This window comes from Anaerococcoides asporogena (genome assembly GCF_029590275.1).
Lineage (GTDB): Bacteria > Bacillota > Clostridia > Clostridiales > Clostridiaceae > JG1575.
This window is the reverse complement of sequence record NZ_CP120965.1, coordinates 3,511,824-3,569,494: the sequence shown is the minus strand read 5'-3', so window position 1 is coordinate 3,569,494 and position 57,671 is coordinate 3,511,824. Positions and strand designations below refer to the sequence as shown.

Genomic DNA, 57,671 nt, shown 5'->3' with positions numbered 1-57,671 from the left:
CTCGATGAACGCGGCTGAGTCGAGGGGGTCGCCGGTCAGAACGCCGGGTTCTTCCAGGGAGACTTCCTGCGGAATCCAGTCCGCGATGGCGGAGTGGACGGCAAGGGGCTTGAAGTGCTGGAAGGTATCCTTGACGAAATCTTCGAAATGGGGGAGGAAGCTCGGATCCTTGACGGGTTTTCCGCCCAGGAAGATTCCGGCGTCATACAGGACAGCTGCCGCGGTCAGGTGGCTTTTCTTCGCTTGTGCGGTCCCATCGCTTCCCTGGATGGTGCCGATTCTGGCGGAGACAATTTCCGGAACCGCTTTGGCTTGTTTCAGGGTGCTTTCCAGGTCCTTCAGCTGCGCCGAATCGAAGCCATCGGTGATCCAGACGGCAACTTTCAGGGTATCCGTCTTTTTAACGGTATGTTCCTGACTGAGGGCCGGGGATACTTTTTCGTAGGAGGTGCCCTTGGTTTTCACGGTCTTAGTTCCGATTTTTTCAGCCACGGCTTTTGCCAGCGGGAGGTCAATCTCACACAGCATTTCGGTGATCTGCTGCCGTACATCCGGCGATTCCACCATCTGAAGCTCAAAGATGAAGGCATCCCGCAGGTGCTCCTGCTCCACCTTTGACAGGGACCGATAGAACATCACGGCCTGGGAATAGAAATCCTTAAAGCTCTCGCTGCGGCTGCGCACCTTGCGCCCCTCCACCTTTTCCTGGTAGTGGACAAATCCGCCCTGATCCCCGGGAACCGGGACAGGAGCATTGGCATTGAGCGAATTGCGGTGATAGCTGGTCTGACCCCGATGGATCTCCATCTGGTGGTAGCCGTCCCGCTGATTGTTTCGAATGGGGACAACCGGACGATTGATCGGAATCTGATGGAAATTCGGACCGCCCAGCCGGATCAGCTGCGTGTCGGTGTAGGAGAACAGCCGCCCTTGCAGCAGCGGGTCGTTGGTAAAGTCAATGCCTGGCACCAGGTGTCCCGGGTGGAAGGCGGACTGCTCGGTTTCGGCAAAGAAATTGTCCACATTCCGATTTAAGGTCATCCGGCCGATGATCCGGACCGGAACGTCCTCCTCCGGCCACAGCTTGGTCGGATCCAGAATGTCGAAGTCCAGGGATAACTCGTCCTGTTCGGGCAGGAGCTGAACCCCGAGTTCCCATTCCGGGAAGGCGCCCTGGTTGATGGCATCGGTGAGGTCGCGCCGGTGGAAATCCGGATCCTTGCCGTTGGTTTTCTGGGCTTCGTCCCAGACCTTGGAATGGACGCCCAGCAGCGGTTTCCAGTGGTATTTGACAAAATGCGCCTCTCCCCGCTCATTGATCCAGCGGAAGGTATGGATGCCAAAGCCCTCCATCATTCGCAGGGAGCGCGGAATCGCCCGATCCGACATGGACCACATCATCTGATGAGCGCTTTCCCGATTATTGGCGATGAAATCCCAGAACGTATCGTGAGCCGAGGATGCCTGGGGCATCTCATGATGAGGTTCCGGCTTGACCGCGTGAATCAGGTCCGGGAACTTGATCGCATCCTGAATAAAGAAGACCGGCATATTGTTGCCCACCAGGTCGTAATTCCCTTCCTGAGTATAGAACTTCACCGCAAAGCCGCGCACATCCCGCACATTGTCTGCCGAGCCGCGGGACCCTGCCACCGTGGAGAACCGGGCAAACACCGGCGTTTCCAGACCGGCCTCCGACAGGAAATTGGCCCGGGTAAATTCCTTCATCGATTCATAGACCGTGAAGACACCATGAGCTCCGGTGCCCCGGGCATGCACGATCCGTTCGGGAATCCGCTCATGGTCAAAGTGGGTGATTTTCTCACGGAAATGGAAGTCCTCCATCAAGGTCGGACCCCGGTCACCGGCCGTCAGGGAGAATTCATCCTCCGAGACCTTCAAGCCCTGATTGGTCGTCATTTCGGTGCCTTCCGATTCCACTCTCACCTGGTCCAGCTGAGCCTGCTTCTCATTGCTCATGGAATCAGCTTTCGTCGGATTCATCCGGGCATCCGGCTTCTTTGCTTCCGGTGACTTTTTTGGTGTTGAACTCTTTGCCTCTGCTTTTTTTGAACTTGCTTTTCTGGCCATACTTTCCCTCCGTAAACGTTGTTATCTCCATCATACAAACTCCGAACAGTGGGATGGATTATTTTTGCATTGTTCATAAGCCGTTCGAGAAACCTTCAAGGAATCCCCGATTTATGAATCGGAAGTAACAGAAGTTAAGGAAGGATTTCCGAACGGGCGGCATCCGATCCCGGGACCAGGCAAATTGGATCGGGAGGTCCCCATCCCGAGTCGGGGCAGGCCGCCTTGAAGTGAAACCCGGCGGAGAAAGAACGGTATCCTTCGCAGAAAAGTGCGCAAAGAACCCCCTGAATCCCTGCCGGCAGGGGATTCAGGGGGAAGCAATCGGTGATTCTATTCGACAGCGGGCAGCAGGCGCTGTTCTGTGACAGAGAAGAGTCCTTCCACTGTGAGCTTGACTTCGGGAATGACGGGCAGGGCCATGAAGGCCAGGGAGAGGAAGGGGTTCATCGGTTCGGGAATGCCCAGGACCTGATGGGCAATGCGGTCCATCTCTTCCAGGCGGGCGGCTACTTCCTCGATGGGGGCTTCCGTGAGCAGTCCCGCAATGGGCAGCTCCAGTTCCGCCAGTATCCGGCCGTTTTCGACCAGGACGATGCCGCCGCCGATTTCCCCAACCCGCTCGATGGCCCGGAGGATATCGGCATCGCTGGCTCCGGCGCAGATCAGATTATGGGCATCATGGGCAATGGTGGAGGCGATGGCGCCTTTCTGAATGCCAAAACCGTCCAGGGCACAGATCCCGGCCAGGGGCAATGCCCGGTGGCGTTCCAGACTGACCAGCTTGGCCATGGCCTGGCCGTAGGGGAAGTTCTCCGATTCGATCCGGCCCTGTTTCAGCCCGGTGACCAGGCTGCCCGGCGACATCACCAGGGCGCGGTAGGTCGTGCCGGTCAGGCGCAGCGCCTCTTCCGTCAACGGCTGAAACCGGACGGAAGGGCTCGGCCGGTCCAGCAGCGGAAGCGCAAAGTCTACAATCTGCCCCTTGCGGCAGACCAGCCGGCCCCCGGCATAAACCGCTTCGATGGAGACATCGGCCAGATCATCGAGGATCAGGAAATCAGCCCGCCGGCCCGGCGCCAGCGCACCGCGGTCCTCCAGACGGTATGCCTGGGCTGAGTTGAAGCTGGCCATGACATAAGCCCGGGCCGGGTCAATTCCGTGGCGGGTGGCCAGTCGGATCAGGTGGTCGATGGTGCCGTCGCGCAGGATATCAAAGGGTTCGATGTCATCGGTGCAGAAGAAGCAGCGGCGCCAGTTATGGTCATTGACCGCCGGCAGCAGCGCCAGAGCGTTCTTGGCGGCCGTGCCTTCACGGATCTGAATGTACATCCCCAGCCGGATCCGCTCTTCCATTTCCTCCCGGGTGGAGCATTCATGCTCGGTCTGGATGCCGCTGCCCACATAGGCATTCAGGGCTTTCCCCGTAATGCCCGGAGCGTGGCCGTCGCGGGGCCGGTCGGAAAAGGCCGCCAGCTTCTGAGCGATGGCTTCGGATCCTTGGAGCAGCGCCGGAAAGTCCATCATTTCCCCCAGACCGTGCGCCGCTTCATGGGTTTTCAGGCGGCTCATCTGCTCCGCGGTCAGTTCGCTGCCGGCATGGTCAATGGGCGCGGCCGGCACGCAGGACGGAATCATGAACCGGAAATCCAGCGGCAGGCCCCGGGAGGCGTCCATCAGCCAGCGCACGCCGGCTTCCCCCAGGACATTGGCAATTTCGTGCGGATCCGCCATTACCGTGGTGACGCCGTGGGGCAGCACCCCCCGGGCATACTGACCCGGGGTCACCATGGCCGATTCGATGTGCATATGGCCGTCCAGAAAGGCCGGGACAATCCAGCGGCCGGAGCAGTCCAGCTCCGTGACGCCTTCGTAGTCACCGATGCCGGCGATCCGCCCATGGGCAATCGCCAGGTCGGCCTGAAAAAACTGGGCATTGAATACATCCAGCAAATACGCGTTCTTAAGGACCAGGTCAGCCCTGACCCGCCCGGCTGACGCCTCCAGCAGTGTTCTGTAGTCCATGGGAGATCCTCCGTTGGTCGATTTCTCATTTTTCTTATGACTATTATAGCTGATTCCATTGAATCAGACGGATATTTTTTCCGGAAAGCTAAAACCGGCAGCCGCGCTTTTGACGCGGCTGCCAGCCATTACTCCCGCAGCCGGGGTTCGGGCAGAATCTCCCCCTCCAGCATGCGCCAGCGGATTTCCGCGGGATCCCCCGTGAACACAAAGCGCGACAGCCGGTCGGTGAGACTCATGGCCTTGATCCGGCAGGCCGCCGAATCGTCGATGACCAGAAGGTCGCACGAGGAGCCTTCCCTGAAATCGCCGCAGTCGCCGAAGAATTTTCCGCCGCCCCGCGTGCCCATCCAGAAGGCTTCCGCCAGACTCAGCGGCGTCTGTGCCGGATCCTGACTGAACAGCACATTGGATGACTGCATGGCCGCCACCATAACCCGGGGGATGGACAGGGTATTGCCGCCGGCCACGTCCGTGCCCAGCGCCAGATGGATATTGCCCTGCCGGAGCAGCCGGGCCGCCGGCATGATGCCGGAGGACATGTTCAGATTGGCGGTGGGGCAATGGGCCACAAAGACCTCGTCCCGGGCAAACCGCGCCACTTCCTCCGGTACATTATGGATGCAGTGTGCCATGATGGTCGCCTGATCCCGGATCAGACCGTGATCACCGTAGACGTCCAGGTAGTTGTCCGATTCGGGATGCAGCTGCTTCACCCATTCCACTTCATCCCGGTTCTCGTTGAGATGGGACTGGACCGGCACGTTGAATTCCCGGGCCAGTTCCCCCAGTCCGTCCATCAGCGCCTCCGTCACCGAAGGGACAAAGCGGGGCGTAATGATGGGCTTCACCTTCGGCGAAACCCCGGCGTACTGCTCCAGCCAGCGCCGGGTTTCGGCCAGCGACTCTTCCGTGGTTTCAGTCAGTGCCTCGGGCGCGTTGCGGTCCATGTTGATCTTGCCGACGAAGGCGGCCAGACCGGACTCGAGGAAGAGATCCATCAGAATGGCTGTGGCCTCCTGGTGCACCGTGGAGTAAACACAGGAACGCAGACTGCCGTTGCGCCACAGCTCCCGGACAAAGCGCGAATAGACCAGATTGGCGTACTCCGGATCCTGGTAGGCCGCCTCCAGCGGGAAGGTGTAGCGCTCGAGCCAGGGCAGAAGCGGCATATCCATGCCCAGCCCCATGTTGGGGAACTGGGCGGCATGGACATGGAGATCGGTGAAGGCGGGAATGATGAGCGATCCGCTGTAATCCCGGACCGGAATTCCAGCCTCGGACTGCGCAAAGAAGCCGGCGCAGCGGCCCTCCCGAACCAGCAGACAGCAGTCCGGCTGTTCCGACAGGTGATCGGGCCGGTCGGCATGGATGAAATCCCCTTTGATATAGAATGTCTTCATGTCAGTTACCTCGCTTCGGTGGGAGAGAGCGCCAGCGCTTTCAGCACCCGGTCGGGCGTCGCCGGGATTTCCCGGATCCGGACTCCCGTGGCGTCATAAATGGCGTTCAGGATGGCCGGGGCCACATAAGTCATGACCGGTTCGCCGATTCCCTTGGCGCCATAAGGCCCGGTGGCTTCCGGCTGCTCTATGATGACCTTCTTCAGATCCGGCATATCCATGGAAGTGGGAATGATGTAGCCGGTAAAACTGTTGTTCTTGATCCGGCCCTGGTTCAGGCCCAGATCTTCCATCAGGGCATAGCCCAGTCCCATGGCGAAGCCCCCGTCCATCTGGCCCTCGACCATAACCGGATTGATGGCCCGGCCGACATCCTGGGCGGAGATGGCGTCTGTCACCCGGACCTTGCCCGTGGTGATGTCGACCTCCACTTCCACACCGCAGGCGCCGAAGGTGTAAGGCCAGTAAGGATTGCCCTGGCCCGTGGCCGGATCCATCTTCGTGGTCTGGGCCGTGAAGACGGCTTCCGCGCGCAGCGGAAGCTCCGGAGTATTCTTCGCCAGCTCTTCCCAGCTGCAGTGCCGGGTCGTGTCAAAGCACAGCTGCACCCCGTCCGCCGTCATGTCCAGCCCCACCGGTGTGTTCAGCTTCAGGCAGATCCGGGCGGCTTCGGCCAGCTGGGCTTCCATTTTCTGAGCCGCCAGGCGGATGGCGTTGCCGGTATTGTAGGTCTGGCGGGAGGCGGCGGCGGTGCCGGCATCCGTAGTCACCCTGGTATCGCAGGTATAGGCATCAATCCGGTCCACGGAGCAGCCCAGCGCTTCGGCCGCGATCTGACGCATGGCCGTATCCGAACCCTGACCGCATTCGGCGGCAGAGACGAAGAGGTTGAACCGGCCGTCGGCCTTGAATTCGATCTGAGCCGTGGAAACATCAGGGAAGCCGTTGCCGTAGCCCGTACCATAGAACGCCAGGGCGATGCCCCGGCCTTTGCGCAGGGCCGGATCCGAAGGCAACGTCATCGGCCGGCCGCGGAAATAGTCCTCCACCGCGTCCAGGCAGCGGTCCAGCGGAACGGTGTCCAGCAGGTTCTGGCCCGTGGCTGTGACGGAATCCTTGCGGTACATGTTGATTCGCCGGATCTCGGCGGGGGAGATGCCAGCCTGCCGGGCCAGATCGTCCATCTGCGGCTCATAGGCCAGGGGCGACTGAGTCGCTCCGAAGCCGCGCATGGCACCGGCATAAGGATTGTTGGTATAGATGGCGTAGGACTCGATGTCCACATTGGGGACGTGGTAAGGACCGGTGCCGTGAACGCCGCACTTGCGCATGACATTCACCGCCCAGGACGCATAGGCACCGGTATCGCCGTAGAACCGGGCCTTTACCGCCGTCAGCCGGCCCGACTCGTCACAGGCCGTTTCGCAGTCCATGCTCACGGCATGGCGCTTGGAGTGGGCATAGAAGGATTCATCCCGTTCCAGGACACACTTGACCGGCGCGTTCAGCCGGTACGAGGCCAATGTCAGGTGGATCTGCAGGGAAATGTCTTCCCGGCCGCCAAAGGCCCCGCCGATGGCGGGATTGAGATAGCGGATCCGATCCTGGGGCAGATCCAGGGCTTCGGCGATTTCCGTCACGTCAAAATGGGGGTACTGGGTCGATACTGAGATATGCAGGATCCCGTCCTCCATCCAGGCCAGTCCGGCTTCCGGCTGAAGAAACATGTGCTCGACCGAGTTCAGATGATAGGTGTTGCGCGCCACGTGGGCGGAGGCGGCAATGGCCGCGTCGGCATCGCCCTTTTTCAGATTGTACTGATACAGGAGATTGGGCTGACCCTCATGGACCAGATTCTCGGTGTCGGCCATGGCTGCGCGGGCGTCAAACAGTCCGGGCAGGATGTCGTAGTCCACCCGGATGCGGTCCCGGGCCGCTTCGGCCTGTTCCCTGGTATCCGCCACGAGGAAGGCCAGGGGATCGCCAATCCGGCGCACTTTATCCCTGGCGAAGACATCGTGGTCTTTGAACATCACGCCGTGTTTGTTCAGACCCGGCACATCCTTCCAAGTCAGAATCAGGCGGACGCCGGGCATGGCGGAGGCTTCCGCCAGATCCAGCCGGACGCGGGCATGGGCTTCGCGCGAGCGCAGGGTGACGCCCCAGAGCATGCCGTCGCGGTACAGATCCTGGGGGTATAAGGTCTTTCCGGTGACTTTGCCCGGGGCATCCACCCGGAAAACCGAAGCACCGACGCTGTTATGCTTCATCTTCGTCACCTCGCAGACGGCGGGCAGCCAGCCGGACGGCCTGTTCCATCTTCAGGTAGCCGGTGCAGCGGCACAAGTTGCCGGAGAGCCCTTCTTTGATGGCAGCGGCATCCGGGTCGGGATTCCGATCCAGGATGGCTTTGGATGAGAGCACCATGCCCGGGATGCAGTAGCCGCACTGGACGGCGCCGACCTCGATGAAGGCCTGCTGCACCGGATGGAGCGTATCTCCGTCCGACAGGCCTTCAATGGTCAGGATCTCCCGGTTTTCACACTGGAAGAGCAGAACCAGACACGAATCCACCGGCTTACCGTCCAGAAGGACGGTGCAGGCGCCGCATTCCCCTTCGCCGCAGCCTTCCTTGGTTCCGGTCAGGTGCAGTTCCTCCCGGATAAAATCCAGCAGGCGCATTTCTCCCGGTCCATCCGTGGTCACCGGTTTGCCATTGACAGTCAGATTCATTGGTTGTCCCTCCTCGAGTTGAGTGTGCGCAGCGCGTGGCCCAGCAGGCCCATGACTGCTTCCCGCTTGAACGGCAGGGTCGAGCGTCCCGCCAGCCGGCGGGCGCAGGCTTCGCTCAGAGCGGTCTGAGCCCGCGCGATGTGTTCGTCGTCCAGGAGCTGGTTCGTCAGAACATCCTCGGTTTCCGGCTCGCGCTGGCCGGTTTCGCCCAGTGAGCCCGAAGCGATCCGGACCTTGCCCAGACCGTCGCCAGCCGGCTCGGCGTAAACGGCCAGGCAGATCCGGGAAATGGCCAGCGCTTCGCGCAGGCCCAGTTTTTCAAAGACCAGCTCCGCGCCTGGCGCCACCGGTCCGAATTCAATTTCCCGCAGCAGTTCCCCGGGAAGCAGGCAGTTGTGCCCTTTGCCGGTAAAGAACCCGGACAGCGGAACCACCCGTTCCACGGTCTGGCCGCTTTGGCGCGATGCCAGCCGCAGCCGGGCATCCAGGGCCAGGAAAGGCGGTACGATATCCGCCGCCGGCGAGGAGTTGCAGACATTGCCGCCGATGGTGGCCGTATTGCGGATCTGGGGTGATCCCACCTGTCGGGCGGCCTGCTTCAGACCGGACAGCCCCTCGGGCAGCGCGGCTTCCAGCAGCTCGCCGTAGGTCAGGGCCGCGCCCAGACGCCAGCGGCCGTTCTCTTCGGTCACCGTTTTCAGTTCCTCTACCGAAGAGATGTCCAGCAGCGCCGCGGGGTGTGCCTTTTTTTTGCGCAGTTCAATGACCAGATCGGTGCCGCCGGCCAGAATTCTGGCACCGGGGTGAGCTTCCAGAAAATCCAGGGCCTGTTCCACCGAAGCGGCTTTGAGTAAATCCATATTAATACCCCCATAAGTGAGTGTCGGTTTCAAATGGCTTTCTGTTAAAAAGATTCCGTCGACTTTATAATAATATGAAAACGGAAAAGATTCATTAGAGAAAATCACCAAATCACCCCGACCCGGTTTATTTGCAAACCGGACCCGGCCGGCACCGGTTCCTCTGGCGCCGGGCAAAGACCCCGCAAAGCCGCAGGCAAGCCATTAGCCGGTCTGGGGCAGCCAATGGCGGGTCCGGGACTGCCGACCGGCGGGCGTCCGGCGAGGCCGGTCCGGGATGGCGGGGCTCCGGGGGAAGGAATGGGAGCGGATCCGGTCCATTCGGCCGGCAGTAAGGACCTTCGGGATAAATGGCTGTTTTTTCAGTGATTGGAAGTTGTTTGTAAGAATTCTATAAATACAAACGGTTACAACTGATGTAAAATGTAAGGGAACGGAGAGTTGATTATGAGTAAATATGTGGGACTGACCATCAAGGACATCCTGGGTCTGCCCGCGATGAAGGATGCCCGGCTGCTGGCCGGCGATCCGTCGGGCGGGGATCGGATCCAGCTGATCAATATCATGGCGGACCCGGAGATCCTGGACTGGATCGACCGGGGCCAGATGCTGGCCATGACGGCCTACATCCTGCCGGGCATGTCCGGCGAGGAACGCCTTCACTTTTTCCGGACCTGCCGGGACAAGGGCGTGGTCGCCGTCGCCATCAAAATCAAGCCTTATCTGGAGCAGCTGGATGGGGCCATTCTGACGTTCCTGGAAGAAACGGGCTTCCCCGTCATCGAAGTGCCGCAGGATGTGCCGCTGGCCCAGGTCAACGCGGAGGTGGCCGGTGCTCTGTTCAGCCGCCAGGCCAACATCATCGAACGCTTTGAAAACATCCACCAGCGGTTCATGGATATCATCCTGTCCGGGGGCGGCCCGCCAGAGATCGTATCGATTCTGTCGGACTACATTAATAACCCGGTGTTTTTTGAGGTGAGCTATTCCAGGGAACTGATCACCAGCTGGCGCTCCCTGCGGGACGAGGAACAGGAACTGATCCGCAAGGACTACGAACGCTTTCGCAGCGACCGCATCCGGCGCAGCGAACGCCGGATCACGGAACAGGAATTCGCCCGGGACGGGCGCCGCATCCGGCGCAAGAGCATTCCCATCGTTCTGCGGGACAACATCTACGGGTATCTGACCAGCTGGTCCTATGACTCGGACCTGACGGGGTCGGACCTGTCCGTCATGGAAGTGGCAGCCACCGTGCTTAGTCTTCTGATCATGCAGTCGCTGTCGGTTCGGGAGGTCGAGGTCAAATACGCTTCGGAATTCTATGAGGACCTGGTGGCGCAGGATCCCCAGCGGGTGCGCCGGGCCATGGAGTCCCACTCCTATTTCGATCCGGCCGCGCCGCTGCACTATGCCGTGCTGCGGGCGGAACTGATTCCTCTGGGCGGAGAGGAAGTGGAGGAGCATCTCAATCTGGCGGTGCGCCGACTGATCCATTACCTGACCCCGGAACTGGAAGGGCTGCGCTACGCCTTTGAACTGGACGGACTCATCGCGACCCGGGCCAATGCTGTCAGCCTGCTGCTGGCCTTTGGCCAGAGAAACGCCTACCGGCCGGTGATGACCCGGCTGGCAACGGCGGTGAACGACATCATGCTCCGTCATTTCCCCGGGTTCGGGGTCAGCATCGGCATCGGCCGGCTCAAGGAATCCTACGAGAACATCCGGGACAGCCACGAGGAAGCCCGGCGCAGCCTGGCGGTCAGTGCCCGCTCCGGTGATTCGGGGATGAGATTCTACGAGGATCTCGGCATCTACAGCCTGCTGCTCGGTCCAGGACAGGAAGAGGAGATCCGGGATTTTGCCCGGCGTTACCTCGGTCCGCTCGAGGCCTACGACGACCGGATGAAGGGCCAGCTCTTCGACACTCTGGAAGCCTATTTCAAGACCGGAGGCAATCTCATGGAGATGTCCCGGGAACTCTATCTGCACTACAATTCGGTTTTATACCGGTTAAACCGGATCCAGGAGATTACCGGCCTGAATCTGGAAGAGGAAGACCAGAAACTCAATCTGGCCGTTGCGCTGAAAATCAGAAAATTGCTCCCATTGGAACAAATCAAGGAGGGACAGGAATGACATCAAAGGTCGTTGGGACCAGTCAGGTCCGAAAAGACGCGGTGGACAAGGTAACCGGAGCCGGGCAGTATACGGATGATTTCTTCATCCCGGGCCTGCTGACGGGCCGGCTCGTCCACTCACCCCACGCCCATGCCAGGGTCGTGCGGGTCAACAAGGAAAAAGCCCTGGCGCTGCCGGGCGTCGTGGCGGTCATCTGCCACACCGACCTGCCGGATGTTAAGTATCCGACGGCAGGCCATCCCTATTCACTGGATCCCTCCCACCGCGATGTGGCGGATCGTAAAATCTTTGCCGATGTAGCCCGCTATGTCGGCGATATTGTCGCCGGCGTCGTGGCGGAGGATGAACTCACCGCCCGCCGGGCCGCCCAGCTGGTCGAAGTGGAGTACGAAGTGCTGCCCTTCGTCCTGGATCCCAGGCAGGCCATGGCGGATGGCGCTCCGCAGCTCCATGAGGGATTCCCTCGTAATGTGCTGGCTTCCTTCGGCAATACCTACGGCGATACTGCGGCGTTCATGAAAGAAGCGGCCCATTGTGTGGACGCCACCTATTCCACCAACATCGTGCAGCACGCCCAGATGGAAAACCAGACAGCCACGGCCCACGTCGACAGCCACGGCCGCATTGTCATCACCAGTTCCACCCAGATCCCCCACATTGCCCGGCGCATCGTCGGACAGGCCCTGGATCTCCCGTGGGGTCAGGTTCAGGTGATCAAGCCCTACATCGGCGGCGGTTTCGGCAACAAGCAGGATGTCATTGCCGAGCCGATTGTGGCCGCCATGACCCTGAAATGCGGCGGTCGGCCGGTCCGTCTGACCTATGACCGGGAGGAAGTATTCACCGACACCCGCACCCGCCATGCCGTGGAGATTACCTTCCACAGCTGCCTGGATGCCAGTCACAAGCTGCTGGCGACCCATGTCGAGGGCATCAGCAACAACGGCTCCTATGCCTCCCACGGCCATTCCATCATCATGGCCGCCACCAGCAAGTTCCGGCCGCTCTATCACTGGCAGGCCTTCCGCATCGAGCCCAAGACCGTGTACACAAATCTGCCCACGGCCGGTGCCATGCGCGGCTACGGCGCGCCCCAGATGACCTTTGCCCTGGAATGCCACATGGATGATCTGGCCCGTCAGTTCGGTCTGGATCCCATTGACTTCCGCCGGCACAACCTGGTCCGGGTCGGCTATGAAGATCCGGTAACGCATAACCGGGTTGCCAGCTTCGGCATCCCCGAATGCATCCGCCTGGGCATGGAGCGCTATGACTGGACCAATCGCCGGCGGGCGCTCGAGAACCAGACGGGTTCCAGACGCCGCGGCCTGGGCATGGCTCTGTTCAGCTACGGTTCCGGCACCTTCCCGGCCGGCCTGGAAATATCCGGTGCCCGGATCTCCCTGAACCAGGACGGTTCGGCCACCCTGATGGTGGGCGCCACCGAGATCGGCCAGGGCGCTGACACTGTTTTTGCCCAGATGGCCGCCGAGACCATGGGCATTTCCTATGACAAAGTCCACGTCCGGTCCACCCAGGACACCGACCTTGCCCCCTTTGACACCGGAGCCTATGCGTCGCGCCAGACCTACATCGTCGGCTTTGCGATCCATAAGGCCGCCACTCAGGTCCGGGACAAGATTCTCAAGGTGGCATCCCGCATGACGGGGCGCTCCATCGAGAACCTGGATACCGAGAATGACCAGGTGGTGGATGCCCGCACCGGCGAACCGGTGATCTCCATCGCCGATGTTTCGCTCAACGCCTATTACGATCTGATGCACGCCGAGCCCATTACGGCGGATGTGTCCAACAATGCCCGGATCAATACCTTCTCCTACGGCGCGACCTTCTGCGAGATCGAAGTGGATCTGCGCACCGGCAAGATCGAAGTGCTCGATATCACAAACTTCCACGACTGTGGCACCGTGATCAACCCCAAAACCGCCGAAGGCCAGGTTCTGGGCGGCATGCACATGGGCATCGGCCAGGCGCTGACCGAGGATCTCAAGTTTGACCCGGCCACCGGCCGCTGCCAGAACCCCAACCTGCTGGACTACAAAATCGGGACGGCCATGGACAACAACGGCCTGCACTGCGTCTTTGTTGATTCCTATGATCCCACCGCGCCCTACGGCCAGAAATCCCTGGGCGAACCGCCCACGCTGTCTCCGGCTCCGGCCATCCGCAATGCCCTGCTTCATGCCACCGGCGTTGCCATGAACTCACTGCCGCTGTCTCAGCAGCGGGTGTTTGAAGCCATCAAGGCGGCCGGCCTGCTGATGGAAAAGGAGGAAGACCATGCTTGATCTGAAAAATGTCTATACGCCCTCCAGCCTGGAGGAAGCACTGGCGCTCATGGCGGAGCAGAAGCTCCGGCCGCTGGCCGGGGGTACGGATCTGGTTGTCGATCTGCGCAATAAGGTGCTGGACAATACCTCCGTCGTCGCCCTGGGCCGGATCGAAGCGCTGCGCGGCATCCGCCGGGAAGGGGATTCCCTCTGCATCGGAGCGCTGACCACCTTCACCGAGATTATCAATTCGGAGCTGATTGCATCCCACGCGCCGGTGCTGGCGGAAGCTGCCCGCACCATCGCGGGACCCCAGATCCGGAATGCGGCCACCATCGGCGGCAATGTCGCCAACGGCGCCGTATCGGCGGACTCGATTCCCTCCCTGCTGGTGTATGATGCTGTTGCCCGGATTCAAAGCGTCGAGGGGAAGCGGGAAGTCCCGCTGCAGGACATCTTTACCGGACCGGGCAAGACCAATCTGAAGCAGAATGAACTATTGACGGGACTGCTTCTGCCGGTGGAGGAACTGGCCGGACTCAAGGCCCACTATATTAAGTACTCAGTGCGCAAGTCCATGGACCTGGCGGTGCTGGGCGTCGCCGTGGGCCTGTCCGTAAAGGACGGAGTCATTGAGCGGCTGCGCTGCGCCCTGGGCGTGGCGGCTCCGGTTCCGCTGCGGCTGCTACGGGATGTCGACTGGGCCGGACGCCAGCCGGATGAGGCGCTGGTGGAGGAGATCCTGGCGGAAATCGAACGCTCGATTCAGCTGCGGGATTCCTGGCGCGCCTCGAAAGAATATCGCGAACATCTGGTCCGTGTCCTGATTCGGGACGCATTCAGGCACTGCCTGGCTCAAACGGAGGGAATAAAGTCATGAACCGAACCATTGAATTTACTCTGAACGGGAAACCCACCCGGGTTGAGATCGACGAGCGGGAAACGCTGCAGGAAGTCCTGCGCGGCCGGCTCCATCTTACCGGACTGAAAATCGGCTGCGGCGTCGGCGAATGCGGCGCCTGCACCGTGATTCTGAACGGAATTACCATCGATTCCTGTCTCTATCTGGCCGTTCTGGCGGAGGGCGCCGATATCCGAACCGTGGAAGGCCTGGCCCAGGAAGGCAAGCTCAACCCGGTTCAGCAGTCCTTCGTCGAGCACGGCGCCGTCCAGTGCGGCTTCTGCACCAGCGGGCTGGTGCTGACGGCCACGACGCTGCATGAATCCGGCAAAAAACTCAGCCGGGAGGATATCAAGCGCGAAATTACGGGGCATCTTTGCCGCTGCACCGGCTATGAACATGTGATTGACGCCATCGAGGAAGTTTGTCAGGGCGAACCAAAAACCGAATGATTTTGTCAAATTTAATTGGAAGATTCGATGATCTACTGGAAACCTGCCCCGGTTTTCAGGTAGAATAGTCGGGGAGGGGATCGGACGCCTGTCTACGAACCGCATCAGGGAAGTGGCTTAACAACAGCAGATAAAAGAATACGATCGCATCCTATATTACATTTTTTAATCAGGAGGAACTCATGGAACATTTCTTCAAGCTGCGTGAGAACAATACGGATGTAAAAACCGAATTGTTCGCCGGACTTACTACTTTTCTTACCATGGCGTACATCATGTTCGTCAATCCCAGCATTCTTTCCCTGGCGGGAATGGACAAAAACGCGGTGTTCATCGCCACGATTCTGGCGGCTGTCATCGGCACCCTGATTATGGGCCTGGTGGCCAACGTTCCCTTTGCCCAGGCACCGGGCATGGGACTGAATGCCTTCTTTACCTTTACCATCGTTTTCCGGATGGGCTTTACCTGGCAGCAGGCGCTGGCCATGGTCTTCATCTGCGGTCTGATCAACATTCTGATCACCGTGACCAAGCTGCGCAAAGCCATCATCAATGCCATCCCGGTTTCCCTGCAGTATGCCATCTCCGGCGGCATCGGTCTCTTCATTGCCTATATCGGACTGATCAACTCCGGTTTCCTGACTTTCCTGGTCGAGGAGCCCCATAAGATCACCGACGGTCTCTACAACGCCACCGTACCGGCAGTCACCGATTTTGCCAACAAGGGTGCCCTGCTGGCGCTGTTTGGCCTCATTGTCACCATCATTCTGCTGCTGCGCAACGTCAAGGGCGCTATCCTGATCGGTATTATCGCCACCACCATTGCCTCCCTGGCCACCGGCCATGTCTCCCTGGCCGGCGGCGTGATCAATTCGGACGCCAATCTGGGCGCTCTGAGCAATACCTTCATGAAAATGGATCTGGCCGGACTGTTTGCTGATCCGGGCAAATTCCTCCTCATCTTCTCCACCATCTTCGCCTTCTCCCTGACGGATACCTTTGACACCATCGGAACCTTCCTCGGAACCGGCCGCAAGGCTGGCATCTTCGATGACAAGGACAGCGAAAAATTTGAGAAGAACGAAGGCGGCTTCAACTCCAAACTGGAAAAAGCCCTGTTTGCAGATGCCACCGCCACGTCCATCGGCGCCATCCTGGGAACCTCGAACACCACGACCTATGTGGAATCCGCAGCCGGAATCTCCGTCGGCGGAAAGACCGGACTGACCTCCGTCACCACCGCCGTCCTGTTCCTGGCATCCCTGCTCCTGCTTCCCCTGGTCGGCGTAGTTCCGGCGGTTGCCACCTCACCGGCCCTGATCGTAGTTGGTATCCTGATGGCCGAAGGCATCAAGAACATCGACTGGGAAGACCTGGAAGTCGCCATTCCCGCCTTCTTTACCCTGGCCATGATGCCCCTGGGCTATTCCATCACCACCGGCGTTTCCTGGGGATTTATCTTCTATGTGATCACCAAGGTCGTCAAAGGCAAGGCCAGAGAAGTTCATCCCATCATGTACATCGTATCCGGCCTGTTCATCCTCTCCATGCTTCTCACTGCTACCGTCAAGTAGAAGCGGGGACTCAGGATCCAAGAAACATAATACCAACCCCCTAATGAAAAACAACGCAACATAAAAACAACGAAAAGTATAATAACAACCCCAAAACGGCAGGCTGCCTTCAGACAGCCTGCCGTTTTTCAGCTCCGCCGGAGAACCGTGAGGTGATTCGATCGGTCGCAGGATCAAAGCCATTTGAAAGAGCCAGCCCGCCGGCATCCCTTGGACTAAGGGAGGTCAACGGGCTGGCTGTCTGTTTCAGGCGTTGGTTTTAAGAGATCACACACTTACGGTTTCCCGGTGTTCCGCCAGGATGAACAGCAGAACAGCACTGATCACAAAGGGAGGCAGTCTGGGGAGCACCGCCGCCAGATCCATGCGGTTGATATTTCCCAGAAACGGGAAGAACGGGAGATCCCGGTGGTATAAAAAACCGATGATGGAAAAAGCAAACAGGGTAAAAAAACTCAGGCTGGAGCTTTTCGATTGAACGATAACCCAGTAGGTCAGGCCGAATAAAAACAGCAGGTAACCTGAGAGCGCGGCACTAAAAGCAGGGCGGATATACCCGATTTTCTGGTAGACCAGCAGAATCAGCAGGGTCAGGCTGTAAAAAAAAGTGAACACGGACCCGACCTGAAGGGCTCTTTGGCGAGTCGCACCGGTAATCTGGCGGAGCAGCTCACAGTAAGGTTCTTCCAAAAACGGCCGGGCAATCAGGATGGGACCGACACATACCAGGATTGGTAGCACCAGAAGACTGGTCAGCTGAATCCAGTCAATGGCTTCCTCCCGACTGGGGATGTTCTGAACGATCCATCGATTGATCAGCGGCAGGATCACCGTTAGCAGGAGGATCAGGAGCAAGCTGCCGGCCCCCAGAACTTTCAGCCAGAGCCGGAAGTGGGAAATTCCCTGACGGCACTCAGCTCTGTTCACAGATAAATCCTCTGGTAATGCCAAGGAAGGCGTCCTCCAGGGTTGGTTTCAGCGGATTGAGATCCGTCGCCAGTGGCTTACGGGTGAGGACGCGGCAGAAATTGGTCTGGTCCCGTTCATAGCTTTTCACCAGGATTTCATCTGGATTCCCGAATTCCGGGGCAGTGGCGCGTTCGAATACCATGCCGGAAACCTGGTTTGTGATTTCCTGAATTCCCCCCTGAGCGATGATGCGGCCATTGCCCAGGATGATCACGTGCTGGCAGGTGGATTCGATGTCCTCCACGATGTGGGTGGAAATCAAGGTCAGGCCTTGGGCGGCATGCTGTCGCACCACCTGGTGAAAGCGCAGCCGCTCCTCCGGGTCAAGTCCGGCGGTGGGTTCATCGTAGATTCGAATGGCCGGTGTGCCCAGAAGCGTTTGGGCAATGCCCAGACGGCGAATCATTCCTCCCGATAGAGTGGTGATTCGGTGATCTTTCCGATCCAGCAGATTCACCTTTTTGAGAACCTCAGTCACCTCATCGGCCAGTGAAGCGGCCGGCAGGCCTTTCATCTGACCGATCAGAGTCAATGCTTCCCCTGCGGTTAAATGGTCAAACAGACCGAAAGACTGTGGCAGATAGCCAATGAGCGGACGGCTTTCACCGGTAAACAGTACATGCTTATTCGCATCCGGATATATTCCGGTAAGGCAGCGAAGCAGTGTCGTCTTGCCGGCTCCGTTAGCGCCCAGGAGGCCATAAACTCCTTCGTTCAGATTCAGGTTCAGATTTTCGAGAACCTTTTTTCTGCCGAAGGATTTCTTTAAACGATGAATGCTAATCATTATATTTCTCCCGAATATCTTCTAATACTTCAGATGAAGTGCGATGATCGTTCTGATTCTCCAGATAGTTTCCCAGATCGGCGTACAGCTCGTCGGCACTGGCGTGATTCAGGGCTTTCCCCAGAATGAAGGTAGTGGTCTGTTCAACGTTAACCAGATCATCAGGGACCAGATCCAGCGGTTCAAGTACTTCCGGGTGTTCTCTAGCATAGGCGACATCCAGATCAGACCAGATCTCGAAGCAAGGCAGGGAAGCGTAGAAATCTTCCCAGAGAGTGTAAATGGGAAACTTTGAAGGCGGGTACTTCAGCGCGTTTTTGTATCTATCGTAGGTTTCCATGGAGGTGGTCAGCAAGTGATCTGAGCTGATATGAAGGAGCTCATAGATGCCTACGGTGTTCATGATCGGAAGAATAGTCACCTGTTTCAAGGGTTCACCATTCACCAGGGCAGGATTGTTGAGGAGGGATTCCGCCAGGGTCCGTTCATAATCATACCCTTCCAGGCGAGGTCGATGCAGCACGACCGGACCCACTTGAGCCGTCTCGTACATGCCGGACTGAAGGGATACGGATTCAGCAGTGCCGGAGTAGGTGTCCTGAGATACTTTCTTCAAATTCGTTTTCAGGTCAGGGACCCCGCTGATTCGTACATTGAACTGAGTTTTCCCGGTCTGCTGCGGTATCATCATAACGCTTGACATGTGATATACCGGATACTTGCCGGCGTGAGGATAAAAGGGCAGGTACCCAGGGAGATTGACGCCTTGATCATTGCTGTAGAAGCGCTCTGCGTAACCGGAGTAACGGAACGACAGAGACCCATCTGCCGGCAGTTCCCGGGTAATGTCAATGTAGTCGCCCTCCTGTCGGAAAGGGACTGGATTTCCAGCTTCATCCAGAATCTGCTCAACCTGATAGGCGTGATACAGAGTAAAGCTCATGAACCGACTGGTATCATTGTTGTGATAGGCGACTTTCGTCACGGCGCTGAGCTGATGGCGGATCGTCAGATCCATATCGTACTGAGTGATCTGGAAACTGGCGGGTTCATCGATCACGGAATGCTGGCCATAATAGAGCTGGTCGTGACTCATGCCGCGAAGGGTGGAGGTGGTGTAGGAAACGAGGGAAGAGGGGCGAAAAGCCATCCATCCAGTCGATCCCGCCAAGGCGGCGCAAAGCACCAGGCTGATCCCGCGCTGCCCAGAGCTCAGGGACTTTCGGATTGAGAAGACGATCAGAGTCACCAGGAGGACTGACCAGAACAGCACCCGAAAGAGGACGGCTGTCTCGGCAGGTACGCCGTAAATGTAGGGCCGTGAAGCTTGCTGAGGGAACAACCGGACGACATCCTCGATCCAAAATGGCAAGGACTGCTGAATGGGCATCAGCGCGATCTTGCTCAGGGTCGAATCCAGCGTCAGACCGATGAAGCCAAAGATCACCAGATACGACATAAGGCGCTGTTTCAGAAAGGACAAGGTCAGTCCGAAGAGGAATCCGAACAGCGGCAGCAGGAAGTAATAAATAAAATTCGAGCGTAGGAAGTAATGCAGTACACTGGACAGAGCGAGAGGCTTCAGCCAGCCGGCCAGCAATTGAGCGGAAGCAAAGAGAAGAAACTGCAGGGAAGCCAAAGACAGGAACACATAAAAGATCTTGCGGTAGTGTTTTTCGACGCCTCGATCGATGCTCTGGATGGTTTCCAGCATCCGGCGGCTTCTCGCCTGCATGGCAAATTCGTAAGCGAACAGAATGTTTGAAAGGACAAGGATACGGGTGGTCTGGAAAAAGATCAGCTGAATCTGGATCGGATCCCGAAACTCAGGGAATAAATGGGAGATGCTGAACAGAATTAATGCGGCGGGAATGATGATCCCCGCAAGCAGGATAATTGAAAGAATTCGATGGCGGAAGATGGTTTTAACGTAAAGATGAAATGAAGTCATAATCCCTCCCGAGAATTGAAAATCAGATGAAAGGCTTCCCTGAAACGTTGAAGAACACAGACGGATTCAGGGGTTGAGTATCAATTATCTTTCGAATCATTACATATCGAGCCACATCCAACCCTTCGCAGAACCTCCTGAATACTGGGTCCATTGAGTCGGCTCCAAACGGAGTTTCCATATACAAGACATGGTTTTTTTATCGGTGGCGACCTTGGAGAACTCTGCTCCGATGGATAGTGTAAGGTTTACATCCTGATGAAAACCAGTCCCCAGCTGACCATGGAGGAAAACCGAACCGAACAGTCAGATGTTAAGTAGACCTCACCGGAAAATTCCTTCCACGTACCAGTCATTGTACCAGTCTCTGCCAGGAGGGATGACTTGTATAAAACAGTTGACTTATAAGGTGAAATTACTATTGGGGTTGCCAGAACAACAGCTCCTGAGATTACGCATGCGGTCAGAACATTCATTCCGGCTAGAATGATTTTCTTGGATAATTTCATTAAAAATCACATCCTATTATTTTTATGAAAATTGTACAATTTAATGCACCAATTGTAAATGATTATTATACAAAAACATTTATTTTTAATTTCAATATCTAAAAAGCTATTGGAATTAAATAATATACTTAATATTTTTCAATATTAAATTACATACAATTTAATAGAATACATAGTACCATCACAGACCTTGCGATCCGTCAATTACGGACGTGATCAGTCGGCAGCTTTCTGAGATTTGAGTTATGTTTACATAATGAATGATTTTTTAGATCACAAATTCATTTCACGATCAGGATCGTTGGGAAGGAACCAAATTGATTATGGCATTAAACAAAAAAATAGTCATATTAACTATTAATTATATCCAATTGGATTTCAACAAATCATTTATTATAGATTGACTGCTTGCAATAATTTGTATATAATAAGAAAAATTACGTATAATTGGAGAAAGAATGAAATGAAAATAAGAAATTTTATTGCATTAGGAATCAGTTGTTCCATGGTTTTTTCGTCTGCTGTTATGCTGCAGGGATCTATAACCCGGCAAAAACAAAGTATTATACGATGACAGCGTATGATACACCGGATAAAGTGAAACCTTTCGTTGAAACCCAAACTCAACACACATATGGAATATCCACGACCATCGGGGTGAGTACCTCAAAAAAAAATACCCTCGAGGCCAGCGGATCGGTCAGCTATGGAGTCCAGAGCTATTTTGTGTCACTCAGCGCGCAAATCGGCGTTTCTACTTCTGAATCAGAAACCATTACCACGAGCCAGAGCTGGACGATTCCCGAAACACGTGGGTCAGGGTTATACCGGGTTGAGGCCGTATTTCCCGTCAGCAAAATTCAGTTCAATTCTTTTCAGGTGGAGACAGGAGAAAAGATCGGTGAAGAATGCTTCACAATTACGTATATGCCGGAAACGGATAAATCCTATAAACGGATATATCGATATGCCAATGTGGGCTAAAATCTGGAGTTCATGAACCATTTCTGTCCGAGACGGTTCATGAGCTTGGTTTCTGGGATAATTCTTAGGTCGAACAGCACCATCCAAAATGCAAATTCAATCCGACCTGGAGCCAGGTTGATTACGAAGGAAGTATATATATGAAACGATTAATCCCCGCATTGGTCATTCTGTGCCTGATGGCCGGCTGCAGTCCCGAGACGACTCTAAAGCCATCAGGCAAGGTCGTAAATGAGTCGGATCCGCTCGTACAGAGCAAAGAGCTCTCGGCCCGGAAGATTAAAAACCCTGTCCTCCCAGACAAGGACATCCTCGCGGTGTCCATCGGTGAACCCCATTTTGAGATTTCAAAACGGGACGGGTATAATAACAACCTGCTGATCAATGTCGTCAGTTCAGCGGCAGTGGATGAGCCGCTGATTGTTGAGTTTAATGGAAAGAAAGTAACAGTTCCTCTGGAACGCGATGAGGATTTGGCTGGTGTTCCGGTCAGTGAAGCCGTGTTTCTGAGCTATCAGACAGTGGACTGGTTGCCCATAGAGCAGAAACTGACTGAGATTGAACAGAAAATCCAACAGAAAAACTACTCCTGGGAATCGGATTTTCAACCCATTCTGGAAATGAGACAGCAGTACGGAGCGGCGTTAAAGACCTTTAATGAACAGTGGAACGGGAGTCTGTTTCACTATCTGGGACGCGTGAATATTGATTTTTCAGCTCTGAAGCAAACCGAGCTGTCTGCCTTTTCCTGTCATTTAAAAGGGAAAAGTTTTCAATTTACAGATGTCGATATTGCCTTCCTTGAAGAGCCGATGTCTCAACGCCCCGTGAGCGAGGTGCTCTCCTCCACGACATTGCTTCAGGCAGAACGGCCTGTGTTAATTGACCGGGAGGGACTTGTCCTGGATCCTGAGCTGGAGGATGAACTGATTGCTCAGGAGGCAGTTGTTTTCACCGGATTAAGTTTCTTCCCCGAAAGCGCAACATGTGTGGAACTGCACGCAGATCTGTTCTCTGGAGAGGGCAAGCTGATTTGGTCACGGAAATGGAAGGATGGATCCAAATGGAACATCCCTGGAGGGAGTTCCCTGAAATTTCGTTGTCGGCTCAAGCTGCCGGAGCTGAAGGATGCGCTGCTGCCTCAGACCAACCTTACCGCCTTTTACGAATTTCAATGGCAGGAAAAGGAGTGGGCATCTTCCACAATGTTCAATCTGATCTCCCGGAAAAGCAGCAGGGATTTGCTGTTAACGGAGTGGGATCGGTTGAACACAAGTCCTGTTACCGTGAACCTGGCCAGAATTGATTTGGTGGATTCCCAGCTGACCGCGTATAAGCTGAGCCATAAAAAATAATGGCTTCTACCATCAGGGCGAGAAAAAGTGAGGGTTGGAAATTGAGGAAAATTATATTATTTGCGGTATTTGCCATCATATTGGCATGTCCCCTGGCAGTTTTAGGCTTAACGTCACAGGCGGAGATGAGTCAGTACCAGGAGCCTGAGCGGGTCGAATGGACCCAGCAGGCTTATGGGGATATCTACGAGGCTCATTTGGGAAACATTTATGAAGGAGCGGCGGTAACGGGAGAATACGTGCCCTGCGGCCAGGAACTGATTCGGCAGGAGAAAAAGCAGACGGAGCAGGTTCTGACGGTGGTATCGAAAGGGGATGAAGTCCGGGAAGGCCAGATCCTGGCTTACATTGGAACAAGAGAAATTAAATCACCCATCGCCGGCGTGTTTGAGAAAACAGAGTCAGACGATCGGATGGTTGGATTTGTATTGAAAAAACTCACGGATCCGGTGCTGGAAGTACGCTGGCCGGACGACTTGCCGATTCAAGCCGGTCAGGAATTAACCGATGATCAAGATAAAAAATACCAGGTGGAAGCTGTTTCCAAAATCAGTTCGGACCATGCGGTGACGATCCAGCTGCGGGCCGAAGGGACTCATGCCGCGGGTGAGAAGTTTGGCGCATTTCTGCGCAACGGGAATGTACAGGAAGACAGTATGATAATTCGAAAAGCCTGCGTTTATCAGAAAAGCCCGGGCGGAACCTGTTTTGTTTCGGTGGTGACGGCAGAAGGAGAATTTCTGGAAGAGCGGAAAGTAACAACAGGTATGCAGGATTCAGAAAATATCAATATCATCGGCCTGGAGGAAGGTGAATTCTGCGATGCTGGGTATGCTCAGCTCATGATTCCATTCGCAGGAGGAACTCCCAATGAATCTGCTGGAGATTAAAGGACTGCATAAAGCCTATGACCGGAAAATTTTAAACGGGATCGATCTGTCCCTGAGAAGGGGGGAGTACGTATCCATTGTGGGAGCCAGCGGAGCGGGAAAGTCTACGCTGATGAATATTGTCGGCTTGCTGGAACCCTTTGACTCAGGGGATTATATTTATGACGGGAAAAAAATCAGCTCGGAGAAAGAGCGCAGCGTGATTCGGAAAAATGAAATTGGCTTCATTTTCCAGTCCTTTCATTTGCTTCCCACCATGACGACCCGGGAGAATATCCTTCTGCCCTGCATGTATTCCACCAAGGTACCCCTGGATCTGGACCAGATTGCGGAGCGGCTGGCAATTTCTCATCTGTTCCACCAGTATCCCGATCAGTTGTCCGGGGGAGAACGGCAGCGAGTGGCCATCGCTCGCTGCCTGATCACTGATCCGAGACTGCTGCTGGCCGACGAGCCTACGGGCAATCTGGATCCTGAGAATCGGGACCGGGTACTGGAAATACTTCGGGAAGAGCACCGGAAAGGGAAAAGTGTGATTCTGATCACTCATGATTTACAGGCTGCGGCTCAATCGGAAAGAACCTGCCTGCTGAGAGAAGGAAAATTACATGAAGTATCGTGAAAGCTTTTTTGTTCAAACGGTCCGGTTAATCAGGAAAAATCGAAAGACTTACCAGCGCCTGATGGTCAGCATTCTTCTGACGTTTACCTTCCTGTTCAGCGTCTTTTTCTACATTGACAGCAGTTCCTTCAATCGGAACAAGGAAACGTTGAGTGATCCCTCCTTTCTTGTCACGGTAAATATCCCCGATCATATCAACCGAAGCGGAACGGAGTTTAAAACCTTCTTCAGTCAGGTCCAGTCCACGCCGGACACACGGATTGCGCCAGTTCAGCGATTTGCCCTGGCCTCCTATCCCCCGCTTCATCACGTGATTCACTCCGTCAATTACAATTACAACATTTATCCCAAATCATTCGGACAGCTGATGATACAAAATCAACCCGCTGCGCTTCAGGATGGAAGCAGGGAATTTAAAACCCTTGATTCGGTTTTTGTAACAAGTCAGGCACAATCGCTGCTTGTTCAAAGCGGTATGATTCAAAATGGCAGGATTCAGCTGTATCTTCCGGATCGCCAGGGGAGATGGGGGTTTAAGGACTGGACCGTTCAAACGACGGTGGATGCCTCGGAGCTGACTTTGCAAGTTCGAAATGTGGGCGGACACCTGACGGGAAATGTCGAGGTGTTTATCCCCGGAGAAGCCGTCAACCGGGAGGCATTTGGGGAGGGGCTGGAAGAACAGTTTCTAATTTTTACACCCTATGCCATCGACATTCTGAATCTGGCCCGGCGTTATGAATTTGACGCAAGTGCTTCGGCTCAGCCGCAAGTTCATTCCAGGGCAGATATGCGGCAGAGTATCCAGCTGAAATGGATCCTGGGCAGCTTGATTTTTCTGGTTCTGGCGGTCAATCTGCAGGGGAGCTTTGCCAATGCCCTGAAGGAGCGGCGTTATGAGATCGGTTTGCGGCGGGCCCTGGGCGCGGCGCCCCAGGATATCGTGATGCAGTTTTTCAAGGAAAGCGTTCTGCTGATTCTCACCGGCGCGCTGCTGGCGCTGTTTCTGGTGGTGGATGGGTTTCTGCTGTTCCGACTATTCTGTTATTTCACCAGTGCTCAGAGGTATACGATAGTACTGACGGCCTCAAGCGTACTGACCATGCTGACGATGACTGGGAGTCTGCTCCTGCTGACCGGACTAAGTTTTTCTGTTTCGGCGATGGAAACGAACATTGTTTCAGCGCTGCAGGGGGCGGGGGAATAATCTCTGATCAGAGGGCATTTTCCGGCGGATCAAACTAGTCTGTCGCAGCAAAAAAAGAACATCGCCCGGATCGAAGGTTCAGCCTTCGATCCGGGCGTGCATGTTTTGGCGGCTAGAGTTCCATCCAGGCTGGGGACTGGGGATCCGCCATAAAGGCCTTCAGCTTTTGGATTTCTCCCTCGGTGATATAGCGGGAGGCAGCGGCTACTTCCAGAAGTTCGTCGTAATTGGACAGGGAAACAACCGGGACGGCCGCTTCTTCGAAGCGGACTCTGGCTTTGGTCATGCCGTAAGTGAAGACCGAGACCAGGCCGATGACCTCACAGCCTGCCTGACGCAGGGTTTCCACCACATCCAGTGAGGATCCGCCCGTGGAAATCAGATCCTCCACGACGACAACCTTCTGGCCCGGCCGGATCTGACCTTCGATGGCGTTCTGTTTGCCGTGATCCTTGGCTTTTCCGCGAACGAAGCCCATGGGCAGGTCCAGCATCCAGGCAGCGATGGCAGCGTGAGGGATTCCGGCAGTTGCCGTTCCCATAATCATTTCAGTTTCAGGGAAGCTTTCCCGGATGGTCTGAGCCAGCGCTTCCTCTACCAGCCGGCGTTCGGCCGGGTAGGACAGAATCAGGCGGTTGTCGCAGTAAATCGGCGATTTGATTCCGGATGCCCAGGTAAACGGCTCACTGGGGGAGAGGGAGACAGCTTTGATATTCAGCAGGATTTCGGCGATCTGTTTCATGATTAGTCCTCCAGTCCCAGGAAGTCATTGCGGATGGCGCGGTAAACCGCGTAGGGGTCAGCTGCCTTTGTGATGGGACGACCGACAACAATGTAGTCAGATCCCAGGGCGCGGGCTTCTGCCGGGGTCACAACCCGGACCTGGTCGCCGATGGCGGCATCCTTGGGCCGGATTCCCGGGGTGACGGTGAGAAAGGCCGCGCCCAGATGACTCTTGATCAGGGGAACTTCCAGGGCGGAGCAGACAACGCCGTGCAGGCCAGCCTTCTTCGTATTGCTGGCATAATGCAGCACCGTATCATCCAGCGGGCGGTCGATGAGGAGTTCGTTCTTCAGAATTTCGGCGGAGGTTGAGGTCAGCATGGTAATGGAGATCAGCAAAGCATCCTTGCCCTGCTTTTTCAGTTCCTCCATGCCGGCTTCCATCATCTTGACACCGCCGGCTGCCTGAACGTTCATCATGTCAACGTCCAGGGAAGCAACGGAGCGAACCGCTCCGGCCACCGTATTGGGAATGTCATGGAATTTTAAGTCCAGGAACACCTTGTGTCCTTCCTGCTTCAGGTATTTGACAATTTCAGGGCCTTCCTTGTAGAAAAGTTCCATACCGACCTTGGTATAGACCGGTTCGGGGAACTGGCTGAGAAAGGCAACGACTTCTTCCTTGCTCTGGAAATCCAGAGCGATGATTACATCTTTGTTCATGTTGGCTGCTCCTTTTGTACTGTTACTTTGCCTGAGGTTTTGCATACAAAAAAACCTCTTTCGCACATACAGGAAGCCGAAAAGAGGACGAACTGACTTTATGTGGCCCAGGGGCCAGTTTGTTCCCAACTTTTCAGTATCTCGGTACCGCTTTAAAGTTATCTTGGATATCTTAGCTTATTTCCCAGCACTTTTCAATGGGGAAATTTTAATTTTTCTCAGATTCCTGAGTATCTTCGGGTCAATCACAAATTCTGTGGGATTGACCGAATAGATCCATGATCCACGCCGGTATAACATTTGATAATAGAACGAGCCCCGCGCTATGATGGAATTGCATCTTGGCGGATGTACAAATCCAAGCACAGCGGAGGCTCTGAATGAATTATACACAGAATAGACAGGTTAACACAATCACTGATCCCACAAATTTTCTGCACATCCCTTCGGCCCTTGCAGGGTTCACCAATACTCATAGTTCACACCATACCGCTGTTTCCGGCAAAAGTGTAGTTCAATTCCATGGGAATCTCAGAGTAGAGCTTGCCGATCGCGCCTGCCCCAACTGCGGTGACTTCATGCATATCAACAATACGATCCCCTGCAGTCTCTGGCACCTGAACTTTGGCCCACTTATACTTCCCTGGAGTTCGACAAGAAACAATTCCTGTGCCCAACCTGCAAGATCACCAGAGTTCAGCAGGTGCCTTTTCAGGCGCAAGGACATCGGATTTCTCAACCACTCCTGCAGTACACCAGAGATTTTCTTGCCATCGGAACCTATAACCTCAAGCAAGTCGCTGAGATTACTGGCCTTGGCAAGAACACGGTCAAAGCGATTGACTTGAAGCGGCTGGAGGAAATGTACACCCTCGACGGCAGACTCATCAGGCCCCAGCGACAGGCATAGTGCCTCAGCATCGATGAGTTCAAGCTTCACCGTGGCCACCAGTATGCCACGCACATCATCGACATTGAAACCGGCCATATTCTATGGATTGCCCATGGCAAGCGCAAACAGGTCGTCTATGACTTCATTGAGCACGTCGGTTTCGAGTGGATGAACGGGGTTGAAGCAGCCGCTTCTGACATGAACTCAGATTTCCAGGAAGCCTTTGAGGAAAAGTGCCCTCATATTCAGCCGGTCTTCGACCACTTCCACATCATCAAGAATTTCAATGACAAAGTGGTCGCTGAAGTGCGCAATGACGAGCAGAGGCGTCTCCAGGCCGAGGGCGACTACGAAGCCGCTCAGTCCCTCAAACGAACCAGTTATATCCTGATGTCATCCCGTGAGACGCTGCAACGCAAAGACCGGGAGGCTGCTCAGGGCAAGCCTTTGTCCAAGGGCGGCACTCTCTTCCAAAAGGTTGAGATCACGCGCCGTCCAGGCAGTGAGGAGAAGTACAACCGGCTCATCCAGAACAACCAGCTGCTGTTCACGTTGGATCTAATCAAAGAGATGATATCGGAGGCGTACAAGACCGCCAGTGAACCAAAGATGGCTAGTCTGGTCAGTGAAATCATGGAGGTATGCTATGCATCAGGTAATGATCACCTTCGCTGGTTTGGGCGCTTGATGAACCGACACTTTGAAGGGATCATTGCATTTGCGATCTACCGGATCTCTAACGGTCAGATCGAGGGCATCAACAACAAGATCAAGACATTACGTCGCCAAGGCTATGGCTATCCAGATGATGAATATTTCTTCCTCAAATTATTGGATATGAGTCGTAAAGCTTACGTAAGGAATCCACCATCCCACAGAATTTATGATTGAGCCTTTTTTTCTTCAATCGTGCCTAACTATTTTCTTTAAAAATTTGGGCTCAATCACTTTTTATGTGGGATTATGATTTTCCCTGTTTACACGGAGAGGTCGACGTGGTAGCCTGACTGGCCGACTAGCCCAGCATTTATGCAGCATAGCGGCAAGGCTGGCGGAACCACGCCGACAGAGGCTCCATGTCAACTTGGGAAAATCCCACAGTTTTTGTGATTGACCCAAAATTTGCATTAATTATTACTTTTGTCTAAAATAAAACCAATAAAAATATATTTTGAAAAAAACAATCAATTGACGATGGGAGGATGAATATGAAAAAGTTAATGTCACTCATATTAGCCTTTATTATGCTGATAGGTGTCTCTGTCTGTTTTTCCGAACAACCCGTTTATGCTTCCGAAGTTAAAAATGCGAACCTAGAGGCAAAGTCGAGAAACCCCGATTATATTGATAAGTTGCTGGATAAAAGTGAGTACTTGAATGCTAGAGTTGATCAGTTAAAGAAAGCCAACTTTTCAATTGATCCTCTTGTTAGGGAAACACTGATTATTTGAGGTTAACGTTTCCCAGTTCGGTCATTATGTTGTTTTTTTGCTCATGGGTGCACAAAAATGCTGGATTTTAGTGCGATTTCAGCCCGTTTTGTGGGCTAACCCCCAATTTTGGGCGCACTTATCCCATGCAGAATTCTTTCGTTCGTTTTGCACGAATACAATTCAACAAATTGGCGCTGGCAAACAAGATGTTGAATCTATTCAAATTTTTGCTGATCCCCCGATAAACTACTTTGGCATAACCAAAGAACCGTTTGACGATCAAAAATGGGTGCTCCACTTTGCTTCGAATGGATGATTTGCGTTGTTCAATTGCCCGGTCCCACTGGATCCCGGGATAGTTCTTATTGGTCTTGATCTTGGAAGGGCGAACATTGCTGCGAAATTCAATAGTAGATAAGTGCGGATCCTCGGTGAATTCTTTTCTTGACTCGACTCCATTATAGCCGGAATCTCCGTAAGCTACTTCATCATCGGGACGAATCAGTTTGTGTGTCTCGTTTATGTCATGGACATTGGCCGCAGTCCCTGTGACTGTATGGACATACCCACTGCCGGCGCAAACTCCGGTATGAACCTTCATCCCAAAGTACCACTGATTGCCTTTCTTTGTCTGGTGCATCTCAGGGTCTCGTTCTCCCGTCTGGTTCTTGGTAGAACTGGGGGCTGCAATAATGGTGGCATCCACGATGGTGCCGCCATGCATCATTAGTCCGGCAGATTCCAAGCGTCTGGTGACATCATGAAAAATCTTCTCCCCCAAGAGATGGCTTTCCATTAAATGGCGAAAGTGAAGAAGCGTGGTTGCGTCAGGCACTTGCTGCGAGATGAAGTCCAGCCGCATGAATTTGCGCATGGCATAACTGTCATAGATGGCGTCTTCCATTGCAACATCGGAGAGGTTAAACCAATTTTGCATCAGGTACATCCGAAGCATTGTTTCAATTTCGATGGGCTTTCTGCCGCGTTTTCCCTGAGGATAGTAGGGGCGAATCATCTCGACCCAATCTTTCCAGGGAATGATAGTTTCCATAGAATCAAGAAACTCTTCTCTCTTTGTAGTCTTGCGGCGATGTGCGTATTCAAAATCACTGAAAGTCTGCTGCTTCATAAGAAAAACCTCGCTGGTAACGTAATACTTAAATTATATCGTGAGAGCGTTCCTCAGAGTTACAGAAAACAGAATTAATCAGCGTTTCCTTAGATCTATCAAAAGTGTTGATTTTGTTTATTATAGCAACGAAGATAATTCTATCGTTGGATTAATTCAAGTCCACAAAGATTTCAATAGTGAAGTAAGAGTTAATTTAAAAAATAATGAGCCTGAAACAATTGAGTTTATAAAAGCAAATGGCGAAAAAATGGTTGTTGGGAAAGATGAAGAAGGAAATTTTAATAAAATATTATCTATGCCTGGTATCCAAGGAGAAGTTAGAGCAGCTGGATCTGTTTGGTGGTGTCCATATGTGGTTGGTCTAATAGGTGCTCCAATATCTGGTTTATATTCAACAATAGCAGGCATGATCGGTGGGCCTATTGCTTTTATTATCGTTACTGCAGTAAACACTGTTGGATGGACTTGGGTTTCGGAACAGTGTCCTTAGAAAAGGAGGCTTATGAAAGGAAAGACGATATCACTTAAATCTATGTTAATTGCAAACCTATCTGTTTTTTTGATGCATACAATCATAGGATATTTCGCGAAGATCGAAACCAAAACATGGTTTGTGTTTTTAGTATTGGCTACAGTAAGTGCTTTCAATATTTTGTTTTATTATAAAAAGAATAAGTCTTTTATGCCCCTAGAAGCTTCTGAGGGTATTTCTGTGATGCTGTCAGCAATAGGTGCAACGGTAGTTATTATAGGAAGCATACTTTTTATGGTCATAGCGATTTCCAAATAAATGCCAAATCAATAAGAACCGTCCATTTATGATGGGCGGTTCTTTACGTTTTATGGAGCAAGTGTTGAAGCAGGCGCTTCTGACATGAACTCAGATTTCCAGGAAGCCTTTGTCTAAGGGCGACACTCTCTTCCAAAAGGTTGCGATCACGCGCCGTCCAGGCAGTGAGGAGAAGTACAGCGAGCTCATCCAGAACAACCAGCTGCTGTTCACGTTGGATCTAATCAAAGCGATGATATCGGAGGCGTACAAGGCCGCCAGTGAGCCAGAGATGGCTAGTCTGGTCAGTGAAATCATGGAGGTATGCTATGCATCAGGTAATGACCACCTTCGCTGGTTTGGGCGCTTGATGGACCGACACTTTGAAGGGATCATTGCATTTACGACCTACCGGATCTCTAACGGTCAGATCGAGGGCATCAACAACAAGATCAAGACATTACGTCGCCAAGGCTATGGCTATCCAGATGATGAATATTTCTTCCTCAAATTATTTGATATGAGTCGTAAAGCTTACGTAAGGAATCCACCATCCCACAGAATTTATGATTGAGCCGTATCTTCTCCTTGAAATTTAGAGTTTGAATCTTCAAATAACTCAACGAACTCAAAGAACTCAAAGAACTCAAAGAACTCAAAGAACTCAAAGAACTCAAAGAACTCAAAGAACTCAAAGAACTCAAAGAACCCAAAGAACTCAAATACCTTAAAACTACTCAAAGACCACACAGTCCCCAAAGGAAACCGAATAAATCAGAGGACTCAGAAGAAACAGATGAATCAGAAGATCAGAGATCAGAGGATCAGAGGAACTGAGGTCAGAGATCAGAGGATCAGAAATCAGAGATCAGAGAAACTGAGATCAGAGGTATCAGGGAGACTTGGGAAACCAGGACTTCAGAGAAATTGAAAAGTAAGATTGGATTATCATTTATGCAGTAATTAATGGTAAAACTAAGAATGGTGTAACTAGTAAAATAAAGTATACCAATTTCGGCCATCAGAAAGGGACCAGTTTTCGCCAGAAAGTATACCACTTTGTGCCACTAAGGAGCCCACTTTCATCTGTTGTATGGTAACCTCTAGGGTATCAATGACCATGGAGGATTTTCAATAAATGAAGGAGTTTTCAATGTACAGTAAGATTAAAAACCTGGAGCGTATTGGGTTCACTCAACGGCAGATTGCCAGAGTCCTCAATATTAACCGTAAGACCGTCGCTAAATACCGAGCAATGCCCTTGGACGAGTTTATGGACTATCTTTCTGCCAACCGCAAGCTTAGCTCACTGGACGAGCTCAAACCAGTCATTCTTGATTGGCTTTACGCTTTTCCCAGCATGACAGCTGCTCAGGTCCATGACTGGATTTTGGAACACTACCCGGAAAGAGAGACGTCCGAACGAACGGTCAGCCGCTATGTTAAAAACCTCAGGCTTGATTTCGGAATCCCTAAATCAGCGCCAGGCAGGTGCTACGAGGCTGTGGACGAACTGCCAATGGGCCATCAGATGCAGCTGGACTTCGGCGTCAGGAACATGCCCTTGCCGGATCGGCAAGGTTCCCGCAAGGTATACTTTGTGGGGATGGTTCTGGCTCACTCCCGATACAAATGGGGCTATTTCCAGACTCGACCGTTTACCTCCATCGATTTAGTCCGAGCCATGACTCGCGGATTCCAATTCTTTGGGGGGATCCCTAAGGAGATCGCTGTGGATCAGGACAGCATCATTGTCGTCAGTGAGAACAAAGGCGACATCATCTTCACTCATGAGTTTGAGCAGTTTAAAAACCAGATGGGCCTGAATATCTGGGTCTGTCATAAAGCCGATCCAGAGTCCAAGGGGATGGTGGAGAGCACCGTTAAGTTCGTGAAGCGCAACTTCCTGCCCCATCGTTTCTTCATGGAGGAAGAGGATCTCAACGAATCATTTCTGGCCTGGCTGGCGCGGACTGGGAACGCCAAAGTCCATGGAACGACAAAAAAAGTACCGGCTCAAGTGTTTGAATTGGAACGCGAACACTTGCGAGCGGTACAGTCTAAAATAAATAACCTTAGCCCAAGTATAATGCGAACGGTCCGGAAAGACAACACCATTCTCTACAACAGCAATCGGTATTCTCTCCCTCAGGGAACATACACAAAACACCCGGAAGTGACTGTTACCGCCACCCAGGACGAGCTGGCCATCTATGATGCCTTCGGCAATGATCTTCTGGCTAGGCACTCCATCAGCCCTTTGCGCGGCACTCTGATCAAACTGACCGAGCACCGCAGAGACAAGTCGGCTTCTTTGGATAAGCTGGAAGGCCAGATTCTCGAAGGGTTGGACAGCTTAGTCACTGACCAGTGGAAGGCATACCTGCGAAAAATTCGCGAGCACAAGCCTCGATACTATCGAGATCACCTGACGATGCTCAGACAACTGACCTTGGAACTGCCATTTCCGACACTGGAAGAAGCGATGCACTACTGCGCTGATCGTGAGCTGTACAGCATCAATGACCTGAAAAGCGCTGCCGAATATATTGGCCAGCAAGCCACAGTGGTTCAGCCTCCACTACTGGAGATCCAGCCCATCAGCAATCCCACCATCGTAAATCTGAACACCCAAAAGCGAAAACTCTCGGACTATCAGTATCTGGGAGGTGACACCCATGAATAAGACCCAGCAATCCGTTGTGCGGCTTGCCACCGCTATGCGGCTCAAGCCGCTAAATTTCCACGACTTGTTCCGGGATGGGCTGACGCCCCTGGAGAGCGTCGAGGTCTACCTCCAAGCCCAGTTACACCTCAAGGAGGAGCGCACCACTCAACTTCGGCTCAAGCGCTCGAATCTTCCCGTTAAGAAAACCCTCAAAGAGTTTGACTTTGGCTTCCAGCGCAGCGTCACCCGAGAGCAGATGCTCCGGTTGACTGACTGCTCCTGGATCGACGAGGCCTATAACATCATGTTTCTGGGGCCGCCCAGCGTGGGCAAGACTCATCTTGCGACCGCATTGGCCTATGAGGCCCTGGAACGGGGCTACAGTGTGTCATTTGTCAGCCTGGATGATTTAATCCGGCAACTTAAGACAGCAGACATCGCACCCTCCTCCAAACGGAGAGTGAACTACTACAGCAAATGCGACCTGGTGGTGATTGATGAGGTGGGCTTCCTTCCCGTTAACAATGCGGAGGCAAACCTGTTTTTTCGGTTTGTCAGCTCAATGCACGAGAAGACCTCCCTGGTAATCACCTCGAACAAGGGATTCAATGAATGGGCTGGCTTTCTGGGTGACGAGGTGATCACCACCGCCATTCTGGATCGACTGGTCTTCAAGTGTGAGATCTTCAACATGAGTGGAGATGGCTACCGGCTGAAGCACCGCAAATCAATTTTATAGTCTAAACCTAACATCAACAGAAAGTGGGTGGAAAACTGGTATACTTTCTGGCGAAAATTGGCTTATTTTACTTGACTGCTTACAAATGGTCAAAAATTAAGCGATTATGCGAAAATATATGATAATTTTGATCGGTTCATTTTATTACAGTGGCAATTAGTATAATGGAGTTGAGGCGGTGGTCTGATGCAGCTGCCGATTGGATCCGTTTTGTTCTGAGTAACGGATGATCTTAATACTTCAGATGATAAAGATTTGGAATAGCCCAAAAGGGCCTGGTCTGTTCAATGAACCGGCCGGTCTTTGCGATCAATTAAGGAAGAAAGGAAGGGATGCGACATGTTGAAAAAATGGAGACGAAGTCTCGCGCTGCTGCTGGTATTCCTGTTCCTGATGCCTGCTACTGCACTTGCGGATTACGCCACTCTGGATTACGTGTCACTGGGCGATTCGGTTGCGGCGGGCTATGACCCGTATACCCAAACCGATCAAACCAGCTATGCCGATCTGATCAATGAAGCCTTGCGTGATGCGGGGGTTCCGGGCACTTACCTGAAAGCGGGAGTCACCGCCTACACCAGCAATGATCTGCTCCGGCAGGTCACTCTGAACAGCACGGTGCGCAACCGCCTGAACAAGAGCGAACTGGTGACCATTACCATTGGCGCCAATGACCTCCTGCCGATCCTGATCTGGGCCAACACGGAGCCGCTGCGCCTGGACACCTATCCGGGAAAAGTCGGCAAGCTGACCCTGGCGCTGCTCTACAAGACCCTGCCGGCGGATGATTTCCTTTCCACCGTTCTGGCCATGGAGATTCGCATTATGCGCAGCAAGGTCGAGCTGACCATCAACACCATTAAATGGCTGCCGGGGAAAAATCCGAAAATCTACCTGATGGGTTACTACAATCCATTCCCCTATATCCCCGAGGCAGCTGAGGCTCTCAGCGCGGCCAACAGTCAGCTGAAGCTGGCAGCCGCCGCCACCGGCGCCAAGTTTGTGCCAACAGTGGATTCCATCAATTATATGACCCATCTGGTTCTCTTGCCACAGGATCCGATTCACCTGAATCCGCTGGGCCATGAAGTGGTCGCGGAGCTCTTCCTGAACCGGATTGCCGCCGACTTCCAGATTACCCTGAATTAGAGGGGCCTTGCCCCAGATGATGAAAGAACCGCAGTGTCGCTGGGAGGCTTCCCGGAAACACCGCGGTTCTTGTCTGTTCAACCAGATCGGTTTGTGAAGGGGCTGATGCCGAGCCGGATGCCGAGCCGGATGCCGACCAGACGGTCGAGCCGTTGCATCGCTTCATTGAAAAATTTGGGGATTGTCTCACGGTCTGGCCGCCTGGCTTTGGATCACTCGGGCGACGGATTCGCCTAGGATTCTGGCTTTGTCGGAAATGGTCAGCGCCAGGGCAGGATCCAGGCGGGGGTCCACGTCGGCGATCTTGAGGCCCCGGGTTACCTCGAACCCGTCATAGATCAGGCCGCGCAGCGTACCGCGCAGGCGAGACGTGACCGGGACATCCCCGACCTGGGCAATGACTTCGCCTTCCTCCACCAGGTCACCAATGCGGCGGATTTGTTTTAGGATGCCATCTGCCGGGGAGTGGATGACCCGGCGCTGATCTTCACCGGCAATGAGGCCGGGGACACCGGTGTTGGGGATTGCCGTCCCCTGGGTGATGATGCGTCCCAGGGAGGGACCGCGCATGGTTTCAATGACTGCGTGGCAGTCTTCCGGGGCACTGAAGCCGGGCCCCAGGGCGATGACCAGGGGGGCCAGGTCTTTGGTTGTTCCCAGATTGCGTTTGGCCAGAATGGCATCCACCACGACATCCGGCTTGATGTCGCGGAGGGTTTTCAGTTCGGGATCAATGAGTACGGGGACCATGTCCTGATTCAGGCAGTCCTCGAGACCGTCGAGGGAGGGAAGATACACTGCCGTAACACCTTCCACGGCCTTGCGCCCATCGTAGATGCAGCTGGCAAAGGCCACCTCGGTGCGAATGCAGCTGGGACGGTCCGTTTCCACGGCAATGACGCGGCAGCCTTTCTCAAAGAGAACATGGATGACTCCGGTAGCCAGGTCACCGGCACCCCGCACCAGGACCGTCAGGGGGCGGTAGGCCCGCTGATAGTCTTCCCGGGTATCCAGATCCAGATTTTCCTGCTCGGATTCCACCGGCTCGTACACCACCAGCTCCTGATGTACGGAGATCACCTGACGCCCGCCGGTGTCACCGGTCAGACGGCTCAGTTCGTCCTTGAGAGAAACGGGGAAAAAGACCGGACTGCCCTGCTGGCCGTTGAAGACCGGGATGACGATGCGGCTGGGATTATTACGGAAGCGTTTTTTGAGGTGACGCAGGGTTTCCGCCGTAAGGAAGGGCTGATCGGCCAGCACAAATACCAGCCCCTCCGTCTGGGGATCACTGGCCTGAACCCCCAGGGCGATGGAATGGCTCACTCCGGCCTCGGGCCGGTCATTGAGCACTGCCCGGAAGGAGCCTTCGGGCAGCCGGGTTTTCGCCTGATGCACCAGGATGACCTCATGGAACCGGGCTTTCTGCACCGTATCCAGCACATGCTCGAGGAGACTATGTCCGTTGATCCACAGATTGGTCTTTGGCCGGTTCATCCGCTGGGATGATCCGGCGGCAAGAATAATGGCGGTAATTTTCATGATTCAGTTCCTCCAGACTCATGCAGGCAATGGCAGTCAGACGACTGGCTTCGGGGTGGCGGGACAGCGACAGGGAAAGCTTTTGGGCCTGTTCCAGCCACTGGTCGCTGTCGCACTGGTTCAGGATCACGATGCGCCGGCCGGTGGAATTTTTAAACAGCCCCTGCGGGTGAAAAACGATCCGCCGGAAGGCTTCCTCCGTCATGAGATCGCCTTCAGCCAGACCGGTGACGCGGGAAAAGTCTGGCCAGTTGTAGACATTTTCCGGGGAGACCGGCTCGCCCAGAAGACGAATCGGGAGCACGCCCAGGGTGACCCTGGCGCCGGATGGAACCGGCGGTTCATGGTCATGCCACATTTTCAGGGGCAGCCCCCGCGAGCCGTCGGCTTCCATCAGAAAGTAAGCACCCGGCTGATTCAGGCGCGCCACATCCGCCTCGGTGATGCCCTGAAGCTTTCCCCGGTCGTTCAGCCCCCGGGCCACCAGGTGGATCTGACCCGCCGTGAGGCTGACCGGATCCCAGGCGTCTGGATTCAGGCAGAGCTGATCCACGACCCCGGGCGCTGGGGGGAACATATGGGCGGTGACGCTGACCAGGACCGGCGCCTGGTGACGGGCGATCCCGGCCAGGTACCACAGCAGAGTGGTCTTGCCGCCGGAACCGGTGATGGCACAGGGTTCACCGGGGTGCAGCGTCAGATCTTCGAGGATCCGGTTCATTTACTCTTCCGGTAGTACGTATCTTCCAGGGGGAGCGTGGTACGGAACCGGCCGTCTTTTTTAAAGTAGGCATTCTGACAGGCCGGAGCGGACGGAATCACCGTAATCTCGCCAATGCCCTTGGAGCCGTAGGACAGTTCGTGCGGATTCTTTTCAATCAGGATCGGCACGATCTCCGGAATCTGAGTCGAGCGCAGCAGGCCCAGGGTTCCAAACTTGACCTGGGGCACGGCGTTGACGGTCTTGAAGTCTTCGGTCAGGGCAAAGCCCAGACCCATCACGACGCCGCCCTCAATCTGACCCTCCACGCCCTTGGGATGAATGGCCCGGCCCATGTCATGGGCCGAAATGACCTTGACGACCTTGCCCTCCCGATCAAGAATGACCAGCTGAGCCGCATAGCCGTAGGCCACGTGGCTGACCGGGTTCGGCTTGTCCGAGCCCATCGGATCCGACGCAAAGGAGTATTCGCCGAGGAAGGTACGCCCTTCCAGCTGTTCCAGAGAACCGGCTTCGGCCAGGGCGGCCTTGAACTCCAGAGCAGCCCGGCGGGAGGCTTCGCCGGTAAAGACGGTCTGGCGGGAGGCAGTGGTGGTGCCCGCGTTGGGGGTGAGATAGGTGTCAGGTTTGCCCACGGTCACCAGCTCCTGGGGCAATCCGGTGGTTTCGCAGAAAATCTGCTTGATCACGGTATGGATGCCCTGACCCATATCCGAGGCGGAGCTGCCCAGGCTGACCCGGCCGTGCTCGACTTTGGCCAGGCAGCGACCCGTGTCCGGTACCCCGACGCCCAGGCCGGCGTTTTTCAGCGCCGAGGCAATGCCGACATGGTAGTTCTCATCCCCGTCATAGCGGTAGAAATCTTCCTTCAGGGCTTCCAGAGCTTCCCGGTAAGCGGTGGATTCATCGGCGATCTGGCCGTTGGGCATGATGTCACCGGGTTCCAGCGCGTTGCGGCGGCGGATTTCCCAGCCGTCAAGTCCGGTCTGGCGGGCCAGGTCATTCAGGCAGCACTCCAGAGCAAAGATGGACTGGGTGACGCCGAAGCCGCGGAAGGCGCCGCAGGGAACGTTGTTCGTATAGTAGGCCCGCCCTTCGATGTCGACATTCTGATAATTGTAGGGTCCGGCCGCGTGGGTGCAGGCGCGCTGCAGCACGGGGCCGCCCAGTGAGGCATAAGCGCCGGTGTCTGAAATAATGCGGGCGACCAGGCCGGTCAGTCTGCCGGTTTCATCACAGCCCAGCTGGAAGTCCATATACATCGGATGGCGCTTGGGATGGACCAGAATGCTTTCCGCCCGGGACAGCCGGACCTTGACCGGCTTTTTGAGCAGCCAGGCAATGAGGGCGGCATGGTGCTGCACGCTCATGTCTTCCTTGCCGCCGAAGCCGCCGCCGACATAGGCGGCCTTGATGCGCACCCGTTCCGGTTCAATGGCCAAAAGGGAAGCGATCTCCCGCCGGTCATCGTATACTCCCTGGTCCGAGGTGATGACTTCAACGCCGTCCTCGGTGGGGTAGGCCACGGCACATTCGGGTTCCAGGAAGGCATGCTCGGTGAAGGGGGTTTCAAAATGATAGGAAGCCACATATTTGGAGGCAGCCAGGGCAGCCGCGGCGTCTCCCCGCTTGAGCTTCTGGGTGGACAGCAGGTTGCCCTTTTCATGGATCAGAGGGGCATCCTGTGCCATGGCGGCCTGGGGGGTGGTCACCGGCGGCAGTTCTTCATAATCCACCCGGATCAGTTTTAAAGCGGCCTGCACGGCTTCTTCCGTGTCTCCGACCACCAGGGCCAGGGAGTCCCCGACGTAGCGGGTGGTCTCGCCGACCCGAATCAAGGCCGGCCAGTCTTTGACCAGATGGCCGCAGTTGACTTCACCGGGGATATCCTCGGCCAGGATGACCGCGGCGATTCCCGGGGCGCTTTGGGCCTGGCTGACATCGATGGCCCGGATCAGAGCGCGGGGAGCCGGCGTGCGCAGCGCCTTGCCATAGAGCATGCCGGGCAGCTGGACATCGTCGGTATAGACCGGTTCACCCAGCGCCTTGGCGCGGCCGTCCACCTTGTGCACGCTTCGTCCGACGCCGGCTAAGGGCGCGTGAGGCGGCATTTCGCCCTTGCGCAGCAGCTCGGCGGTCAGCAGCATCGCATCGATGATCTTGACATAGCCGGTACAGCGGCAGATGTTGCCCCGGATCGCCTGGGCACAGGCGTCCCGGTCCGGCGACGGATTGACATCCAGCAGCGCTTTGGTCGCCACCAGCATGCCCGGGGTGCAGAAGCCGCACTGAACGGCCCCTGATTTATCAAACGCGTAAGCGTAAATTTCTTTTTCCAGGGTGGTAAACCCTTCCAGGGTATCGATGGACTTTCCTTCCATTTTAGAAGTCTTCTGGACGCAGGCTTTCATCAGACGTCCGTCGATCAGAACCGAGCAGGCGCCGCAGGCGCCTTCCCCACAGCCGTTTTTAACAGAAGCCAGTCCCAGTTCCTCACGCAGAAATTTCATCAGATCGATATCGCGCTCGGTTTGGACGTCCTTCCCATTGACTTTGAATCGGTACATGGATTTCCTCCTTGTTTGTTCAATAAACACAAATAGACCGTAACCCCTGAGGAGAAACAGTCAGCCAGCCGAAGGGACAGGGTTGTCGACCTGGAATATCAGCCTGCCCTCAATATCCTGATTTCGTTTTCAGTCTATCAGAAAAAGCTCGATTTCTCAATGATTCAATAAAAATTAATGTTTTTGAACCATGCTTTCACCAAACAGGGCTATAATCAAAATGATAATTATTTTGCGGTGCCCCCGTTGTTCGAGAATCGGAATAAGCACTGGGCCAGGTGGATATTTCCAGTTGTTCAGTCGGGAATACTATGAGGCGTTTTCCCGCAGCGGAAGCAGCATATATAGGAAGAAGAAATTCGCAAGCCCGCGCAGAGCGGGACCAAGGAGGAAGCATGGATCGGGAAATATTGCAGTTTATCGACGAGAAGCTGGGACAGGGCAGGACCTGCGCGCTGATACTGATTGAAAGTCAGGACGGCTCGGCTCCGGGCGCGGAGGGGGCGATCATGGCACTGTGTGAGGATGGATCTTCCCGCGGAACCTGCGGCGGCGGTAATCTGGAGAAAATGCTGACCCAGCAGGTCATGGAAGGAATGGGCGAAGCCCGTCATTTCCCCTTTGCCTTTGAGCTGGCCAAGGATCTGGGTATGGTGTGCGGCGGATCGGCCAGGGGCTATGTCCGCTACTTCAGTCAGGGGCCTGAGCTGGTCATCTTTGGCGCAGGGCACTGCAGCGAAGCGCTGGTCCGGCTGCTGAAGAATCAGCGCTTTGCCGTCACGGTGGTGGATGAGCGAGAGGGCTACGCCGACAAGGAAGTGTTCCGGGATGTGCGCTTTCTCAATATGACACCGGAGGAAGCGGTCGGACAGATCCGGTTTGGCCCGTCCACTTATCTGGTGGTGGCTACCTGGGGGCATCTCTTGGATGCCCGAGCCTACCGGGTTTGTCTGGGACGGGAATATGCGTTCCTGGGCGGACTGGGCAGCTCCAAAAAAGCAGCGTCGGTGAAGACGGCTCTGCTGCGGGAAGGCTTTGATGAACAGGAAATCCTGGACCTGCACCTGCCGGTCGGAATCGATCTGGCCGACGGAACCCCGGAAGAGATTGCCGTTTCGATTCTGGCGGAGCTCCTGCTGGTCAAGAACCACCGGCCGCTGCAGCTGAAGAAAGACGCGGCCGGTCCCTGGACTCCGCCTGAGCGGACCAGGGCCGAATAATGACTGCTGAAAGGAGAATCCATGGATAAAACCCGACGTTACCTGCATGAAATCCAGCCCGATGTTACCAAATACGCCGAAGTCATCTCGCAGGTCCTGAATGTGGACGTCGAAATTGTGGATGAATCCCTGGAGCGTATCTCCGGGACCGGCATCTTTGCCCGCCGCGTCAACCATAAGGCTCCGGGGCGAATCTACCGTCATGTGCTGCAGGGCGGCGAACACAAGATCATCCAGTTTCCCCGGGAGGACGAGTACTGCATTGAGTGCGAGGCCAAGGAAACCTGCCTGGAAACCATGGAGATCTCGACACCCATCAAATATCATGAAGAGAATATCGGCGTGATCGGACTGATCTGCACCACGCCGGAGCAGAAAGAGCACATCAACCAGCACCTGGACTCCCATGTCGCGTTTCTGGCGCAGATCTCCGAACTGATTTCCGCCAAGGTGCAGGAACACCTGTCCCATGAGGAGGCCCTGCGCAATGTCAACCAGCTGTCCCGGATCCTGGACGACATCGAAAACAGCATTATTGTACTGTCAAAGGATAACCGGGTGCAGTACGTCAATCGCAAGGCCATGATCAACCTGCGGACGGACGAGAGTATTCTGGGGGAAGAACTGAGCTATTCGGGCTATGTCCCGGATTCCCTGTCCAACATGGAGTTCCGGGTGGAGCTGGCCGGCCAGCGCTACGCCGTCGTGGGGAAAATCCTTGAATTCAGTGATTCCTATCTCAATTACGACCGGATTCTGATCTTCCGGACAATGAAGGATGTCCGGCGCAACGCCTACCGCATCACCCAGCAGTCCCGGCTGATTACCCCGGAGCATCTGGTCGGGGAATCCCGGGCCATGTGCGAGATCCGCGATACCATCCGCAAAGTGGCTCCGACCTTTTCCACGGTATTCATCCGGGGAGAATCGGGGACGGGCAAGGAGCTGATTGCCCGGGCCATCCACGCCGAGAGCGACCGGCGCAAGGAACCCTTCATCGGGATCAACTGCGCCGCCATCCCGGACACGCTGCTGGAATCGGAGCTGTTCGGCTATGTCAAAGGCGCTTTCTCCGGGGCCTCGGGGTCCGGCCGCATCGGTAAATTCGAACTGGCCAACAAGGGGACACTGTTCCTGGACGAGATCGGCGACATGCCGCTGTATCTCCAGAGCAAGGTTCTGCGCATCCTGCAGGAGCGGACCTTTTCCCGGATCGGCTCCAATGATCTGATCAACCTGGACATCCGGGTCATCGCCGCCACCAACCGCAACATTGAGGAGCTGATCCAAAAGAACCAGTTCCGCCGCGATCTGTTCTATCGGATCAATGTCATCCCCATCGATGTACCGCCGCTGCGGGACCGGACCGAGGATATTCCACTGCTGTTCCGGACGCTGCTGGACAAATACAATGAAGCACTGGGCAAGCAGGTGACCAAGGTGGACGACGACGTCATGGACGTCTTTATGGATTACGCCTGGCCGGGCAATGTCCGGGAGCTGGAAAACGTGGTCCAGTATGTCATCGCCCTGGCGGATTCTTCCAATACGATCCACCGCTTCATGCTGCCGGACACCATGCTCAAGCAGGATCGGGCCTCTCTTCAGGAACCGCGCCGCCGGCAGGAGTTCGCCCCCCTGGAAGTGATGGAGGCACGCTACATTGAACGGGTTCTGGCGCAGTACGGCAACACGACGGAAGGCAAGAAAAAAGCGGCCCGGGTGCTGGGCATTGGCATCGCGACGCTTTACCGCAAACTGGCTGTGATTTCTCAAAATGATAATAATCATTCATGATTGCCAATCTGACTTTAAACGTTTACTTCATTGCAGGATCGATAAAAAAACGCGGGTTAGAGAACTTAAAACCACATATTTGTTAAAACAAGCACAGGGAAAGCCATTGGAGTTTTATTATCAAAATGAGAAATTTTCTCAAAATGATAATAAAACTCCAGTATTTTTTGTTGATTTCCGGCCGGATCCGATTGAATAACTCCTAATTATTTATGAATAATTCTTAACATATCTTAATAATTACGGATTATCTGTAACGGTATGTTAAAATGTAAATGGTTTCTTGAAGGGAACAGACGAAAGGTGATATTTTGGCACGGGTTTTGCTTATATATTAGGTGGAATGGATAAGGACAGCTGGAATCTGTCCGGGCCGCGATATATCTTCAGCCGCAGCGGCCCAGATCCGAACATAACAGGAGAGGGAAAATGAACAGAAAATTAAGAATGGTGCCCAATCAGTTCACGAAGAACGACGATCCGGCCGCCTGCGTCGAGATCCTGTCGGAGAACAATGTCAAACGTGCCCGCCGCTTTCTCGCCACCTTCCCGGAATACAGCGTTACGCCGCTTCGTCGGCTGACCAGGCTGGCGGACCGGATCGGGGTCGGGGAAATCTACGTCAAGGATGAATCCTTCCGCTTCGGCCTGAATTCCTTCAAGGCTCTGGGCGGTGCCTGGGCCATGGGAAATTACCTGGCACAGCGCCTGGGAAAAAGCATTGACGAGCTGACACTGGAAGAACTCCTGCTGCCGGAAACCAAGGAACAGATCGGCGACATGATCTTCTACACTGCGACCGACGGCAATCAGGGCCGGGCTGTTGCCTGGACCGCACAGAAACTGGGCCAGCGTTCCGTGGTCTATATGCCGGAAGGTTCCTCACAGGCCCGTCTCAACCATATTCTGGCCTGCGGCTCGGATGCCTCCATCACGGACATGAACTACAACGATGCCGTGCGCTATGCCAATGAAATGGCACAGCAGAACAACGGCGTGGTCATCCAGGATACCGCCTGGGAAGGCTACACGGAAATTCCGATCTACATCATGCAGGGATACGGCATCATGGCTCTGGAAGCACTGGAGCAGATCCGCACCCAGGGTCTCCCCGAACCGACCCACATCTTCCTCCAGGCCGGTGTCGGATCCATGGCCGGAGCCTGCCAGGGCTTCTTCGCCTCGGTCTACGGCAAGGACTGCCCGCATACCATCGTCGTGGAACCCGATGAAGCCAACTGCTACTACCAGTCCGCCGCTCAGAACACGCTGGTCAATATCTCCGGCGACATGCGCACCATCATGGTGGGCCTGGCCTGCGGCGAACCCAACCCCATCAGCTACGAGATCATGAAAAACTGGTCGGAAGCGTTCCTGTCTCTGCCCGATTACGTGTCCGGAGACGGCATGCGGGTCCTGGGCAATCCCCTGACCGGCGATGACCGCATCGTGTCCGGCGAATCGGGAGCTCCTCCCACCGGCGCCCTGTTCAACCTGATGACGGATCCGGACCTCGAACCCATCCGCCGGCAGCTCGGACTGGATGAAACCTCCCGCGTACTGCTCTTCTCCACCGAAGGCGATACGGATCCGGACCGCTACCGCAGCATCGTCTGGACCGGAGAATTCTCCCGCTTCGACTAAGCCTGGGCAGCGATTCGCTCGGATGGAATCGCGGACCAGGAAAACCGGAGAAAGATCAATCTCAATCCCAAACCCAATCCCAATATAAGAATCAAGATCAGAATCAACATCATTCATCCCCAATAAATATTGAAGAAGGAAGGAACAACATGGAAAAATTCAACGAACTGGTAAAAAAACTGGAAGGTCTCGATCACAAGAATCTCTACAACAATGACTTCTTCCTGACCTGGGACAAGACGCAGGATGAGCTGGAAGCCATTTTCACCGTAGCGGATGCATTGCGCAGCCTGCGGGAGAACAACATTTCTTCCCGGATCTTTGATTCCGGCCTGGGCATCTCGCTGTTCCGCGACAACTCCACCCGCACCCGGTTCTCCTATGCCTCAGCCTGCAACCTTCTCGGACTGGAAGTTCAGGACCTGGATGAAGGCAAATCCCAGATCGCTCACGGCGAAACCGTCCGTGAAACCTCCAACATGATTTCCTTCATGGCGGATGTCATCGGAATCCGTGACGACATGTACATCGGCAAGGGCCATACCTACATGCAGAACGTTTCCGACTACGTCAAGCAGGGCTACGAGGACGGCATTCTCGAACAGCGTCCCACCATCGTCAACCTGCAGTGCGATATTGACCACCCGACTCAGTCCATGGCTGACATGCTGCACATCATTCATGAGTTCGGCGGCGTTGAAAACCTCAAGGGCAAAAAGATTGCCATGACCTGGGCGTACTCCCCGTCCTACGGCAAGCCGCTGTCCGTTCCTCAGGGAATCATCGGCCTGATGAGCCGCTTTGGCATGGATATCGTCCTGGCCCATCCGGAAGGCTATGAGATCATGAGCGAAGTGGAAGAAGTTGCGAAGAAGAATTCCGAGCAGTACGGCGGAAGCTTCACCAAGACCAATGACATGGCAGAAGCCTTTAAGGATGCCGACATCGTTTATCCCAAGAGCTGGGCTCCCTTCAAGGCCATGGAAGAGCGGACCGAACTGTATGGCAACGGCGACCATGAAGGCATCAAGGAACTGGAGAAGCGTCTCCTGGCTCAGAACGCCGAGCATAAGGACTGGACCTGCACCGAGGACCTCATGAAGACAACCCGCGACGGCAAGGCGCTCTACATGCACTGCCTCCCGGCTGACATCACCGGCGTCTCCTGCAAGGAAGGCGAAGTCGAGGAAAGCGTCTTCGACCGGTACCGGGTGCCCCTGTACAAGGAGGCCGGCTTCAAGCCGTATGTCATCGCCTCCATGATCTTCATGCAGAAGGTACAGGATCCGGCGGCCACGCTGAAGAAGCTGGCTGAAAATGGCAAGGAACGCGTTACGAAGTAGTCAGGCAAGCCTCAGATAGATCACCCGAGTCACCAGGATCCTTCCGGCCCAGCCCGTCTGGGCCGGCTCGGGGAACCCCTCGCCCCGACTGGCTGCGGGATGACACCTCCAGGGCAGGCCCATCCATCCTGCCTCCCCCCGGGCTTTCCCGGACCCTGCGGTCCGGGAAAGCCCACCCGGCGGGTTCCGGATTGAGGGATGTCAGCAACAACGCCGATTCCAATCGGACAAACAGCAAATCAAGAAGCAAAACACAACATAAGGGAGTATGAAACGTAAAATGAAAAAAGCAGAACTGGATTATACAAAGATCAGGGCAGCCGCTGAAGGCTACCGCGAAGACATGACCCGCTTCCTGCGTGACCTGGTCAAGGCACACGGCGAATCCTGCGAAGAGAAGGATAAAGTTTACCGGATCAAGGAAGAAATGGAGAAGCTCGGCTTCGACGAAACCATCGTGGATCCCATGGGCAACATCCTGGGCTACATGGGCACCGGCGAAACCCTCATTGCCTATGACGCGCACATTGACTGTGTCGGCATCGGCAACATCGAGGACTGGACCTTTGATCCCTTTGAAGGCAAGGAAGACGACGTCAATATCTGGGGCCGCGGCACCTCGGACCAGCTGGGCGGCATCGTGTCCGCAGTCTACGGCGCCAGGATCATGAAGGATCTGGGCATGCTCAGCGATGAGTATAAAGTGCTGGTTGTAGGCAGCGTGCAGGAAGAAGACTGCGACGGCCTGTGCTGGCAGTACATCATCAACGAAGACAAGATCCGGCCTGAGTTTGTCGTTTCCACCGAGCCGACCAACGGCAACATCTACCGCGGCCACCGCGGACGCATGGAAATCAAGGTCGAAGTATTCGGCGTAGCCTGCCATGGTTCCGCTCCCGAACGCGGCGACAACGCCATCTACAAAATGGCGGACATCCTTCAGGAAGTCCGTGAGCTGAACAACCATCTGGCCTATGATGAGTTCCTGGGCAAGGGAACTGTCACCACTTCCCAGATCTACTTTACGTCACCGTCCCGCTGCGCCGTGGCCGACTCCTGCACCATCTCCCTGGACCGCCGCCTGACCTGGGGTGAAACCTACCTGTCGGCTCTGAAGGAGATCGAGGAGCTGCCCTCCGTGAAGAAGTACGGTGCCAAGGTATCCATGTACACCTACGAGCGGCCGTCATGGACTGGTCTGGTTTATCCCACCGACTGCTACTTCCCGACCTGGAAGCGTGAGGAAGACGCACCGGAAGTTGTAGCCATGGCTGAATCCTTCCGCAGCATGTACGGCGAGCCCAAGGTCGACAAATGGACCTTCTCCACTAACGGTGTTTCCATCATGGGCCGCGAAGGCATCCCGACCATCGGCCTGGGCCCTGGCCGTGAAGAGGAAGCGCACGCTCCCAACGAAAAAACCTGGAAAGACGACCTGGTCAAGTGCGCTGCCATCTACAGTGCCCTGCCCACCGTCTACATGGACAACAAGAACAAATAAGACCAGCGCAAGGCCGGCAGCTTCGGCGACCGGCCCTCGCGTGATCATCAGGCACCCCCGCCCGGCAGGCACCCCTGACGGAGCCTGCCGGGCAAAACAATATCTGGGCCAGAGGCCATGAATAAAGGAGAAAACATGCTGGATCTTACCATCAATCAGGAAAATCTTGAGAAAAATATCCAAAAGGCCAAAGACAACAACATTATCATCCCGACCTTTGAAATGATGAGACATCCCGAGCGGATTCCGGAAAAAATCAAGGAAAAGCTGACCGAGCTCGGCGTCTGGGACGTCGACCCGCTCAACCTGTTCCGCATCACCTGGAAGAACGAACCGAAGGAAAAAGGCGGACAGTTCGGCGGCCCCAACTTCATTGAACTGCCCAAGGCCCTCACCGGCGTCGACGCGCGGATCATCTGCATGGTCGGCAAGTATTTCCCGACCGGTTGCCATAAGGTCGGAGCTTCCTTCGGCTGCCTGGTTCCCCGCCTGGTCACCGGTCAGTTTGACGCTTCCACCGAAAAGGCCGTCTGGCCCTCCACCGGCAACTACTGCCGCGGCGGCGCGTTCAACTCCAAGCTGCTGGCAGTCGATTCCATCGCCATCCTGCCGGAAGGCATGTCCAAGGAACGCTTTGACTGGCTCAAGACCATTGCCGGTGAAGTCATTGCCACTCCCGGAACCGAAAGCAACGTCAAGGAAATCTTTGACAAAGTCCATGAGCTCAGAGCCACCCGCGATGACATCATGATCTTCAACCAGTTTGAAGAATTCGGCAACTATCTGTGGCACTACAATGTGACCGGTCCGGCCATCGAAGAAGCTTTCCAGTCCATGGGCGAAGGCCTGAACTTCGCCGGCGTCACCCTGACTTCCGGTTCCGCCGGAACCCTGGCTTCCGGAGACTATCTCAAGACTGTCTACCCCAAGTCCAAGCTGGCAGTGGGCGAAGCGCTGCAGTGCCCGACGATTCTGGACAACGGCTTTGGCGCACACCGTCTGGAAGGCATCGGCGACAAGCACATTCCATGGATCCACAACGTCAAGACCACCGACATGGGCATCGCCATTGACGACAATGACTCCATGGCTCTGCTGCGCCTCTTCAACGAAGCCGAAGGCAAAAAATACCTCATCGAAACCGTCGGACTCAAGCCGGAAGATGTGGACAACCTGGCCCTCATGGGAATCTCAGGCATCTCCAACATGCTCATGGCCATCAAGTTCGCCAAGTACTATGAGCTGACCGGAAACGACGTAGTGGCCACCGTTCTGACCGACTCCGTCGAAATGTACGGTTCCCGCATTCAGGAACTCCATGAGGAAGAAGGCGCTTACAACCCGACTCAGGCCGCTGTGGATTACAACCGCCGCCTGCTCGGCCAGAAGACCGACAACCTGATTGAGCTGACCTACGCAGAACGCAAGCGCGTTCACAACCTGAAGTACTACACCTGGGTTGAACAGCAGGGCAAGACCTACGAAGAAATCAACCAGCTGTGGTATGACCAGGCCGGAACCTTCGAGGCTGTTGCGAAACAGGCCGGCGAAGTCGATCGGCTGATCAACGAATTCAACGAAAAGACCGGTCTGCTGAAAGACCTGGAATAGGGGAGAGGCCATGAGCAAACGCATTGTCATCGCTCTGGGCGGCAACGCCCTGGGCAATACCCCGCAGGAACAGATGGAGGCCGTCCGCCTGACGGCGGACTCCATCGTCGACCTGCTTGAAGAGGGCTATGAGATCGCCATCGCCCATGGCAACGGACCGCAGGTCGGAATGATCAACCTGGCCTTTGAAGCGGCCGTCAACACCCCGGCTAGTACCCCGGCCATGCCGTTCCCCGAATGCGGCGCCATGAGTCAGGGCTACATCGGCTATCATCTGCAGAATGCCATCATCAATGAGATGAGAGCCCGCAAGATTTCTCAGGATGTCGTCACCGTCGTGACCGAGGTTCAGGTGGATTCCAAGGATCCGGCGTTTGCCGATCCGACCAAGCCTGTGGGCAGCTTCTACTCCAAGGAAGAGGCGGAAAGCCTGACCGCCGAGCGGGGCTACATCATGAAAGAGGATGCCGGCCGCGGCTACCGCCGGGTGGTTCCCTCCCCCAAGCCGATCCGCATTGTCGGCATTAAGGCCATCCGCAGCATCCTCGACTCCGGTCATGTCGTCATCGCCGGCGGCGGCGGCGGAATCCCCGTGGTGGAAGACGAAAACCGGCATCTGACCGGTGTCGCCGCGGTCATCGACAAGGATTTCACCTCCGAGCTGCTGGCTGAATCCCTGGACGCGGACGCGTTCATCATCCTCACCGCAGTCGAGAAGGTGGCCATCCGGTTCGGCAAGCCCGACCAGCAGTGGCTGTCGGATCTGACTCTGGTTCAGGCCCAGGAACACATCGCCAACGGCGAATTCGCCAAGGGCTCCATGCTGCCCAAGGTGGAAGCGGCCATCAAGTATGCGCAGTCCAAACCGGGCCGTCGCGCCCTGATCACTTCTCTGGAAAAAGCCCGGGAAGCCCTGGCGGGCAATACCGGCACCTGGATTTCCAACTAACCCTTATTCTGTGACAGACAAAGGAGAATGCCATGTCTGATATTATGCGACCCGTCCCGTTCCAGGATCTGCTGTTGTGGATGCTGGAGGAAAAAAGGAACACGGGCAGGATATTCGGCGTGGATCTGGAAAAGGCCTACCGAAGCGGGAGTCACCGGTTGATGACTCCCTTCGGGTGCCTCATCGGATCCGCCACCGGACCGGCTGCCGGCCCCCACACTCAGCTGGCCCAGAACATTGTGGCTGCCTACGTAGCCGGAGCCCGCTTCATGGAGCTCAAGACCGTTCAGATCATGGATGGTCAGGCGCTGCGGGAAGCCATTGCCAAACCCTGCATCAATGCCGCCGATGAAGGCTACAACGTGGAATGGTCCACGGAGCTGACGGTGGAGGAAGCACAGACAGAATACATCAAGGCCTGGTTCCTGTGCCATGTGGCCATGAAGGAACTCGAACTCGCCCCGACGCGGGATTTCGCCTTCAACATGAGTGTCGGCTATACCCTGGAGGGGATTCAGTCTCCCAAGATCGACGGCTTCATCGAAGGGCTGAAAAATGCCGCGCCGACGCCGGTGTTCCAGGAGTGCCGCCGGACCCTGGAAGAGCAGCTCGAAGCCTTTGAGCATTTTACCCGGGAGGATCTGGACCGGATTTCTCCGGCCATCTGCACCAGCCTGGCGCTGTCCACCATGCATGGCTGCCCCAAGGATGAAATCCAGGGCATCGTCCGCTACCTCCTCCAGGAGAAACAGCTGGACGTGCTCCTCAAATGCAATCCCACTCTGCTGGGCTACGACGAAGCCCGCCGTCTGGTCGACGCCCTGGGCTTTGACTACCTGAGCTTCGACACCCATCATTTTGATCAGGATCTCAAGTATGAGGAAGCCGTGCCCATGCTGGAGGAGCTTTTGGAGCTCGCCCGCGAAGAAGGCCGGGTCTTCGGCGTCAAGCTGACCAACACCTTCCCGGTGGGCATTGCCCATGGAGAACTCCCCGGCGAAGAAATGTACACCTCGGGCCGGGCTTTGCTGCCGCTGACCGTTCATGTGGCAAAGCTGCTGTCGGCCACCTTTGGCAGCCGGCTGCCCATGGCCTATTCCGGCGGCGCCGATGCCCTGAACCTGCCTCGTTTTGTGGAAGCCGGCATTCTGCCGGTTACGGTCTGCACCACGCTGCTCAAGCCGGGCGGCTATGAGCGCCTGTCCCAGATCGCCTACCTGAGCCAGCCTTTCCTGCAGAATGAATACACCGGACCGGATGCGGACCGGATCGCCGCCCTGGCGGATCATTTGATGAAGGAAGCCCGCAATCATAAAAAATACCGGGAAGACATCGTTCTGCGCAAGACCGATTCCCCCTTGCCGCTCTTCGACTGCTTCAAGGCACCCTGTCAGGACGGGGGCTGCCCCATCGGCCAGAATATTCCGGCCTACCTGCAGCTGACCGCTGCGGGCCGCTATGCCGAAGCCATGGCCGTCATTGCCAAGGACAACGCCCTGCCGGCCACCTTGGGCGAAATCTGCTACCACCCTTGCACGAAGCGGTGCAACCGGGTGGACTACGATCAGTCCATCGATATCCGCGGCGTCAAGCATGTGGCGGTGGAACAGGCCATGGAGGAATTTATTGAATCCATCGTCCGGCCGCAGCCCAACGGCAAGACCGTCCTGGTCATCGGCGCCGGCGTTCAGGGACTGTCCGCTGCGCTCTACCTGGCCCGGGCCGGCTACGCGGTGAAGGTGGCAGAAAAGAAGGACCGCGCCTTCGGCATGCTCAACAACATCAAGGACCAAACCGGACAGAGCCTGCATTCCATGGAGCTGGACCGCCGCTTCATCGAAGCCTATGGCGTGGAATTCCATTTCAATGTGACAGCCGATCAGCTGCCGGCCCTGGCGGAAGGTGCCGATCTGGTGATTTCCACCACCGGCCGGGAGGAAAGCATCCCCGGCGCCCGACTGACGGTGAAAAACCAGCAGACCCGCCTTCAGGCCGTCTACGCCATGGCCGAAGCCAAAAAGCTGGCGCTGGAAATCCTGGAAGAAGATGATTTTGCCGAATACCGCCTGCCCCTGGATGAAGCGGCCGTCTACAACAAGCGCGGCTTCCTGATCCTCCCGCTGGAGACCAGCCGGGAAGGCGAGCGCTGCCTGTCGTGCCATGATGTCTGCGAAATCTGCACCGAGGTCTGCCCCAACCGGGCCAATGTGGCCATTGCGGTGCCGGGCTTTGCTAACGTCCATCAGATTCTGCATCTGGACTTTGCCTGCAACGAGTGCGGCAACTGCACCACCTTCTGTCCCCATGCCGGGCGTCCCTACAAGGACAAAGTCACGCTGTTCGGCAGCGCGGCCGATTTCCATGATTCCGCCAACGTCGGCTTCTACCTCCATGAGGAGGAAGTTCTGGTCCGATATGCCGAAGGCGGCGTCGAGACCACGACGCTGGACGGCATTCGGGAAGAGGGACTGCGGACCATGGCTCAGACCGTCGCCCGGGATTATCCCTGGCTGCTGGTTGAAACCGGAGGTGCCCTATGATTATCGGCAACGGCATTGTGCTGACCAATGACGAGGCGGGCCAGGTGCTCCACGCCGGAGCGGTTCTGGTTCGCGGTCAGGAAATCTCCGAAGTGGGGGACTTTGCCCTGCTGAAAGCGAAATACCCGCAGGAGGAAGTCTATGATGTCGGCGGCCGCCTGATCATGCCCGGCATGATCAACGCCCACAGCCACATCTACTCGGCCTTTGCCCGGGGATTCGGCCCCAAGGATCCCACCCGCAACTTCCTGGAAATCCTGGAAAACCTGTGGTGGCATCTGGACAAGGAGCTCACCGTGGAGGATGCCCGCTACTCGGCGTACGGCACGCTCTCGGATTCCATTGCCCAGGGCGTAACCACGGTGATTGACCATCACGCCAGCCCCCATCACATCACCGGCTCCCTCAGCGCCATCGCCGAAGCGGCGCGGGATCTGGGCATCCGGACCAGCCTGTGCTATGAAACCTCGGACCGGGACGGCGAAGCCATCGCCCGGGAAGGAATCCGCGAGAATGCCGACTTTATCCGCCAGGCCAATGCCGATGACAGCGGTCTGATCCACGGCCTGTTCGGTCTGCACGCCTCCTTCACCTTGTCGGAAGAGACGCTCTATGCCTGCCGCGAGGCAGCCCAGGGCCTGGATACCGGCTTCCACATCCATGTAGCCGAAGGCAGCGACGATGAAGCCGTGACGCAGACCCGCTACGGCATGAGAGTCGTGCACCGACTGGAAAAACATGGCATCCTGGGACCCAAAACCCTGGCCGTCCACTGCATCCATGCCGATGACGAGGAGCTTGACCGGATTCTGGCCACCGATACCATGGTGGTCCACAATCCCGAATCCAACATGGGCAATGCCGTGGGCACCAGCCCCGTCATCAAAATGCTGAAGAAAGGCATTCTGGTCGGACTGGGCACCGACGCCTACACCAACGACATGTTTGAGTCGATGAAAGTCGCGAAAATCCTGCAGTCCCATGCGCTGGCCGACCCCACCGTGGGCTTCGGCGAAGCGCTGACCCTGCAGTTTAAGAACAACCCCCGAATTCTGTCCCGCTACTTCAAGAAGCCCCTGGGCCTCCTCAGCCCCGGCGCCTACGCGGACCTCATTGTGGTGGACTACGATCCCCTCACCCCCCTGAACCAGACCACCTGGGGCGGCCATGTCCTGTTCGGACTGTCCGGGTACAAGGTCAAGGACACCATGATCAACGGACGCTTCGTCATGAAGGACCGCGTCTTCCTGACCGTGGACCATCCCCGCCTCATGGCCCAGTGCCGCGACCACGCCCAGAAGCTCTGGTCCAGACTTTAGCCTGAGCCCGGAGGCACAGACCCCCGGAAAGGATCAATGTCAGGGATCTGAACGTATGAGGGATCCAAATCAGCAAGGTGCTGCCGCCCACCCCGCGGCGGCACCTTGCTGTCTCTGATGGGCAGGTGCGTATAATCGGCAGCCCGCCAGTGAGCAAACGATCAGGTCCCAATGCGGCATCGGCGGATCCGTTCCCATGGGACGGGGAGATGATGTATCATGGATAGTACAAACTGCCTGCAGGAGGGAACCAGGATCGGTCTGTTGAAAGCAGGGACGGTTTTTTGATTCTTTGATATTTGGGGGGGACAGTACATGTACGACTGTGGATTTACCAGAGAGAGCCACTGGTTCCGCTACCGGGCGGCTGCCATTATTGTGGAGGAGGGCTGCGTGCTGTTTGCCGGCAATCCGTGCGAAGACTACCTGTATTCCGTCGGGGGCGCTGTCCATATGGGGGAAAGCGCACAGGACGCGGTGGTCCGGGAAGTATTGGAAGAAACCGGAGTAAAGTATGAGATCCAGCACCTGGCAGTGGTCCATGAGAATTTTTTCAATGACAGCACCGGCACCCTGGCCGGACTGAACTGCCACGAGATCTGCCTCTATTTTGTCATGAAGCCCAGAGGCACCAGGGAACTGAACAGTAACAGCTGGAATATCAATGGCATCCGGGAAGACATGCACTGGATCCCGATGGATGACCTGGACCGGTACAAGGCATTTCCGACCTTTCTGAAGGATTACCTCAGTCGGGAGCACACCGGGGTGGAGCATATTATCACGGACCAGACCTGTTCCTGAGTGCCCGGGCTGGCCCAGGGGAAGACGGAATCCATCCGGGCCACCGGCCCGGACTGTCCGAGGCGCCTGTCCGGGAGTATAATGAAACCAGACCAGTCATTGGCACCAGCTTGTTTTCAGAGAGGCAGGTATTCAGGCAATACTCATATGCAATTGCAGCGGTATGCATTAACCGGTGGATCACGGTGAACATTTGATTCAGCGGGAACACTTCGATCAACTGCGATGTCAGGATCAACTGCGATGCCAATGAAAGAACTATAACAATGATAGAAACCAAAGAATGATAGAAACCAAAGAATGATAGAAACAGGATAATGATCGACCGTAAATAATGATAGAGCCAAAATAACGCAACAGACATTTTCAATCAGATCAATCGTTATGACCAACCCGGCAAAGGAGGGCAACCATGGGATACTTGATCATTCATGGAAAACTGGTTACGGAGGAAGGCATCCGGGAGGAGTCGCTTCGGATCGAAGACGGGCTCATTGCCCAGATGGGCAGACTGGAGCCGCTGCCCGGAGAGGAAATCATTGATGCCCAGGGAGCCTGGGTAATTCCGGGGGGCATTGACCCCCATACGCATATGGAGCTGCAGCAGTCGGAGACTTTCCGCTCGGCGGATGATTTTTATACCGGCACGGTGGCTGCGGCATTAGGCGGAACCACCACGATCATTGATCATATCGGCTTTGCGCCGGCCGGTTCACCGCTCCGGTATTCTTTGGACCGGTACCAGGAAAAAGCGCGCAAAAGCGTCATCGACTATGCCTTCCACGGCGTTATACAGCATGTGGATGAGGCCATTCTGACCGAGCTGAAGGAGCTGATTGGGGAGGGCATTGCCAGTTTCAAGGCGTACTCCACATACGGCTTTAAAATGGGGGATGAGGATCTGATCCGAATCCTGCGGGTCATGAAGGAAGCGGGCGGGCTGCTGACGGTTCACTGCGAAAACGATGAGGTGACGCGGCTTCTGAGGAAGGAGGCCCTGGAGCAGGGCCAGCTCAGCCCCATTTATCACGCCAGGACCCGTCCGCCCCGGACCGAATCCGAATTCATCGGCCGGCTGTGCGAGCTGTCCGGAATGGCCGGCAATGTACCAGTATATGTGGTTCATACCTCGACGGGCCTGGGAGCCCGGCGCATGGTTCAGTTCCGGCGGGAGGGCATTCCGGTCTTCATGGAAACCTGCCCGCAGTATCTGCTCCTGACTGAGGAGCGCTACGAATCCGGCGGACCTGAAGAGGGATTGAAGTACATCATGGCACCCCCGCTGCGCAGCGAGGCGGAACGGCAGAGCCTTTGGACCGCCGTCATTGACGGCACCTGCCAGACCGTCGGAACGGATCATTGTCCGTTCTGCCTTCAGGAAAAACTGGCCGGAAAGGACAACTTCAGTCTGGCTCCGGGCGGAGCTCCGGGCGTCCAGGAGCGGATCCCGCTGCTGTTCACCGAAGGCGTCCTGAAACATCGCATTACGCTGGAACGGTTTGTGGAACTGACTTCCACCAATGCCGCAAAGATCTTTGGACTGTATCCCAGAAAAGGCACGCTTCAACCGGGCAGCGATGCCGATCTGGTGATCCTGCGGGAAGGACCCGAAACCGCCATCCGGGCTTCAGAAATGGCGTCAGTCTGTGATTACAGCATTTATGAAGGCATGACGCATCGCACCGCCATTGACTATGTGTTCTCAGCAGGCCGGATGATCGCCCGACAGGGCGAGTTCCTGGGAGAGCGCGGCCAGGGCCGGTTCCTGCCCCGGACTATCAACCAGACCCTCGCCGCATCAACCTTGGAGGAGGTATAGCATGAAAATAGTTGTACTGGATGGATATACCCTCAACCCGGGCGATCTGACCTGGGAAGGCCTGGAAGCCTTCGGCGACGTAACGGTCTATGACCGGTCCCTGCCCGAAGAGATCGCGGACCGGATCCGGGACGCCGACATTGTGGTCGCGAACAAGGCGAATCTGACGCGTCAGGCGCTGGCAGAGGCTAAGCAGCTGAAATACATTACGGTGATGGCAACCGGTTATGACTGCGTTGACGCGGCAGCTGCCCGGGACCTTGGCATCGTGGTGTCCAACGTGCCCACCTACGGCACGGATACCGTTGCCCAGTTTACGC

General features: G+C 55.5%; 47 protein-coding genes (2 of these 47 cut by a window edge). 30 read left to right on the top strand and 17 right to left on the bottom strand.

Annotation, left to right across the window (positions count from 1 at the left end; all coding sequences use genetic code 11):
• The 6 genes from P6M73_RS16290 to P6M73_RS16265 form a co-directional block, all read right to left on the bottom strand.
• Positions 1–2,091, bottom strand: partial view of a catalase gene (locus tag P6M73_RS16290; protein WP_347276302.1) — the 5' portion only. Its footprint begins 42 nt before the window's first position; 2,091 of the gene's 2,133 nt are visible here — the first part of the coding sequence; its start codon is at positions 2,089–2,091; the stop codon falls past the left edge of the window.
• Positions 2,092–2,424: 333 nt separating this feature from the next.
• Complete coding sequence (ade, locus tag P6M73_RS16285; RefSeq protein ID WP_277854065.1) at positions 2,425–4,116, bottom strand: adenine deaminase; 1,692 nt, start codon at positions 4,114–4,116, stop codon at positions 2,425–2,427.
• 128 nt (positions 4,117–4,244) lie between these two features.
• Positions 4,245–5,519 carry an amidohydrolase family protein gene (locus P6M73_RS16280; protein ID WP_277854064.1) on the bottom strand — a complete coding sequence of 425 codons (1,275 nt, stop codon included), beginning with the start codon at positions 5,517–5,519 and terminating at the stop codon, positions 4,245–4,247.
• 5 nt (positions 5,520–5,524) lie between these two features.
• Positions 5,525–7,789, bottom strand: a complete 2,265-nt coding sequence (locus P6M73_RS16275; protein WP_277854063.1) for a xanthine dehydrogenase family protein molybdopterin-binding subunit — start codon at positions 7,787–7,789, stop codon at positions 5,525–5,527.
• Positions 7,779–8,252, bottom strand: coding sequence for a (2Fe-2S)-binding protein (locus tag P6M73_RS16270; RefSeq protein ID WP_277854062.1), 474 nt, complete (start codon positions 8,250–8,252; stop codon positions 7,779–7,781). Before P6M73_RS16270 ends, P6M73_RS16275 begins: the two co-directional genes overlap by 11 nt.
• Complete coding sequence (locus tag P6M73_RS16265) at positions 8,249–9,112, bottom strand: FAD binding domain-containing protein (protein ID WP_277854061.1); 864 nt, start codon at positions 9,110–9,112, stop codon at positions 8,249–8,251. The genes P6M73_RS16270 and P6M73_RS16265 overlap by 4 nt, the downstream gene beginning before the upstream one ends.
• 447 nt (positions 9,113–9,559) lie before the next feature.
• On the opposite strand from P6M73_RS16265, the gene P6M73_RS16260 reads away from it, so the two are divergent.
• The 5 genes from P6M73_RS16260 to P6M73_RS16240 all read left to right on the top strand — a co-directional run bounded on the left by P6M73_RS16260 (position 9,560) and on the right by P6M73_RS16240 (position 16,472).
• A complete protein-coding gene (locus P6M73_RS16260; RefSeq protein ID WP_277854060.1) occupies positions 9,560–11,251 on the top strand; it encodes a PucR family transcriptional regulator in 1,692 nt (563 codons plus the stop codon).
• Complete coding sequence (gene xdhA / locus P6M73_RS16255; RefSeq protein WP_277854059.1) at positions 11,248–13,563, top strand: xanthine dehydrogenase subunit XdhA; 2,316 nt, start codon at positions 11,248–11,250, stop codon at positions 13,561–13,563. The genes P6M73_RS16260 and xdhA overlap by 4 nt, the downstream gene beginning before the upstream one ends.
• Entirely contained in the window at positions 13,556–14,425 is an 870-nt protein-coding gene (gene xdhB / locus P6M73_RS16250; RefSeq protein ID WP_277854058.1) for a xanthine dehydrogenase FAD-binding subunit XdhB, read from the top strand. The genes xdhA and xdhB overlap by 8 nt, the downstream gene beginning before the upstream one ends.
• Positions 14,422–14,898, top strand: coding sequence for a xanthine dehydrogenase subunit XdhC (gene xdhC, locus P6M73_RS16245; RefSeq protein ID WP_277854057.1), 477 nt, complete (start codon positions 14,422–14,424; stop codon positions 14,896–14,898). The genes xdhB and xdhC overlap by 4 nt, the downstream gene beginning before the upstream one ends.
• 182 nt (positions 14,899–15,080) lie before the next feature.
• Positions 15,081–16,472, top strand: coding sequence for an NCS2 family permease (locus P6M73_RS16240; protein WP_277854056.1), 1,392 nt, complete (start codon positions 15,081–15,083; stop codon positions 16,470–16,472).
• 267 nt (positions 16,473–16,739) lie between these two features.
• On the opposite strand, the gene P6M73_RS16235 is transcribed toward P6M73_RS16240, so the two are convergent.
• The 3 genes from P6M73_RS16235 to P6M73_RS16225 are packed head-to-tail and all read right to left on the bottom strand — an operon-like array spanning position 16,740 to position 20,179.
• Complete coding sequence (locus P6M73_RS16235) at positions 16,740–17,399, bottom strand: hypothetical protein (protein ID WP_277854055.1); 660 nt, start codon at positions 17,397–17,399, stop codon at positions 16,740–16,742.
• A complete protein-coding gene (locus tag P6M73_RS16230; RefSeq protein ID WP_277854054.1) occupies positions 17,386–18,228 on the bottom strand; it encodes an ATP-binding cassette domain-containing protein in 843 nt (280 codons plus the stop codon). Before P6M73_RS16230 ends, P6M73_RS16235 begins: the two co-directional genes overlap by 14 nt.
• A complete protein-coding gene (locus P6M73_RS16225; protein WP_277854053.1) occupies positions 18,221–20,179 on the bottom strand; it encodes a hypothetical protein in 1,959 nt (652 codons plus the stop codon). The genes P6M73_RS16230 and P6M73_RS16225 overlap by 8 nt, the downstream gene beginning before the upstream one ends.
• A 1,079-nt stretch (positions 20,180–21,258) precedes the next feature.
• Between P6M73_RS16225 and P6M73_RS16220 the strand changes: the two genes are divergently transcribed.
• The 5 genes from P6M73_RS16220 (at position 21,259) to P6M73_RS16200 (ending at position 25,746) form a co-directional block, all read left to right on the top strand.
• The gene (locus tag P6M73_RS16220) at positions 21,259–21,672 is read left to right on the top strand and encodes a hypothetical protein (RefSeq protein ID WP_277854052.1); all 414 of its coding nucleotides are present in this window, start codon (positions 21,259–21,261) and stop codon (positions 21,670–21,672) included.
• A 140-nt stretch (positions 21,673–21,812) separates the two neighbouring features.
• The gene (locus tag P6M73_RS16215; RefSeq protein WP_277854051.1) at positions 21,813–23,027 is read left to right on the top strand and encodes a putative periplasmic lipoprotein; all 1,215 of its coding nucleotides are present in this window, start codon (positions 21,813–21,815) and stop codon (positions 23,025–23,027) included.
• Between the two features lie 125 nt (positions 23,028–23,152).
• Positions 23,153–23,917 (top strand): efflux RND transporter periplasmic adaptor subunit, encoded by a 765-nt coding sequence (locus P6M73_RS16210; protein WP_277854050.1) that lies wholly within the window; start codon positions 23,153–23,155, stop codon positions 23,915–23,917.
• Positions 23,898–24,539: an ABC transporter ATP-binding protein gene (locus tag P6M73_RS16205; RefSeq protein WP_277854049.1), complete on the top strand. Its 642-nt coding sequence runs from the start codon at positions 23,898–23,900 to the stop codon at positions 24,537–24,539. The genes P6M73_RS16210 and P6M73_RS16205 overlap by 20 nt, the downstream gene beginning before the upstream one ends.
• Positions 24,526–25,746: an ABC transporter permease gene (locus P6M73_RS16200; protein ID WP_277854048.1), complete on the top strand. Its 1,221-nt coding sequence runs from the start codon at positions 24,526–24,528 to the stop codon at positions 25,744–25,746. Before P6M73_RS16205 ends, P6M73_RS16200 begins: the two co-directional genes overlap by 14 nt.
• A 112-nt stretch (positions 25,747–25,858) precedes the next feature.
• Here the strand turns inward: P6M73_RS16200 and pyrE are convergent, their stop codons facing one another.
• The 3 genes from pyrE to P6M73_RS16185 all read right to left on the bottom strand — a co-directional run bounded on the left by pyrE (position 25,859) and on the right by P6M73_RS16185 (position 28,180).
• Positions 25,859–26,488 carry an orotate phosphoribosyltransferase gene (gene pyrE / locus P6M73_RS16195; RefSeq protein ID WP_277854047.1) on the bottom strand — a complete coding sequence of 210 codons (630 nt, stop codon included), beginning with the start codon at positions 26,486–26,488 and terminating at the stop codon, positions 25,859–25,861.
• A gap of 2 nt (positions 26,489–26,490) precedes the next feature.
• Positions 26,491–27,192 carry an orotidine-5'-phosphate decarboxylase gene (gene pyrF, locus P6M73_RS16190; protein WP_277854046.1) on the bottom strand — a complete coding sequence of 234 codons (702 nt, stop codon included), beginning with the start codon at positions 27,190–27,192 and terminating at the stop codon, positions 26,491–26,493.
• Between the two features lie 514 nt (positions 27,193–27,706).
• Positions 27,707–28,180 carry a hypothetical protein gene (locus tag P6M73_RS16185; RefSeq protein ID WP_277854045.1) on the bottom strand — a complete coding sequence of 158 codons (474 nt, stop codon included), beginning with the start codon at positions 28,178–28,180 and terminating at the stop codon, positions 27,707–27,709.
• Between P6M73_RS16185 and P6M73_RS16180 the strand changes: the two genes are divergently transcribed.
• Positions 28,112–28,975 carry a transposase gene (locus P6M73_RS16180; protein ID WP_347276336.1) on the top strand — a complete coding sequence of 288 codons (864 nt, stop codon included), beginning with the start codon at positions 28,112–28,114 and terminating at the stop codon, positions 28,973–28,975. The two genes, P6M73_RS16185 and P6M73_RS16180, sit on opposite strands and share 69 nt — an antisense overlap.
• Positions 28,976–29,292: 317 nt before the next feature.
• Positions 29,293–29,535 carry a hypothetical protein gene (locus P6M73_RS16175; RefSeq protein ID WP_277854044.1) on the top strand — a complete coding sequence of 81 codons (243 nt, stop codon included), beginning with the start codon at positions 29,293–29,295 and terminating at the stop codon, positions 29,533–29,535.
• A gap of 118 nt (positions 29,536–29,653) precedes the next feature.
• Here the strand turns inward: P6M73_RS16175 and P6M73_RS16170 are convergent, their stop codons facing one another.
• Positions 29,654–30,646, bottom strand: coding sequence for an IS5 family transposase (locus P6M73_RS16170; protein ID WP_277853549.1), 993 nt, complete (start codon positions 30,644–30,646; stop codon positions 29,654–29,656).
• A gap of 40 nt (positions 30,647–30,686) precedes the next feature.
• On the opposite strand from P6M73_RS16170, the gene P6M73_RS16165 reads away from it, so the two are divergent.
• The 3 genes from P6M73_RS16165 (at position 30,687) to P6M73_RS16155 (ending at position 31,992) form a co-directional block, all read left to right on the top strand.
• Positions 30,687–31,139, top strand: a complete 453-nt coding sequence (locus P6M73_RS16165; protein ID WP_277854043.1) for a hypothetical protein — start codon at positions 30,687–30,689, stop codon at positions 31,137–31,139.
• A gap of 12 nt (positions 31,140–31,151) precedes the next feature.
• On the top strand, positions 31,152–31,439 hold the full coding sequence (locus tag P6M73_RS16160; protein ID WP_277854042.1) for a hypothetical protein: 288 nt from the start codon (positions 31,152–31,154) through the stop codon (positions 31,437–31,439).
• Positions 31,440–31,548: 109 nt separating this feature from the next.
• On the top strand, positions 31,549–31,992 hold the full coding sequence (locus P6M73_RS16155; RefSeq protein WP_277854041.1) for a transposase: 444 nt from the start codon (positions 31,549–31,551) through the stop codon (positions 31,990–31,992).
• Here P6M73_RS16155 and P6M73_RS16150 read toward each other — a convergent pair.
• Positions 31,983–32,159, bottom strand: coding sequence for a hypothetical protein (locus P6M73_RS16150; protein WP_277854040.1), 177 nt, complete (start codon positions 32,157–32,159; stop codon positions 31,983–31,985). The genes P6M73_RS16155 and P6M73_RS16150 overlap by 10 nt on opposite strands.
• A gap of 412 nt (positions 32,160–32,571) precedes the next feature.
• Here P6M73_RS16150 and istA point away from each other — a divergent pair, with 412 nt between their 5' ends.
• The 3 genes from istA (at position 32,572) to P6M73_RS16135 (ending at position 35,974) form a co-directional block, all read left to right on the top strand.
• On the top strand, positions 32,572–34,104 hold the full coding sequence (gene istA, locus P6M73_RS16145; RefSeq protein WP_277854039.1) for an IS21 family transposase: 1,533 nt from the start codon (positions 32,572–32,574) through the stop codon (positions 34,102–34,104).
• Positions 34,097–34,825, top strand: a complete 729-nt coding sequence (gene istB / locus P6M73_RS16140; protein WP_277853478.1) for an IS21-like element helper ATPase IstB — start codon at positions 34,097–34,099, stop codon at positions 34,823–34,825. The genes istA and istB overlap by 8 nt, the downstream gene beginning before the upstream one ends.
• A gap of 339 nt (positions 34,826–35,164) precedes the next feature.
• Positions 35,165–35,974, top strand: a complete 810-nt coding sequence (locus P6M73_RS16135) for an SGNH/GDSL hydrolase family protein (RefSeq protein ID WP_277854038.1) — start codon at positions 35,165–35,167, stop codon at positions 35,972–35,974.
• A gap of 186 nt (positions 35,975–36,160) precedes the next feature.
• On the opposite strand, the gene yqeB is transcribed toward P6M73_RS16135, so the two are convergent.
• From yqeB to xdh, 3 genes are read right to left on the bottom strand one after another with little or no spacing between them, the layout of a single operon-like run.
• Positions 36,161–37,516: a selenium-dependent molybdenum cofactor biosynthesis protein YqeB gene (yqeB, locus tag P6M73_RS16130; RefSeq protein ID WP_277854037.1), complete on the bottom strand. Its 1,356-nt coding sequence runs from the start codon at positions 37,514–37,516 to the stop codon at positions 36,161–36,163.
• Entirely contained in the window at positions 37,431–38,237 is an 807-nt protein-coding gene (yqeC, locus tag P6M73_RS16125) for a selenium cofactor biosynthesis protein YqeC (RefSeq protein WP_277854036.1), read from the bottom strand. The genes yqeB and yqeC overlap by 86 nt, the downstream gene beginning before the upstream one ends.
• Positions 38,234–40,804, bottom strand: a complete 2,571-nt coding sequence (gene xdh / locus P6M73_RS16120) for a selenium-dependent xanthine dehydrogenase (protein ID WP_277854035.1) — start codon at positions 40,802–40,804, stop codon at positions 38,234–38,236. The genes yqeC and xdh overlap by 4 nt, the downstream gene beginning before the upstream one ends.
• A gap of 395 nt (positions 40,805–41,199) precedes the next feature.
• Here xdh and P6M73_RS16115 point away from each other — a divergent pair, with 395 nt between their 5' ends.
• The 12 genes from P6M73_RS16115 to P6M73_RS16060 all read left to right on the top strand — a co-directional run.
• Positions 41,200–42,024 (top strand): XdhC family protein, encoded by an 825-nt coding sequence (locus P6M73_RS16115; RefSeq protein WP_277854034.1) that lies wholly within the window; start codon positions 41,200–41,202, stop codon positions 42,022–42,024.
• 21 nt (positions 42,025–42,045) lie between these two features.
• A complete protein-coding gene (locus tag P6M73_RS16110) occupies positions 42,046–43,821 on the top strand; it encodes a sigma-54 interaction domain-containing protein (RefSeq protein ID WP_277854033.1) in 1,776 nt (591 codons plus the stop codon).
• 429 nt (positions 43,822–44,250) lie between these two features.
• Positions 44,251–45,465, top strand: a complete 1,215-nt coding sequence (gene dpaL, locus P6M73_RS16105; RefSeq protein WP_347276301.1) for a diaminopropionate ammonia-lyase — start codon at positions 44,251–44,253, stop codon at positions 45,463–45,465.
• A 149-nt stretch (positions 45,466–45,614) separates the two neighbouring features.
• Complete coding sequence (ygeW, locus tag P6M73_RS16100) at positions 45,615–46,808, top strand: knotted carbamoyltransferase YgeW (RefSeq protein ID WP_277854032.1); 1,194 nt, start codon at positions 45,615–45,617, stop codon at positions 46,806–46,808.
• Positions 46,809–47,088: 280 nt separating this feature from the next.
• The gene (locus P6M73_RS16095) at positions 47,089–48,309 is read left to right on the top strand and encodes a YgeY family selenium metabolism-linked hydrolase (RefSeq protein WP_277855800.1); all 1,221 of its coding nucleotides are present in this window, start codon (positions 47,089–47,091) and stop codon (positions 48,307–48,309) included.
• A 135-nt stretch (positions 48,310–48,444) separates the two neighbouring features.
• The gene (locus P6M73_RS16090) at positions 48,445–49,920 is read left to right on the top strand and encodes a pyridoxal-phosphate dependent enzyme (RefSeq protein WP_277855799.1); all 1,476 of its coding nucleotides are present in this window, start codon (positions 48,445–48,447) and stop codon (positions 49,918–49,920) included.
• A gap of 10 nt (positions 49,921–49,930) precedes the next feature.
• Complete coding sequence (gene arcC, locus P6M73_RS16085) at positions 49,931–50,869, top strand: carbamate kinase (protein WP_277854031.1); 939 nt, start codon at positions 49,931–49,933, stop codon at positions 50,867–50,869.
• A 32-nt stretch (positions 50,870–50,901) separates the two neighbouring features.
• Positions 50,902–53,409, top strand: a complete 2,508-nt coding sequence (locus P6M73_RS16080) for an NAD(P)-binding protein (protein ID WP_277854030.1) — start codon at positions 50,902–50,904, stop codon at positions 53,407–53,409.
• Positions 53,406–54,728, top strand: a complete 1,323-nt coding sequence (gene ssnA / locus P6M73_RS16075) for a putative aminohydrolase SsnA (RefSeq protein ID WP_277854029.1) — start codon at positions 53,406–53,408, stop codon at positions 54,726–54,728. The genes P6M73_RS16080 and ssnA overlap by 4 nt, the downstream gene beginning before the upstream one ends.
• Before the next feature lie 315 nt (positions 54,729–55,043).
• The gene (locus P6M73_RS16070) at positions 55,044–55,532 is read left to right on the top strand and encodes an NUDIX hydrolase (RefSeq protein ID WP_277854028.1); all 489 of its coding nucleotides are present in this window, start codon (positions 55,044–55,046) and stop codon (positions 55,530–55,532) included.
• A 412-nt stretch (positions 55,533–55,944) separates the two neighbouring features.
• Complete coding sequence (gene hydA / locus P6M73_RS16065) at positions 55,945–57,351, top strand: dihydropyrimidinase (protein WP_277854027.1); 1,407 nt, start codon at positions 55,945–55,947, stop codon at positions 57,349–57,351.
• Position 57,352: 1 nt separating this feature from the next.
• Positions 57,353–57,671 carry the beginning of a D-2-hydroxyacid dehydrogenase gene (locus P6M73_RS16060; protein WP_277854026.1) on the top strand. 626 nt of this gene lie beyond the right edge of the window, so 319 of the gene's 945 nt are visible here — the first part of the coding sequence; its start codon is at positions 57,353–57,355; its stop codon lies off the right edge, out of view.

Excerpts from the sequence above, each read along its gene's own strand:
- ade (WP_277854065.1), bottom strand. The coding sequence starts at position 4,116 with ATGGACTACAGAACACTGCTGGAGGCGTCAGCCGGGCGGGTCAGGGCT.
- P6M73_RS16280 (WP_277854064.1), bottom strand. The coding sequence starts at position 5,519 with ATGAAGACATTCTATATCAAAGGGGATTTCATCCATGCCGACCGGCCC.
- P6M73_RS16275 (WP_277854063.1), bottom strand. The coding sequence starts at position 7,789 with ATGAAGCATAACAGCGTCGGTGCTTCGGTTTTCCGGGTGGATGCCCCG.
- P6M73_RS16270 (WP_277854062.1), bottom strand. The coding sequence starts at position 8,252 with ATGAATCTGACTGTCAATGGCAAACCGGTGACCACGGATGGACCGGGA.
- P6M73_RS16265 (WP_277854061.1), bottom strand. The coding sequence starts at position 9,112 with ATGGATTTACTCAAAGCCGCTTCGGTGGAACAGGCCCTGGATTTTCTG.
- P6M73_RS16260 (WP_277854060.1), top strand. The coding sequence starts at position 9,560 with ATGAGTAAATATGTGGGACTGACCATCAAGGACATCCTGGGTCTGCCC.
- xdhA (WP_277854059.1), top strand. The coding sequence starts at position 11,248 with ATGACATCAAAGGTCGTTGGGACCAGTCAGGTCCGAAAAGACGCGGTG.
- xdhB (WP_277854058.1), top strand. The coding sequence starts at position 13,556 with ATGCTTGATCTGAAAAATGTCTATACGCCCTCCAGCCTGGAGGAAGCA.
- xdhC (WP_277854057.1), top strand. The coding sequence starts at position 14,422 with ATGAACCGAACCATTGAATTTACTCTGAACGGGAAACCCACCCGGGTT.
- P6M73_RS16240 (WP_277854056.1), top strand. The coding sequence starts at position 15,081 with ATGGAACATTTCTTCAAGCTGCGTGAGAACAATACGGATGTAAAAACC.
- P6M73_RS16230 (WP_277854054.1), bottom strand. The coding sequence starts at position 18,228 with ATGATTAGCATTCATCGTTTAAAGAAATCCTTCGGCAGAAAAAAGGTT.
- P6M73_RS16225 (WP_277854053.1), bottom strand. The coding sequence starts at position 20,179 with ATGACTTCATTTCATCTTTACGTTAAAACCATCTTCCGCCATCGAATT.
- P6M73_RS16220 (WP_277854052.1), top strand. The coding sequence starts at position 21,259 with ATGACAGCGTATGATACACCGGATAAAGTGAAACCTTTCGTTGAAACC.
- P6M73_RS16215 (WP_277854051.1), top strand. The coding sequence starts at position 21,813 with ATGAAACGATTAATCCCCGCATTGGTCATTCTGTGCCTGATGGCCGGC.
- P6M73_RS16210 (WP_277854050.1), top strand. The coding sequence starts at position 23,153 with ATGAGTCAGTACCAGGAGCCTGAGCGGGTCGAATGGACCCAGCAGGCT.
- P6M73_RS16205 (WP_277854049.1), top strand. The coding sequence starts at position 23,898 with ATGAATCTGCTGGAGATTAAAGGACTGCATAAAGCCTATGACCGGAAA.
- P6M73_RS16200 (WP_277854048.1), top strand. The coding sequence starts at position 24,526 with ATGAAGTATCGTGAAAGCTTTTTTGTTCAAACGGTCCGGTTAATCAGG.
- pyrE (WP_277854047.1), bottom strand. The coding sequence starts at position 26,488 with ATGAAACAGATCGCCGAAATCCTGCTGAATATCAAAGCTGTCTCCCTC.
- pyrF (WP_277854046.1), bottom strand. The coding sequence starts at position 27,192 with ATGAACAAAGATGTAATCATCGCTCTGGATTTCCAGAGCAAGGAAGAA.
- P6M73_RS16185 (WP_277854045.1), bottom strand. The coding sequence starts at position 28,180 with ATGGCCGGTTTCAATGTCGATGATGTGCGTGGCATACTGGTGGCCACG.
- P6M73_RS16175 (WP_277854044.1), top strand. The coding sequence starts at position 29,293 with ATGAAAAAGTTAATGTCACTCATATTAGCCTTTATTATGCTGATAGGT.
- P6M73_RS16170 (WP_277853549.1), bottom strand. The coding sequence starts at position 30,646 with ATGAAGCAGCAGACTTTCAGTGATTTTGAATACGCACATCGCCGCAAG.
- P6M73_RS16160 (WP_277854042.1), top strand. The coding sequence starts at position 31,152 with ATGAAAGGAAAGACGATATCACTTAAATCTATGTTAATTGCAAACCTA.
- istA (WP_277854039.1), top strand. The coding sequence starts at position 32,572 with ATGTACAGTAAGATTAAAAACCTGGAGCGTATTGGGTTCACTCAACGG.
- istB (WP_277853478.1), top strand. The coding sequence starts at position 34,097 with ATGAATAAGACCCAGCAATCCGTTGTGCGGCTTGCCACCGCTATGCGG.
- P6M73_RS16135 (WP_277854038.1), top strand. The coding sequence starts at position 35,165 with ATGTTGAAAAAATGGAGACGAAGTCTCGCGCTGCTGCTGGTATTCCTG.
- yqeB (WP_277854037.1), bottom strand. The coding sequence starts at position 37,516 with ATGAAAATTACCGCCATTATTCTTGCCGCCGGATCATCCCAGCGGATG.
- yqeC (WP_277854036.1), bottom strand. The coding sequence starts at position 38,237 with ATGAACCGGATCCTCGAAGATCTGACGCTGCACCCCGGTGAACCCTGT.
- xdh (WP_277854035.1), bottom strand. The coding sequence starts at position 40,804 with ATGTACCGATTCAAAGTCAATGGGAAGGACGTCCAAACCGAGCGCGAT.
- P6M73_RS16115 (WP_277854034.1), top strand. The coding sequence starts at position 41,200 with ATGGATCGGGAAATATTGCAGTTTATCGACGAGAAGCTGGGACAGGGC.
- P6M73_RS16110 (WP_277854033.1), top strand. The coding sequence starts at position 42,046 with ATGGATAAAACCCGACGTTACCTGCATGAAATCCAGCCCGATGTTACC.
- dpaL (WP_347276301.1), top strand. The coding sequence starts at position 44,251 with ATGAACAGAAAATTAAGAATGGTGCCCAATCAGTTCACGAAGAACGAC.
- ygeW (WP_277854032.1), top strand. The coding sequence starts at position 45,615 with ATGGAAAAATTCAACGAACTGGTAAAAAAACTGGAAGGTCTCGATCAC.
- P6M73_RS16095 (WP_277855800.1), top strand. The coding sequence starts at position 47,089 with ATGAAAAAAGCAGAACTGGATTATACAAAGATCAGGGCAGCCGCTGAA.
- P6M73_RS16090 (WP_277855799.1), top strand. The coding sequence starts at position 48,445 with ATGCTGGATCTTACCATCAATCAGGAAAATCTTGAGAAAAATATCCAA.
- arcC (WP_277854031.1), top strand. The coding sequence starts at position 49,931 with ATGAGCAAACGCATTGTCATCGCTCTGGGCGGCAACGCCCTGGGCAAT.
- P6M73_RS16080 (WP_277854030.1), top strand. The coding sequence starts at position 50,902 with ATGTCTGATATTATGCGACCCGTCCCGTTCCAGGATCTGCTGTTGTGG.
- ssnA (WP_277854029.1), top strand. The coding sequence starts at position 53,406 with ATGATTATCGGCAACGGCATTGTGCTGACCAATGACGAGGCGGGCCAG.
- P6M73_RS16070 (WP_277854028.1), top strand. The coding sequence starts at position 55,044 with ATGTACGACTGTGGATTTACCAGAGAGAGCCACTGGTTCCGCTACCGG.
- hydA (WP_277854027.1), top strand. The coding sequence starts at position 55,945 with ATGGGATACTTGATCATTCATGGAAAACTGGTTACGGAGGAAGGCATC.